Source organism: Nocardia otitidiscaviarum NBRC 14405 (assembly GCF_000308635.1).
Taxonomy (GTDB): Bacteria; Actinomycetota; Actinomycetes; order Mycobacteriales; family Mycobacteriaceae; genus Nocardia; species Nocardia otitidiscaviarum.
The window spans coordinates 56,613-114,283 of the sequence record NZ_BAGD01000053.1; the positions used below are offsets into that span (position 1 = coordinate 56,613).

A 57,671-nucleotide genomic window follows, 5' to 3' on the forward strand; every position below is an offset into this window, starting at 1 on the left:
CAGCACCAGGGCGCGCACCCGCTGCGTCTCCTGCCGGGCATAGAACAGCGACAGCGCGCTGCCGAAACAATTGCCCACCAGCGTGATGTTCTGCAGTCCGCGATCGGCGACGAATTCCGAGAGCAGGCGCACGTAATTGTCGACCGTATACCCACTGGTCGGTATATCCGATTCGCCGTAGCCGAACAGATCCAGTGCGTACACGCTGTTGGTGGCTGCGAGGGCTCGCATCTGGTGTGACCAGATTCGCCGGTCGCCACCGATATTGTGCAGGAACAAGATCGGATCACCCGATCCGGCACGGTCGTAGGCGACGGAAACGCCGTGGAAGTCGAATACCGGCATCGGGCGCTCTCCTCATTGAGTGCGGTGCTGTCCTGCTCGTCCGGCCAGGGTCGTCGACAGCGAAATACCCCGGCACGGAGTGTGCAATCCATGCTAGCTGGTACCGCTGGTAACACAAGGCTCGGGGAGTAGCGCCCGATCGCCGGTCAGCGCGTCGTCGTGGGAATCACCTCCCCGGAACGCAGCCACCGTTGCAATTCCGCCATTCCGGTATCCCGGTCCACGACCGGTCGATAACCGAGATCGCGGGCGGCCGCCCCGGTGTCGTAGGTCCCCGTGCGGGTGAGCACCGCGACCGTGTACCGCGACAGCGGCGGGGTCCAGTGTTCGGCGAGATACGGTATGCGCCTGAGGGTTTCGATCACCTCGACGGCCAGCTCCAGCACCCGCCGATGCGGCCTGCGCCCCGGCGGGTGATAGCCCAGGTCGGCGGCGACCTGTCGCAGGAACCGCCACACATTGGTCTGCTCGGCATCGGCGATGAAATACGCTCTGCCGCCGACCGCGTCGGAGCCAGCGGCCTTGACGCAGGCTTCGACGATATTGTCGACATGGCACAGCGAGGCGTACACCTCGCGCCCGAACGACAGATCCGGCAGCGTCCCCGCCGCCGCCCGGCTCAGCAGCCGCACGATCGGTCCGGACCGGTCACCCGCGCCCCAGATGGCGCGCGGTCGCAGTGCGCAGGTGGTGAAATCCGGTGTGTTCGCGGCGAGTACGAGCCGTTCGGCCGCCGCCTTGGTCTCGCAGTAGAGGTTCAGAAAGCGGCGCGGATACGGCACCGACTCGTCGATGTCGACCTGATCCCCGCCGTCGCGATCCATCAGCGCGCTCGGGCTGGAGATGAACACGAACCGGCGCGCCCCCCGGTTCCGCGCCGCCGTCAGCAGTCGCTCGGTCGCCGTGACGTTCTCGTTCCAGAACTGCTCCCGGGTCCCGCGCTCGTCCACCCGTGCGGCACTGTGGAATACGATGTCGACGCCCTCCACTGCCCGCTCCAGCGAGGCCGGATCGCCGAGGTCGCCGTTGACCACCTCCACCCGGTCCAGCACGGCGGCGATATCACGCAGATTGCTGGTGGGACGCACCAGAATCGAGACCTGGAAGTCGCCGTCGTGAACCAGACGGCGCACCAGCGCCCCGCCCAGGAATCCGGAGGCCCCGGTCACCAATGCCCGCACAGCGTCCCCCCTCCAGCTCCGGTCCGGCCGTCGCGGTGCGTCGACCGACTCGCCCGCTCGTCGGCGGCGATACTCGCCACCGCGGTGACCACCCCCGCCAGCCGGGACAGCGACCCCAGGGTCAGGAACGATCGCAGCACGATCTCTCTCACCGTCTCCTCCTGGTCTAGACGTCGAGTTGTTTCGCGGCCCAGACGGCCAGCTTCTCCCGCCCGATCTTGGCGTTGTGGCGGATGTCGACCGGGAATCCGGGATGGAACAGGAAGGCCGTCACCGGTGCGGTGATCTCGAATTCGGCCTGGCGCTTGCGCAGATTGACCTCGACGGCCTTGCGGTCGGCGTCGGGCTCGAGTTCCACGCACAGCACCGGTCGCTGCGCACCGCGCTCGCCGACACCCACCAGCGCCGTGCGCGCCACCCCGGAGACGACATTGAACACCTGCTCCACCCGCACCGTGAACAGCGGCCCGTCGGCGGTTTCCACGCGCTGACTCTTGCGCCCGCAGAACCGGATTCGGCCCTGGTCGTCGATGCGCGCCAGATCGCCGGTGCGATGCCACACCACCTCGCCGTCGCTGATCTTGCCGACGGTGTTGGCCGAATCCGGCCAGAGATAGCGGGTGCTCACATTCGGTCCGGAGACCACCAGTTCGCCGATCCAATCCGTGGCGGCCAGCTCCTCGGCCCGTTCGTCGACGTCGTCCCAGGTGGGCAGCGGATCATCGGTGATCGCGATGATGCGCGCCCGCACGTGCAGGGCGGGCTTGCCCACGCACACTCCCTCGCCCCGATGCGCCGCCTCCACGAGATCGCCCAGTAATTCCCGGGATTCGATGGTGGCCATGGGCAGCGCCTCGGTGGCCCCGTAGCCCGAGTACACCTTCGCGTCCTCGGGCAGCACCGCGCGCAGCCCGGCGATGCACCAGTCCGGCACCGGCGCGCCGCCGGAGTAGATGCTCTCCAGCGTCGGCAGCTGCGACCCGTGCTGCTCGATATGCCGCAGCAGCGGAATCAACACCGCCGGGGAGGCGAACATGGTCTTCACCTCGAACCGGTGCACCGCATCCACCACATGTTCGGGATCGGTGGCACCGACCTTGGAGGGGATCAACGGCGGCAGCACGCAGCGGGATCCGATGAGCAGCTCCAGAATGCCGGCCACCGGCGCGGTGATGAGCGAGGTGCCCGGCTCCATGTGCTCGCGCGCCGCGTCCACCTGCTCGATCATGGCGCTGAGATTGCCGTGGGTGAGCACGACCGCCTTGGCCGGTCCGGTGCTGCCGGTGGTGTAGGCGATGAGCAGCGGTTCGTCGTCCGGCGCGGGCTCGCGCTGGGGCAGCGGAGCGGGCGGGGTGCGGCCCCAGCTGTCCAGGGTGGGTCCGCGCCAGAAGCCGCGGCCGACGGTCACCGCCAGCCGCACCTTGCGGAAGTAGGCACGGAAGACGATGCGCACCGCCTGTGCCTCCGGCACCCCCACGAACGCCTCCGCATCGGCGGCCTGCAGGCAGCGCATCATCTTGAACAGACCCATGCCGGGATCGATGATCACCGGCACCGCACCGATTTTGAACAGCCCGTTGAGCACCGCGTAGAGCTCGGGCCCCGGCCGCACCAGCACGATGGTCCGCATCCCCCGGCCCACGCCCGCCGCGAGGAAGTTCGCCGCGATGGCATCGGACCAGCTGTCGAGCTCGGCGTAGGTGAGCCGCCGGTAGTCGGGCAGACCCGCGGCATTGCGGCCGTCGGCGTATATCACCGCCTCCCGATCCGGATGGGCGGCGACGATGTCACGGAATCGGTCGAGCGCGCGCCAGTAGGTCGCGGCGGTCATGGCATCACCTCGTGGAATTCGCGCGCTCGATATTCGCGCCGACGGCGGCGGTATCGCACGCGCGGAAATGGTGGATACGGAAGGAGAACAACTGCTGTCGAATTCGACGATGAATGTGACGAGCAGTACGGCGAGGTTACCTCGAGCAATGCGAGTCCGCTACCGCGCGAAGTATGCCAATACATTGCCGCACAACGTGTTTGGTGTGTCCAGCAGTACCGCAACAGGTTCTCTCGCACCCCCTAGCCCAACCCCTATGCGAGTTTTCCCGGCAGGTCGCGAATACTGCTGTCTACCTTGATGTTCTATCGATCTTAAACTGAAACGGCGCTGTAACGTCTGTGATTGGCGGGACTGTTGTGGCGCAGAGTTACCAGTGGGTACTGGTACCGTTCGAATCGGCATCGGGGCTACTGGATAACGACGGCATTGCTTCGGATGATCGATCCGAATACGAATCGCCGCACCAGAATTCGACCGAACTCGCACAATCTTTCCAGAGAGTAGGGGGCTATGCGTACCCGTTTCGAATCGATAGGTGCGTACACACCCGGCACCGTCCGTTCCACCGAGGAAGTGATCGCCAGTCTGTCGATCCCCAGGGCCTTGGACCTGGAGCGGATCACCGGAATCAAGAATCGTCGCGTGCACAACAGCGATCCGGACGATTACGAATCCTCGTTCGAACTGGCGCTGCGGGCGATCGACGACTGCCTGACGCACTCCGACTACGCCGCCGAGGATCTCGACGTCATCATCAACGTCTCGATCACGCGCTTTCGCGGACCCGAATATTTCTGCTACGCACCGTCTTTCGCACTCATGCTGCGCAATGCCCTGGGTGCGAAGCAGGCACGGTACTTCGACCTGTCCAATGCCTGCGCGGGCATGATCACCGGGGTGCTGCTGCTGGACCGCATGATCAAGGCGGGGGTGGTGCGCAATGGCCTGGTGGTCAGCGGCGAACAGATCACGCCCATCGCCGATACCGCCGCCCGAGAGATCAGCCAGCCCTACGATCCCCAGTTCGCCGCGCTCACCGTCGGCGACGCCGCGGTGGCGGTGGTGGTCGACGGTCGCGGTGACGACCACGACGAAATCCACTACATCGAGCTCATGACAACCTCCGCGGGAGCCGAGCACTGCCTGGGCATGCCGAGCGAGAAGACCACCGGTATCGCCATGTATACCGACAACCGGGCGCTGGCCAGCGAATCCCGCTTCCAGCAGGGCATCAGCCGCATGGACGACTTCCTGAAGGAAACCGGGCGCACCTGGGAGAGCGAGAAATACGACTACTGGGTGCACCATCAGTTCAGCGGCCCGGCCATCGAATACATCAGCCAGCTCACCGAACGGCACTTCGACACCCCGATGCCGCAGCCGCTCAACGTCTATGACGAATTCGGCAATACCGCCTCCACCTCCCACTTCCTGGTGCTGCACGAACACCTGGCGCGGCAGCGCATTCCGAAGGGATCCAAGGTGCTGCTGATTCCGGAGGCGTCCGGGGTGGTCTCCGGGCACCTGGCCGCGACCATCACCCGATTGGAGGCGTGAGTGATGTCAACGGCGATCGTTTCGGGTGCGGTGTGCACCGATCAGGACACCGGCAGCTTCTTCGAACTGGCCAGCCGCGCCGGGCGGACCTGCCTGGAACAGGCCGGGGTGTCGCCGAACCGGATCGGCCTGGTGATCAACGCGGGCGTCTTCCGCGACAGTAATATCTCCGAACCGGCGGTGGCGGCGCTCATCCAGAAGCGCCTGGACATCGGACTGGAGTACGTCAGCGGGAACGTGCCCGCCTTCTCCTTCGACCTCATGAACGGGGCCACCGGTGTGCTGCACGCGTTCATGGCCGCGCAGTGCTTCCTGGCGCCCGGCGAGGTGGAATACGCCATGGTGGTCGCCGGCGACACCCATCCCTCCATGATCCGGGACCACGACGAGTTCCCCTACGCCGCCAGCGGTGCGGCCGTCCTGCTCCGATCCGATACGGAGGCGGGCGGATTCGGTCGCCCGCACACCAGCGAGGTCGACGGCTCGGCACCGCCCACCGCCTGGGTGGATCTGGAGTCGGCGGGCACCGACGGCCGCAACGCGCTGACCGTGCGGGCCGGGACGGGTGATCCGCTGGAATTGGCCGACCGGGTGGTGCGCGCCTGCCTGGCCGACGAGGGCATCGACGCGGCGGATTTCGCCACCGGCAAGGCGGTGCTGCTCGCGCCCGCGCCGGTGGCCGGATTCCGGGAACGGCTGGCCTACCGGTTGGGCATTCCGGTGGCGGCCGTGGCGGGCGTGGATCCGGCGCTGGGCGATCCGTTCAGCGCGGCGCCGGTGCACGCGTATGCGCAGGCTGCCGCGTCGGGGCTGCTCGAGGGGGTGCGCACGGTGCTGTTCCTGGGCGCGGACGACAGCGCGGCGGCGTGTCTGCCGTATCGACCGCTGCCGCTGTCGCTCTCCGGTTCCGTCACCGAGCTGCAGTCCAATCAGGTTGCGGGTTAACCTGATTCATCCGATCGCTCGCCGACGGACGCGTCGGCGAGCGCCGGAACACACCGTCGTGCCCGGCTGAGACCGGCCGCCGTCAGGCGTCCACCCGCTGCAACGATGCCGCTCCAGCACATCAGCTCGTCGTGCCCTCCCCTCAGTCGGGACTGAAGGAGATCGATGAAGGGATGTCGGCTATGCAGCGGTCGATCGGTCGGGACCGGAAACCACTGTCCATCGTCGGCGGCTCGCGCGGTCCGGCGCGGCACCGCCGCCCGGACGACGAGCCGGACGGTATGGCGGAACTGCTGCGGCTGGACGGGCCGGGGCTGTCCGTCGCGCGCGCGGTGGCGGTACTGGGCCCCGCCGCCACCGTTGCCCGGGTGTCCGCGCTGCTGGGCACCGACACCTCCGAAACCCACCGCATCATCACGGAATTGGAGATGACGGCGGCGTTCGAGGGGCAACGCTGTATCGACCCCGCGGTGGGTGCGCGCCTACTGCGGGACCTGTCCGTGGGGGAGCGGCGCGATCTGCACGGCCGGGCAGCCGAAGTGCTGCACGGTAGCGGATTCCGACCGGCCGTGGTCGCGCCGCACCTCTACGCCGCGGGGGAGACCGGCACCGCCTGGGCGGCTCGGGTGCTGGTCGCCGCGGCGGCCGAGGCGGTGGCCGAGGATCAGCTCGACTGGGCGGCGAAATATCTCGAGCTGGGCTACCGGGCCAGTGATCGGGCCCGGGAGCGCGCGGCCATCGCCACCCGGCTCGTCGCGGTGGAATGGCGGATCAACCCCTCCGGGCGCACCCGCAACTTCGGGCGACTACGGGCGGCGCTGGCCGCCGGGCTGGTGCCCTACCCGGAGGTGCCCGCCGCGGTGTCGTTCATGCTGTGGCATGGATGCGGCCAGCATGTGGACCGCGCGCTGGCCCGGCTCGAACGTGGCGTCGGCGGTGCGCTCACCGTCGGACCTGGCATCGAATTCCTGTGTGCCTGGATTCGATACACCCATCCCACCCATGTGGAACGCCACCCCGACCTGTTCTCCGGACGCCCCCGCGACACCGCCGCGCCGGGCGAGCGGGACTCCCCGCACCGGCAGGCCGCGGACCTGCTCGCCGCCCTGGCCACACCGCGCCCGCCCGCCGACCTGGCCGCCGCCGCCCAGCGCATCCTGGCCGGGCACCGGCTCACCATCACCACGGTGGAGGCGCTGGTGGCGGCCGTCGACTGCCTCATGCACACCGATCGGCTGGATCTCGCCGACGCCTGGTGCACCTCACTGCTGGCGGAGGCGGCGGCCCGGCACGCGCCCACCTGGCGGTCCGTCTTCGCGGCCGTGCGCGCCGAAACCCTGCTGCGCAAGGGCAGACTCCGTGAGGCGGCCGAGCACGCGGTGCTCGCGTTGAACCTGGTCCCCGCCGAACATCTGGGCGTGTGGGCGGGGCGGCCCATCGGCGTGCTGGTGCGGGCGCTCACCGCGCAGGGCAAGCACTCCGAGGCCGCGGCCCAGCTGCGCCGCCCGGTGCCCCGGGCCATGTTCGAATCCCGCTTCGCCCTCACCTATCTCAGCGCCCACGGTGAACACTGCCTGGCCACCGGGCGGCCCGAGGAGGCGCTGCGGCATTTCCGGCAGTGCGGAAATCTCATGCGGCAGTGGGGAATGGACTACGCGTGGCTGACCCCGTGGCGCAATGACGTGGCCGCCGCGCACCTGGCCGTCGGCCGCCAACGCGAGGCCCGCGCCTTCGCCAGCATGCACCTGGACCTGGTCGGCGGCCCCGACGGTCACCGCAGCGCCGGGGTCTCGCTGCGTATTCTCGCCGCCACCGCCGATCCGCATCGGCGGGTGAGTCTGCTGCGCCGGGCGGTCGCGGTGGCGCGCGCCGGCGACGGCGACCTCGAATTGGCCATGGCACTGGGCGATCTGGGCCGCGCCTACCGTTCCATGGGCGATACCGACCGGGCCCGGCCGCTGCTGCGCGACGCCATCCGGCTGGCCGAACAGTGCGATGCCGAACTGCTGCAGCGTCGACTGCGCGGTGACCGGCAACCACCGGCCACCGAGCCCATCCCGCGGGTTCGCCTGGCCCCCAGTGCCTTCGAAACCCTCAGCCCGGCCGAGCGCCGAGTGGCGGAACTGGCCGCACTGGGCAAGCGCAACCGCGATATCGCGGCGGCGCTGACCATCACCACCAGCACGGTGGAGCAGCACCTGACGCGGGTGTACCGCAAGCTGTCCGTCGCCCGCCGCAGCGAACTGCGGTTCGTGCTCGCGGCGCACGTGGATTCGACGCGATCGGCGGTGGGGTGAGGATCAGGTGCTGGGCGGAGCACGGCCGCACGGCCCACCGGTGTGGTGCCGCGATGACAGGAGGCGGGCAGGCGCTACGCGGAGGTGCGGACCGCGGTGACCGATGGCGGCAGCGGGCGGACAGCCCGTGCCGCGCGTGCGGACCCGTGAGCGATGCCGAGGACTATCGATTCGGCGGATGCGAGGAGAGGACACGCCATGGGGGCGAGCACTGTTGGCGGCGGGGCGGCGGAAGTCGCGGTCGAATCGGCGGAACCGCTGCGGCCCGAGCACGATCCGTTCTATCGGCCGCCGCGGGGGCTGTCCCGGCGCGCGCCCGGCGCCGTGCTGCGGTCGCGGGCGGTGGAACTGGCGCTGCTCGGGGTGCTGCCGCAGCGGATCGCGGCATGGCAGCTGCTCTACCGCAGCACCGATCTGCACGGTCGGCCGGAGGCGGCCGTGACCACCGTGCTGCTGCCCTGGGGCGCGGATCCGGCGCAGGCGCGGCCGGTGGTGTCCTATCAGTGCGCCATCGACGCGGTGGCGTCGAACTGCCTGCCCTCGTACGCGTTTCGGCGCGGGTCACGGGCTTTGGGTGCGCTGCCGCAGTTGGAGTTGCTGCTCGTCGCGCACGCGCTCACCCGGGGCTGGGCCATCTCGGTGCCCGACCACATCGGCACCGCGGGGCATTTCGGCACGCCACGCGAGCCTGGCTACCGCGCCCTGGACGGACTACGCGCCACGCTGGCCTTCCTCGGCCACCCGGTGGATACGCCGGTGGCGCTGTCCGGCTACTCCGGCGGCGGGCTGGCCACGGTGTGGGCGGCGGAGATGGCCGCCGCCTACGCGCCGGAGCTGAATATCCTGGCCGCCGCGGCCGGGTCGCCGGTCGGTGATCTGGAGTCGACCTTCTTCCGGCTCAATGACGCACGGTTCGGCTTCGGCGGGCTGGCGACGCTGTGTCTGGCCGGGCTGCGGCGCGCCTATCCACCACTGCACGCCAGCCTGGCCGAACGGCTCGACCCGGCGTCACTGGAACTGCTGGATCGTGCCGAGCGCAGCACCACCATCCCGCTGGTGCTGCGCGCCAGCCGCGCTCGCCTCCAGGATCTGGAGGGCGGCGCGCTCGCGGCCCTGCGCACCCTGCCGCAGGTGCGTGCGGTGCTCACCGACATCCAGCCGGGCGACAATCCGCCCGACTTCCCGGTGCTCACCGTGCAGGGCGTACACGACCTGGTCATCCCGGTCGGCAATGTGGACCGGCTGGTGGACCGCTATCGCGCGGCGGGCACCCCGGTGCGCTACATCCGCGACCTGCTCGGCGACCACGTCGGTCTCGGACTGCTGGCCGCGCCGCTGGTGGAGAACTGGCTGGCGGCCCGCTTCGCCGGAAAACCCCTCGACCGCACCACCACCGACACCGTGCTCTCCGTCGCCGCGTCACGCCAGGCCGCGACCGGCTACCTGCGCCTGGGCGCACTGCTGCTGCGGGCCCTGACCGTCCGCCCGATCGGTGGACCCGCGGAGCCGGAATCGCCACGGCGTCACGATGGCACGGTGCGCGGTTCGCTGCGCGACGCATCGGCCGACCGCTGACCCGCGCTGCGGACACCGTCGCGCCCGGGCAGGCCGGACCGGCATGCACCCAGGGGGTCGAGTCTCAGCCGTCGAAGCTCTTGCGCAGAAATTCCGTCGTCGCCGGATACTGCTCCAACGATTTTCGGGCAGCGGCGGCCTCGTCCTCGCAGAGGGCCTGCCAGGCGGGGTTGGTGCTGTCGCGCAGGCGGTCGCGGATGGCGGCCTCGGCCTCGACGGCGTCGCGGTGGTCGCCGAGCACGGTTTGCAGGCGTTTGGCATTGCCGGACAGCGATTTCGCGGGGCCGTTCAGCAGCGGGACGGCGGCGTCGGCGGAGTAGCGCAGGCGCTTGGCGGCCTTGCGGATATCGTGCAGGTGCTCCACGCGTTCGGCCTCGGACAGGGTGGGCTCGAGCCGGACGAGGCGGCGCACGCGATGGAAGTCGTCGCGCAGCACCGACCGGCAGAAGCGCTCCGCCGGGCGCTGTGCGTACGCTTCCCGCAGGGGCGGGTCGTCCAGCAGGGACCGGAGTGCGGCGGTGAGGGCGCGATAGCGTTCACTGTCGAGCGCGGACAGGATCTCCGCGTGCGCGGCGGCGTAGCGCTCCCGTTCCGCGGTCACCAGCAGCTTGCGCAAACCCCGTGCGGGAGCGTCCTTTCCGCCGATACGGAACTTCTTCTTGGCCAGCTCCGGGTGTTGTTCGAGCAGGGCGGCGAAGCGTTCCGCGCGCACCTCGGCATCCCGCGCCACCCCCAATACGCCTGCCAGCCAGCGCAATTCATCGCGCAGCTCGTCGACGGGGCGGCGGCGGAAGACGCGCCGGTAGGATCGCAGCACACTGCGCAGCCGCCGCGTGGCCACCCGCATCTGGTGCACCGAGTCCGGAAGATCTTGGCGCACATCGGGTTCGGCCGACAGTAGTCGATCGACGTCGTCGGAGACCGCGGCGACTACGGCGTGACCTGCGGCGGTGTGCGTCATGAGCGGAACTTGTCTGTGGCCTCCACCAGATGGTGGGTGATACCGGGCTCGTTGGCGGCGTGCCCGGCGTCGGGCACGATGTGCAGTTCCGAATTATGCCACGCACGGTGCAGGTCCCACGCGCTGACGGCGGGACAGACGATGTCGTGGCGGCCCTGCACGATCACGCCCGGAATATGGGCGATGCGGTCGATCTCGCGCAGCAGCTGCCCGTCCTCGAGGAACCCGCCGTTGGTGAAGTAGTGGTTCTCGATCCGGGCGAAGGCCAGCGCGAACCGCTCCTCGGCCGTCTCGGCCACCCGATCCGGTTGCGGCAGCAGCGAACTCGTCGCACCCTCCCAGGTGGACCAGGCGATCGCCGCCGCGGTGGCGACCTCGGGATCGGGGGAGTGCAGCAACCGGTGATAGACGGCCACCAGATCCGAGTCCCGCTCGTCCACCGGCACCGGCGCGAGGAACTTCTCCCACTCGTCCGGGTAGACGTATCCGGCCGCACCGTTGTAGTACCAGTCGATCTCCTTGCGCCGCAGCAGGAAGATGCCGCGCAGCACGAGTTCGCTCACCCGCTCGGGATGCCGCTGCGCGTACGCCAGCGCCAGGGTGGAACCCCAGGAACCGCCGAACACCTGCCAGCGCTCGATGCCGAGGAATTCCCGCAGCGCCTCGATGTCGGCGACCAGATGCCAGGTGGTGTTGGTCTCCAACCCCGCCCCGTCGGCGATATGCGGGGCGGAGCGACCGCAGCCGCGCTGGTCGAACAGCACGATCCGGTACGCCCTCGGGTCGAAGAAGCGACGGTGCAGCGGGGCGGTGCCGCCGCCGGGGCCGCCGTGCAGGAAGACCACCGGCTTGCCGTCCGGGTTGCCGCTCTCCTCCCAGTAGATCCGTTGTCCGTCACCGACATCCAACATGCCTTCGCGGTGCGGTTCCAGCGGCGGGTACAGGTCGCGCATTACAGCAGTCCCGCCGCCAGGCTGGGCAGTTCGAGCGCGCTCACCGCCTGCGCGTGCACATCCGGGCACTGCGCGGTCATGATCCGGTCCACCGAGTCCTTGTCGCCGAGCACCTGCCCGTTGATGGCGCCGTTGCGCAGCGCCCACTCGTGCACGGAACCGTTGAGCGAGATCTTGCCCAGCGTGGGGCCCTGCACCCGCCAGTCCGACAGCTGCGGTTCGATGATGTCGCACAGCTGCTGGCCGACGGCGTCGGAGACCGTGAGCTGGTCACCCTGGGCGGTGCCCGCGCTGGTCTTCGGTGCCGAGCTGGAGGTCGTCGACGGGGAGGCGGAGCCCTCCGGCTGTCCGGAGCCGGGCGTGGTGTTCCCGCATCCGGCGGTCAGCGCGACGGCCGCTCCGCCGGCGAGTAGCAGTGCTGCCCCGCGGATATGAAGCGTGCTCGTCCAACGGCCCTGCGACATGTGTTCCCTTTGGTCGATCCAACTCGTTCGCTCCGAGTCTGCCACCGTTTTCCCGCCGCGGGCCAGCACAGTTCGGCCACGCCCAGCGCTGAGAGCCGCTGGCTATGAATCGACGGGGATGGGCGAGCGGGGGCGGGCCGCCGTCCCGCTCGCCCGGCCCGATCAGAAGCTGTGTTCCGGACCCGGGAACGTGCCGCGTCGCACCTCGTCGGCGAAAGTCGCTGCGGCGGTGCGCAGTTCGTCACCGACGCGGCCGAAGCGCTTGACGAACTTCGCGGTCTTGCCGCTGGTGTAGCCCGCCATGTCCTGCCAGACCAGCACCTGCGCGTCGCAGTCCACCCCGGCCCCGATGCCGACGGTCGGAATGGTCAGCTTGCGGGTGACCTGCCCGGCCAACTCGGCGGGCACCATCTCCATGACCACGGAGAAAGCGCCGGCCTCCTGCACCGCGATGGCGTCGGCGATGAGCTGCTCGGCACCGTCGCCGCGCCCCTGCACCCGGAAACCGCCCAGGGTGTTGACGCTCTGCGGGGTGAAGCCGATATGCGCCATCACCGGGATGCCGGCGGCAGTCAGCTTGGCGATGTGGTCGGCGACCCGTTCGCCGCCCTCCAGTTTGACCGCGTGCGCGCCGCCCTCCTTCATGAAGCGGGTGGCGGTCGCCAGGGCCTGCTCCGGGGCGGATTCATAGCTGCCGAACGGCAGATCCGCCACCACCAGCGCGTGCGGCGCACCGCGCACCACGCCGCGCACCAGCGGAATCAGCTCGTCGATGGTGATGGGCACGGTGGTGTCGTAGCCGTACACCACATTGGCGGCCGAATCGCCGACCAGCAGGACCGGGATACCGGCCTCCTCGAAGATGCGCGCCGAGGAGTAGTCGTAGGCGGTGAGCATGGACCAGCGCTCACCATTGGCCTTCATCTGCTGCAGGTGATGCACTCGCGTCTTCCGCGTGGCGGGAGTCGCCGGTGCCGGTGCAGCGCCGTAGGCAGGGGTTTCCGCATCGGATACGGACATCATCGTCCCTTTCGTCGTCCTCGAGGCCCGACCGGGTCCCCGGGTTTCACTGACGCCCTTCAGTGTCTCACGCGGCGTGGTCGTGCCCACGGTGCAATTCCTCACAGCGACCGGCCCGGGAGCGGACTCCCGGCGAAGGGAAGGCAACCGGAACCGCCATGGCACGATCGTGGGCATGGGGTTCAAGCGATCAGGTCGCGCCGTGCTCGCGGTCGCGGCGGTGGCGATGGTGGCGTCCGGGTGTAGCAGTGAGGCGGTGACCGGGAATCCGGTGGCAACCGCGCCCGCGGGGCTGGAGCAGTTCTACGGTCAGAGCGTGCGATGGGGCAGCTGCGCGAAGTTCAGCGCGGACGAACTGCCGCGTGGCCTCGAATGCGCCCACGTCAGCGTCCCGGTCGACTACGAGAACCCGGGCGGTGAGACCGCCGAGATCGCCATCTCCCGCCTGCGGGCCACCGGCGACAAGATCGGATCGCTGCTGTTCAACCCGGGCGGGCCGGGCGTCTCCGGGCTCACCATGAACACCGTCGGCGACGGCACCGCGCTCGCGGAGCGCTTCGACCGCATCGGCTTCGATCCCCGCGGCGTCGGCGCGTCCACCCCGGCCATCACCTGCCTGACCCCGGCTGAGATGGACGCCGAGCGCGCCGAGCCGCCCTTCGACAACGATCCTGCCGGTATCGCCGCCGCCGAGGCGGACAACAAGGACTACGCGAGCAAATGCGTCGAGCGCACCGGCGCGGAGTTCCTCGCCCATGTCGGCACCCGCGAGGTGGTCCAGGACATGGACGTGATCCGCGCGGTGCTCGGCGACGACAAGCTCAGCTACGTGGGCTACTCCTACGGCACCCGGCTCGGTTACACCTACGCCGAGCAGTTCCCCGACCGGGTGCGCGCACTCGTGCTCGACGGTGCGCTGGACCCCTCGCAGGACCCGGTCGAGGAATCGGTCCTGCAGGCCGAGAGCTTCCAGCAGGCATTCGACGCCTACGCGGCAGACTGTGCCACCGAGGCCGCCTGCCCGCTCGGCACCGATCCCACGGAATCGGTCAAGCGGTTCCGGGAGCTGGTCGACCCGCTGTGGGACACGCCGGCCGTGACCGACGACCCGCGCGGGCTGCACTACGGCGACGCCATCACCGGTGTGCAGCAGACGCTGTACTCCAATCGGTTCTGGCCCGCGCTCACCAAAGGCCTCAACGAACTGCGGGAGGGCCGCGGCGACACCCTGCTGGCCCTGGCCGACCTCTACGACGGCCGCCGCGACGACGGCACCTACGACAACATCACGGACGCGTTCAACGCCATTCGCTGCGTGGACGATCCGCGGGTGGAGGACCGGGCCGTCGCGGCCAAACAGGATGCCGAATACCGCCGGGTGGCCCCCTTCCTCGACGACGGCCGCGGCACCGGGGCCGCCCCGCTGGAACTGTGCGCGATCTGGCCGGTGCCCAACACCTCCACCCCGCACGAGGTCTCGATCCCGAATCTGCCCGCGACGGTGGTGGTCTCGACCACCGAGGACCCGGCCACCCCGTACCAGGCGGGCGTGGACCTGGCCCGGCAGCTCGACGCCGCGCTGATCACCTACAACGGCACCCGCCACACCGTGTCGCTGTCGGGCGTGTCGGACTGTGTCGATACGCCCGTCATCGACTACCTGATCGACCTGACGCCGCCTACGCCGGGACTGACCTGCTGAAGTCCCGCACGGCCGGGCCGGTTCGCCGGTGAAGGTTTCACAACGCAGCTGCCATGTAACACGGATTTAACTCCGACTGCCTACGCTCGCGAGCATGGATCGCCAGAAGGAATTCGTGCTGCGGACGCTCGAAGAGCGGGACATCCGCTTCGTACGGCTCTGGTTCACCGATGTCCTGGGCTATCTCAAGTCGGTGGCGATCGCTCCCGCCGAACTCGAGGGCGCCTTCGAAGAGGGCATCGGCTTCGACGGTTCGGCCATCGAAGGGTTTGCCCGCGTCTCCGAGGCGGACATGGTGGCCAAGCCGGACCCGTCCACCTTCCAAGTGCTGCCGTGGTCCACCTCCAAGGGGCATCAGCACTCCGCGCGCATGTTCTGCGATATCGCCATGCCCGACGGCTCGCCGTCCTGGGCCGATCCGCGCCACGTGCTGCGCCGCCAGCTGAACAAGGCCGGGGATATGGGCTTCAGCTGCTACGTGCACCCGGAGATCGAATTCTTCCTGATCAAGCCCGGCCCCTACGACGGCTCCTCGCCGGTGCCGGTCGACAACGGCGGCTTCTTCGACCAGGCCGTGCACGACGAGGCCCCGAACTTCCGCCGCCACGCCATCGACGCGCTGGAGTCCATGGGCATCTCCGTGGAGTTCTCCCACCACGAGGGCGCACCCGGCCAGCAGGAGATCGACCTGCGCTACGCGGACGCGCTGTCCATGGCCGACAATGTGATGACCTTCCGCTACCTGATCAAGGAAGTGGCGATCGACGAGAACGTGCGCGCCACGTTCATGCCCAAGCCGTTCGCCGCGCACCCGGGTTCGGCCATGCACACCCACATGTCGCTGTTCGAGGGTGAGCAGAACGCCTTCGCCGATCCCGACGACCCGATCAACCTGTCGGAGACCGCGCGCGCCTTCATCGCGGGCATTCTCGAGCACGCCCACGAGATCAGCGCCGTCACCAACCAGTGGGTCAACTCCTACAAGCGCCTCATCCACGGCGGCGAGGCCCCGACCGCGGCGTCGTGGGGCCGTTCCAACCGCTCGGCGCTGGTCCGCGTGCCGATGTACACGCCGAACAAGTCGTCCTCGCGCCGCGTCGAGATCCGCAGCCCCGACAGCGCGTGCAACCCGTACCTGACCTTCGCGGTGCTGCTGGCCGCCGGTCTGCGCGGTATCGAGAAGGGCTACACGCTGCCGCCGGAGGCCGAGGACGACGTGTGGTCGCTGACGTCGGCGGAGCGGCGCGCCATGGGCTTCCGCGAACTGCCGGGCAGCCTGGACGAGGCGCTGAAGAACATGGAGAAGTCCGAACTGGTCGCCGAGGCGCTGGGCGAGCACGTCTTCGACTTCTTCCTGCGCAACAAGCGTCGCGAGTGGGCCGACTACCGGTCCCAGGTGACGCCGTTCGAACTGCAGGAGTACCTGGGGCTGTAGCCAGCCCGGCGTCCGACAACCGAGCGGGGAACGTTACGGCGATCGCCCCGCCTGACAGGTAATTTGGGAGCATGGTCCGGCCACCGACTGCCCGTTCCGCGGTCCCCGGTGTCGGACGGCTCGGATTGCTCGAGCCGTCGGCAGCCAACAACCTCCGGGAGTTGGCATGGGACAATGTCGACAGCGTTCCGCTGCTGTGGGCGCTGTCGCGTTCCCCCGATGCGGACCTGGCGTTGCTCACGCTCATGCGCCTGCGGGAGGCGCTCGGAAATGACTGGGCCGCACTGGATTCCGAACTGCGCACCGATACCTCGCTGCGCGGTCGGCTGTTCGCGCTGATCGGGTCGTCGAGCGCCTTCGCCGATCATCTGGTGGCCGATCCGGGCGGGTGGCAGCTGCTGCGCCGCCGCGATCTGCCCGGGCGTGAGGAGATCCTCGCCGAACTGCTCGACGCCGTCGCCGCGGAGCCCGAGGACGGTCCGCAGGCGGGTCCGATGCTGTACCGCGCCAAGATCTCCGGACCGGAGGCGGTCGCCCTGCTGCGCAAGCGGTATCGCGATCAGCTCATGCTGCTGGCGGCCGTGGATCTGGCCGCCACCGTCGAGAACGAACCGGTTCTGCCGTACCAGCAGGTGGGCTGGCATCTCACCGACCTCGCCGACGCCGCCCTCACCGCCGCGCTCGCGGTGGCGGTGGCCCGGGTGTGCCCCGATCGGCCGGTGCCGGTGCGGCTGGCCGTCATCGCCATGGGCAAATGCGGTGCGCGCGAACTGAACTACGTCTCCGACGTGGACGTGGTGTTCGTGGCCGAACCCGCCGACACCACCGCCACCCGGCTGGCCGCGGAGATGATGAGCGTCGGCGGCGCGGCCTTCTTCGAGGTCGACGCCGCGCTGCGCCCCGAGGGCAAGGCCGGTGCGCTGGTGCGCACCCTGGAATCGCATATCGCCTACTACAAGCGCTGGGCGCGCACCTGGGAATTCCAGGCCCTGCTCAAGATGCGGCCCGCCACCGGCGATCTCGAACTCGGCGAGCAGTACCGCGACGCGCTCATGCCCATGGTGTGGACGGCCTCGGAACGCACCGACTTCGTCGCCGACGTGCAGGCCATGCGCCGCCGCGTCGAAGATCTGGTGCCCGCCGATATGCGCGAGCGCGAACTCAAACTCGGGCACGGTTCGCTGCGCGATGTCGAATTCGCGGTGCAGCTGCTGCAACTGGTGCACGGCAAGGCCGATGAATCCTTGCACGTGCAGGGCACCGTGGAATCGCTCACCGCGCTGGCGGCGGGCGGTTACGTCGGCCGCGACGACGCCGCGAATCTGACCGCCTCCTACGAATTCCTGCGACTGCTCGAACACCGCCTGCAATTGCAGCGGCTCAAGCGCACCCACACCCTGCCCGCCGCCGACGACGAGGAGGGCATGCGCTGGCTGGCGCGGGCCGCGCACATGCGCCCCGACGGCCGCCAGGACGCCGTGGGCGTGCTGCGCAGCGAGATCAAACGCAATACCGTGCGGGTGCGGCGGCTGCACGCCAAACTCTTCTACCGGCCACTGCTGGAATCGGTGGCGCGGCTCGACGCCGCCGCGCTGCGGCTGAGCCCCGCGGCGGCCGTGCGGCAGCTGGCCGCGCTCGGCTACGCGGCCCCGGAGAACGCGCTCGGCCACCTCAAGGCCCTCACCGGCGAGATCGGCCGCAAGGGCCGCATTCAGGCGCTGCTGCTGCCGACGCTGCTCGAATGGCTCGGGGACACACCGAATCCCGACGCCGGTCTGCTGGCCTACCGCCGCGTCTCGGAGGGGCTGGACAGCGAGATCTGGTTCCTGCGCGAACTGCGCGACGAGGGCGCCATCGCGCAGCGGCTCATGATCGTGCTCGGCTCCTCGGCCTATCTGCCCGATCTGCTCATCAACGCGCCGGAAACCATCCGCATGTACGCCGACGGCCCGAACGGGCCGCTGCTGCTGGCCACCCAGCCCGCCGAGGTGGCGCGCGGCATCCTCGCGGGCGCGGCGCGCTACGACGAACCCAAACGGGCGGTGGCCACGGCCCGGTCGCTGCGCCGTCGCGAACTGGCCCGCGTCGCCTCGGCGGATGTGCTGGGCATGCTGGAGGTGCCGCAGGTCTGCGAGGCGCTGTCCTCGGTGTGGATCGCCACCCTGGAGGCGGCGTTGCAGGCGGTCATCCGCGCCAGCGAGGTGGAACGCGGCAAACCCGCGCCCGCCGCCATGGCCGTTATCGGCATGGGTCGGCTGGGCGGTCTGGAGTTGGGCTACGGCTCCGACGCCGATGTGCTGTTCGTGTGCGACCCGCGTCCCGGCGAGGACGAGACCGTCGCCGTGAAATGGTCCATCGGCATCGCCGAACAGGTGCAGCGCCTGCTCGGTGCGCCCAGCACCGATCCGCCGCTCCAGGTGGACGCCGGGCTGCGCCCCGAGGGCCGCAATGGCGCGCTGGTGCGCAGCCTGGCCGCCTATGCCGCCTACTACCGGCAGTGGGCGCAGTCCTGGGAGGTGCAGGCGCTGCTGCGGGCCCGCTTCGTGGCGGGCGATCCGACGCTGGGCGAACGGTTCCTGCGCACGGTCGACCCGATCCGCTATCCGAGCGGCGGCATGTCCCCGGACGGGGTGCGCGAGATCCGTCGCATCAAGGCCCGGGTGGATGCCGAGCGGCTGCCGCGCGGCGCGAACCCGGCCACCCACACCAAACTCGGCCGCGGCGGACTCGCCGACGTCGAATGGACCGTGCAACTGCTGCAACTCCAGCACGCGCACGAGGTGCCCGATCTGCACAACACCTCGACGCTGCAATCGCTGGAGGCCATCGAGGCCGCCGAACTCATCGACCCCGCCGACGCGGCGCTGCTGCGCGACGCCTGGCTCACCGCCACCCGGGCCCGCAACGCCCTGGTGCTGGTGCGCGGCAAACCCGCCGATCAGCTGCCCGGTCCCGGACGGTTGCTGTCGGCCATCGCGATCGTCGCCGGATGGCCCAATGACGACGGCAGTGAGTTCCTGGACCATTACATGCGGGTGACGCGCCGGGCGAAGACGGTGGTCGAGCGGGTCTTCGGCGGCTGATTCCGCGCGACCTGCGCAAGAACGGTCAAGCGCGGGCGGCCACCGGCTTGGCAGACTGCTGATGTGCCCAAGAACGGACGAGACCGACTGCGGGAACTGCTCGACGCCGTCCTGGACGAGGACAACACCACACTGGAGGAGATGGCGGCGGGCGCGTACGCCTCGCCCTTCCACTTCACCCGGCAGTTCTCCCGCGGCACCGGCGAATCGCCGGTCGCCCTCAAACGGCGGGTGCTGCTGGAGCGTGCGGCATGGGCGCTGTCCACCGGGGAATCGGTGACCGAGGTGGCGTTCGCGGCCGGATACGACTCGGTGGAGGGCTTCAGCCGGGCATACAGCCGCGCCTTCGGCCACCCGCCCAGCGCCACCACCGCGGAGAAACGGCGCCGCTGGCTGCCCGCGGCCAATGGCATCCACTTCCATCCGCCCATGTCGCTGTGGGTGGAGAACGCGCCGAAGGGACGGTCCGAGATGGATCCGACGACGCTGCTGCTGCACCACGACATCGAGGACGCTCGCGAATTGCTCACCGCGGCAGGGCAACTCACCGAGGAACAGTATCGGCGGGCACGAATGCCCGGACTGACCGTGGAAGCCTTCCGAGGCCCCGAAGCCTCCATCGCCGAGGTACTCGACCATCTGGTCGAGACCAAGGAATGCTGGCTCGCCGCCATCGACGGCGAGGATATGCCCGGCCCACGCGGCAACGACCTACCGGAACTGGTGGACCGGCACGAGCGGGTCGCGGTGCGCTGGCTCGACACCGTGCGCGAGATCGACCGGCGCGGCGGATGGGAGGACACGCTCATCGACGCGCTCTGCGATCCGCCGGAGAGTTTCGTGCTCGGCAGCGTGATCGCGCATGTACTCGGCTATTCGGCACACCGGCGGTATCTGGTGCGGCATTGGCTGCGCACTGAAATCGGGGGCGGTGCAACCGAACTCGATGATGGTGACCCGATCAATTGGTTGCGGCGACGGGAATGAGCGGCGGCGTCACGCAGTGAGCCCGGTCGCCAGCATCAGCGGCGCCGCCGCGATGGCGTGGATTCGTGCCAGGCGAGACGGAGACAATGTCGCGCTGATACACGCTGCGGCGTGGCTACGGCTATCGGACCGGGTTGTGGGTCCGGCCTGTCCGCTCATTCCGGCTCGGCGCACGGTCGGGCGGCGGGGATGTTCGCGCCGATGACCTCGTGTCCGCACGGCGGCGGGTCGCCGAGGAGTTCTCGTTCGCGGTTCCAGACGAGCCAGGCGGGGATGGTGCGGGGTGCGTCCTGGCCGCTGCCGCCCGCCGCCATGGGCGGGTACATGCCGGGGAGCCAGGACGCGCCATGACGCGGTGGGATGTCGGAAGATGTTGGCATACGGGCGGTTCGGGCGGTCGGTTGGCCGGGGGCGCTGCGGCCGGGGTCGCTCGGTGCCGGGGGAGAGGCAAGTGTTCCCGGTGCGCCCGGCAGTGCCGTCGGGCCGGGTGTCGATGAGTAGGGCGGTGCTGTTGTCGGGTTCGGGGTCGCCCGGGAATGCGGCGTCGGATCTGGCGTCATGCCGGACGGTGCGATCACCGGGTCGGTGAGCGGCGCGTCGTGCGGGCTGGCGTGGGGCGATGGCTCGGACCTGCTCGGGTCGGTATGCGACGGCTGTTTCGGGTCGCCGGGGGCAGGCGAATTCCCCACCGCGGCAGTCGGTTCAGTGGGTGCGGAGAGTGACCGATTCTCGCGGTCCTGTGCTTCGTCGGATCGGGTACCGTGCCCGGTCGCATTGGTGCGGTCTGCGGCCGAGAATGGGTCGCCGGACACGGTTGTGGTGGGAAGTGCTGTCGCGGAACCAGATTCGATGCTGTCGAGCGGTGATCGGGTGGGCTCGAAGGCAGGTACGCCGGACCCGGCCGGAGGGTAGATCGGCACGTAGTTCGCTTCCAATGCCGCCAGGGCGAGCTGGTACTGCTCCGCCGCGAATCGCTCCGCCGCCGGGTCCACAGTGCTCGCTCCGGTCGGGAAGGCCGTTGTCGCACCGCCACCGGCCGTCGGTGCGCCGGAATCTGTCTGCGGTGCGACGGAATCGGGCGGTGGTGGCACGGTTCTCCGCACCGCCTCGGCCCCATACGCGGCGGCTGTGATGCGGTGCCCGGCATTGCGCGCGACCTCCGCGACATCCATCGCCTCCGCCACGAAGGCCCGCGCCGCCGCCTCCGCGGCCTCGGCGATCTGCCCGCGCAACGCCTCGGCGAGCGCGGACTGCGCCGTCATGTGCAGTCCCGTCGCGGCTCCGCTCAGACTGTCGGCGATCCCGACCCAGGTGTCGGCGCTCTCGTGCATGGCGGCGGGGTCCATCTCCCGCACCCGCGCGTGGATCTCGGCGTGGGTCAGCTCGGTGAACCGCTCCATCCGCCAGATGTAGTCGGGATCGACGCCAGCGTGCGAGACGCGTTGCTGCTCGCGCTCCGCACCCCGCTGGGCGCGGCGGGCGGCGGTACCGGCATGCAGCGATTCCGGGTCCATCGGCGGCCTCCGTTCACGAGTGTCGTGTACGGATTGGACGCGCACAGCGCTCGCCGGGTTCCGGTCGCGGGTATGTCCCCGGCGATTCGCCACGGCACGCCGCAGCTGTACCCACCGGAGCTACGGTCCGCCGAAGAGCCAGTGCCGTCGTGCCGTCCAGCCGAGGAAGCGGCGGCCGGAGCCGTCGGGTACCCAGCCCTGGCGGGTGAAGCGGCCGCCCTCGACGATATGGCCCAGGCCCGTGATGGCGGGCGCGAGCGGGGTGTCGCCCGCGTCGTCTATCAGGCGCAGCACCTGGGTCCGCTGGGTTTCGCGGTCGCACGCGGCGAGCAGGTACACGCCCTGACGCCAGGCGTAGGCGGCGTTCTTCACCGTGATGAGCTCCGCATGCCGGTTCGGCGCGGGTCGGCTGAGCTGGCGCACCACCCAGGTGAAGGTGTCGCGGGCGAGTTCCGGTGCGGAATCCCGTACGCGAGCGGTCAATTCGAGCGCGTCGACGAGGACCGCGAGGTTGTGGGTGGTGAGGATCTGGCTCTGCTCCAGAATCGCCCCGTTGCGCGCGACATACCCGCCGTCGCATCCCGCCTCGCCCGCCCGGCGCGTGCACAGTTCGGTGAATCCCGCGGCCGTGGCCCGGCCCCACCGCTGCGTCGTATCGGCGTGCCCGATCCAGTCCCTGGGCGAGGGCAGATCGTAATACGCCTGGTACAGCGTGCCTTCCAGGGTGCGCGCGGCCACCACTGCGGCATCGAGCCACTTGGTGGTAAAGGTGCCCATGAAGATATCCGCTGCCACCTCCTCGACCAGCGGCGAGTCCAGCTCCGCCTGCCGCGCGAGCGCACCGAACTCCCGCACCAGCGGATTCGGCAGCAGGGCATACGGAAACGCGTCGAGTGTCAGCAGCGTCATCTGCCCGAGCAACCGCCGGGCCGCCAGCGCACTGTGCCGTGTCGCGTCGCCTCGATGCTGTGCGCGGCGCGATGTCGCGGGCTCCGTCGCCGCGATATCGGCCCCGATCGCGCCGAATTCTCCGACTCCGCTCGCGGCGTCCTCGATTCCGGCCGTATCCGCAGCACCACGCAGTGCCGCCATCGCGGCGACCCAGGGCAGTTCTTCGAAGCGCACCTGTCCCTGCAGGTTCAGCAGCAGCAGGCCGCGGCGGCGCCGGAAGGCGGTGTAGAGCTGCTCGTACAGGTTCGCGGCGGCCGGGTCGGCGAAATCGGCGGCCAGCAGCCGCGAGGTGAGCTGCGGCAGGACCCGCGCCAGCATATCGCCGGAGCCGATGACGCCGCGCCGGATCAGCTCGTCGGCCGACGCCTCCAGGGCGCGGGCCGCCTTGTCCAGCAGATGCCGGGGAATGGCTGTGCCGGAGGGGATATCGCAGCGGTCGTCATCGGATACCGGAGCCGATACCGGGGCGAGGTCGGGGATGCCGCCCTCGGCCGGATAGTGCCGCAGCCGCGCGGTGAGCAGCGCCGCGAACGTCGTATGCAGCGGTGCCGCAATGGAATCCCTTTGGGCTGCGCGCACCCGGGCGCGTGCGGCGCTGCCCGGCGCACCGTGCCGGGTGACCGTGTTGGCGATGGCACGGCGAATCCACCCGACCTGGCGGGCAGTGAGATTCGCGCTGCCATCGGGGCAGCTGAGCAGCGCGTCGTGCAGGCGCGCGAAATTGCCCTTGGGCTGGGCGTGCCGCCCGCTCAGGCCGTAATCCCGCTGCGCGACGGCCACATCGGCCAGCCAGCGGTCACGCTCGGCCGCCCAGTCCGCGGGGAGTCGGCGGCACGGCCAGCCGCCGCGCACCGCGCCCGTCTCATCGAGAGTGGGCAGCTCACCCGCCACCGTCTCGCACCACAGCGCTACCAGTCGGTCGTACAGCGGATTCCACACCTCCAGGGTGGTGCGCATGGCGGTCAGCGGCTCCGGTGTCCGCACGGCGCGCAACGCGCCGCGCACCTCGCCGACCGAGGCCACCCGTACCGCCGTACCCGCGGGTCGCGCCGCCGGATCGAAGGGCGGTACGAACCGCAGTCGATCCAGCAGCGGTGACAGCTCCGCCACCAGATCCAGGGCCTCCGCGGCGAACCCGCGCTCCAGCAGCAGCGCCACCACGGGCAGCGCGGCATCCTCGGGCACCTCGATCCGATACTGCCCGGACCGCAGGGCGGCGAGCAGTTCGGCCTGCCCGGCATCTCCGAGATACCAGCGGTTCAACCGCTCCCGATCGGTACCACCGGGCACATCCCGGGGCAGTCGCGTGAGCAGTGCGGATTCGGCCGCACCGAGCGGCTGTTCGGCCAGTGCCCGCCCGGTCGCGAAGCCGCCGTGGGCAACCTCGAGCGTCACCCACGCGGGCAGCCCCGAGACCGGCGTGCGATCCCCGACCCGCAGCGAACCGTCCGCCATGCCGTCCAGCACATCGCGCCAGCGCCGCATGCGTTCACGTGCCCGGTCCCGATCCACGCCCTCGGCGGCGCGTGCGGCCGCCGCGGCGGCGCGCGCCAACTGCCCGATCGCGTACTGCGCCGGACCGTCTCGAAATGACTGATCGGACACCGAATCTCCCCACATGCTGAACCGAAAGACCAGACCTGGCGGCAGGATTCGAACCCGCGCCTTCCCGGTCCCGAGCCGGGCGCTCTGCCACTGAGCTACACCAGGGCGCTACAGACGTGGAGGCGGGATTCGAACCCGCGCCCGCCCGGTGAGAAGCCGGGTGATCTGCCACTGATCTACTCCACGAGACGTTCGGATCGTATCCGCGCCGACCCGATCGGGCACGTGAATTATCGTGGCCGCCACTCGGAGTCCGGGTCCTGCGCCCAGCCCAACGCGCGGTGCCCGAGAACACGTGCCCCGGGTGTCAGTCGCCGGGTGTGCCGATCCGTAGTCGATTGCCGTCGGGATCCCTCAGTTCGATCTCCCGCGCCCACGGCGCGTCCTCGACCGCCATCCCGAATTCCGCGGCCACGGCGTCCACATCGCGCACCGAGAGGTAGACGAGCGTATCCGGCCGGGCGTCGCCGGTGTGCTCGGACAGGAACAACCGCATATCGCCCCGCGCCACCTCGACGAAGGCCGGGAGGCCGGGTTCGAAACGGTGCTCCCACCGCTGGGTGAATCCGAGCCGCTCGTACCAGCGGACCGCGGTCGCCGCATCGGCGACGCGGAGGATGGGGACGACCTGTTCGCGCATGTGCCGATGGTCGCAGACCCCACCGACGGATTCGCGCCGCCGTGCCCCGATCCCGACGCTGCCGCCCGGACGCGGACAGGTGCCGTTCCCGTAGGGTGGTCGCCGAAGGGGAGGTGTCACATGGTGCGGAAACAAGAGTTCACCGGGTATTCGGGCAGTGCGGGGACCGCGGTGGCGGATACGGTCGTGGTGCCGCGGCCGTCACCGGTGCGGCGCTGGGGGAGTCGGGTGCTGCTGGTGCTGGGCTGGCTGGCTCTCCTGGTCGGGGTCGCCGGGGTCGCGCTGCACTACGCACCGTGGTCGCAGCGGGAGATCGTGCTCGCCGCCTCCTTCGCGCCCTACCTCATGCTCGGCGCGCTGGTGGGCGCGGTGTTGCTGCTGCTGGCCCGCGGCTGGCGCAGCGCACTGGTGGCCGGTGCGGTGGTGGCGGCCGCGCTGTTCAGCCAGCTCACCCTGTTCGTGCCGGACGGCAAGGCGAGTTTCGCCGTCGAGATTCCGGTCATGCAGTCCAACCTGTACTTCGGCGAGGCGGACGCCGACGCGGTGGTGCGGTCGGTGCGCGACAACGACATCGAACTGCTGACCCTCGAGGAACTCACCCCGGAGATGCTGCTGCGCCTGGAGGCGGCGGGTCTGGACGCCGAACTGCCGTACCGGTACCTCGCCCCGCTGGGCGGCGGCGCGGGCGGCGGCATCTTCAGCCGCCACCCGCTCCAGGACGGCGTCACCCTGGCGGGTTTCGAACTGGCCAACCTGCGCGCCACCATGCTGCATCCGCAGCGCGGTCCCGTGACGGTCTTCCAGTTCCATCCCGTGCCGCCGCCGCTGAACTTCGCGGCCTGGGTCGACGAGATGGACCGCATTCGAGAACTGCTCGCCGCCACATCCGGTCCCGCCATCGTCGGCGCGGATTTCAACGCCACCTTCGACCACTACGCGTATCGGCAGTTGCTGACCGGCCGCTTCGCCGACGCCGCCGAATTGGCGGGTGCGGGCAGGCTCACCAGTTGGCCGGAGGAGCCGTCCTGGGGCCCGGTCATCGGCATCGACCGGGTGCTGGTCGCCGAGGGCCAGGCCGAGGATGTGCGCACGCTGGCCGTGCCCGGTTCCGACCACCGCGCCGTGATCGCCCGACTACGGTTGTGAACTCCGCGCGCCCGGCTACAGGCGCGCCTCCAACCACTCGAGCAGATCGCCGAGCACCTTGTCCTGCTCCGGCTCGTTGAACACCTCGTGGTAGAGGCCCTCGTACCGGATGACGGTGAGATCCTCTGAGCCGACGCCTTTTTCGAGCACATCGGCGCTCGTGGGCGCGACCAGGCCGTCGGCGGTGCCCTGGAGCACCAGCAGCGGCGCGGTGAGCACCGACAGGCGTTCCTTCACCCGGACGGTGGCCTCCAGCATTTCCGCTCCGGTGCGCGCCACGACCGGCCCGGTGTACACCAGCGGATCGGTGTCGTACGCGTGCACCACCGCGGGATCACGGCTGATGAGCGTCGAATCCAGTTTCAGTACCCCGAGATTCGGGGCGAATCGGGAGACCAGCGGACCCAGCATGCGCTGGATCGGGTTCCCGGCCTCGATCTCGATGGCCGCCGCCGACAGCACGATGCCGGTCACGTCCAGGGGTGCGCGGGTGGCCAGGTAGGAGGTGATGAGCCCGCCCATGCTGTGGCCGATCACGAAGCGCGACAGCTCCGGATGCCGCTCGGTGGCGAGCCCGAGCATGGTCTCCACATTGTCGGCCGTATTCTCCATCGATTCGATATTGGCCTTGCCGCCCGCGGACTGCCCGTGCCCGATGTGGTCCAGGGCGTAGGCCGCGATACCGGCGTCGGCGAGACGCTGACCGACGTGTTCGTAGCGTCCCGAATGCTCGGCGATGCCGTGCACGATCACCGCGACCGCACGCGGTTCGGTATCGGGCAGCCACGCTCGCCAGAAGATCCGGCCGCCCTTGCCGTCGAATTCGCCGGTCTCGGTTGTGGTCATCGCTCCTCCTCGGTCGCATAACGCGACAATCCGGGCTTGGGTGCCGGGCCATTCTCCCACTGCGCCGCGACCGGCGGCGGATCAGCGGGCCAGGTGTTCGACGAGTCGGCGGTTGAATTCGAGCAGGCGGCCGTAGTTCTCGCGCGAGAGCCGCTCGTCGGTGCCGTGAATCCGCTCCAGATCCGCGGCGGTGAGCACGATCGGCGCGAAATTGCAGCGGGTCTCGGCGAGATCGTCGTAATGGCGGGAGTCGGTCGCGCCGGGCACCAGCCCGGAGGTCACCGCGATCCCGGGCACCACCGCGCGCGCCAGCTCCGCGATGGTCTCGAACCACGGGCCGGGGGAGCGGGCCGGGGACGGTTCGGAGGACATGCCGACCAGCTCGACCGCCACCTCGCGATCCTTGATCACCCGACGGCAGTGCGCGAGTACCGCATCCACCGAATCACCCGGCAGGATACGGAAATTCACCAGCGCCTCGGCGCGCTGCGGCAGCACATTGGCCTTCACGCCGCCGTGGATGACGGTGGGCGCGGTGGTGGTGCGCACCATGGCCTCGGTCTGCGGGCGCAGCGCCAGCACCCGCAGGATGGCGGGACCGGCCACCCGGCTCAGGCCGAGTGCGGTGCGCCGCGGTTCGGACATGAACATCCGGATACGGGCCAGCATATCGGCCGTCACCGGCGTCATGCGCAGCGGAAACGGATGCTCCTGCACCCGCGCCACCGCACGCGCCAACCGGCCCACCGCGGTGCGCCGTCCCGGCATGGACGAGTGCCCGCCCACCGCCCACACCGACAGCCGCACCGTCGCATAGCCCTTCTCGCCCACCATGATGGTGGCCACCGGCCGGTCCACCCCGTCGGCGACACCGTGGGTGATCACTCCGCCCTCGTCGAGCAGCAGGTCCGCCCGCACCCCGAGTTCCCGCAGCCGTCGCGCCATCCGCACGGCCCCGCCGTCGCCGAACACCTCCTCGTCGTGCCCGAGCGCCAGATACACCGTCCGGCGCGGCCGCACCCCCGCGGCCAATGCCGCCTCCACCGCCTCCAGCAGCGCCACGGCCCGGCTCTTGTCGTCGATGGCCCCACGGCCCCAGATGAATTCGTCGTCCACGACGCCCGCGAAGGGCGGATGCGTCCACCCCGCCTCGTCGTCGACGGGCACCACGTCCAGATGCGCCAGCAGAATGGCCGCCGCGGGCGGGCGATCGGCGGAGTCCGCCGTGTCCTCCTCGGTCCCCGCCCACGTGTACAACCGGCTGTGGCCGAAGGTCTCCAACTCCAGCCGCTCGTGCACCAGCGGGAAGCTGCGCTCCAGATGCGCCGCGAGCCGGACGAATTGGCTGTCGTCGGTCTCGGCGGGGTCCTCGCGGGAGATGGTGACGCAGCGCAGGGCCTCGGCCAGGCGTTCGGCGGTGGCCGCGTCGACGGCCGGGCCGGTGGCGGCGGTCGCGGTCATCGGGTGGCTCGGGGCGGGAAGTCGACGGTCACCGTTGCATTGTTCACCAGTTCGGGCGGGAGGGGGATGGTCTTCTCGGCGCGCCACTTGGGAATGCCCTCGGTCAGCCCGCCGGGGATATCCGGGGTGCGCACCGTCTCCAGCAGCGGCAGCCGCACCTCCCCGTCGGTCAGCGTGACGCGGGCGAAGGTCGGCGGATGCGCCCACACGTCGTCGATCACATCGGTGATGCGAATGCCGATGCGGTGCCCGGCCGGGATCGGCCAATCCTGGGCCAGCAGGCGCACATTCGCGGTGGCGCCGACCGGGGCGATGCCGCGGGTGATGACGGTCGCCCGACCGTCGGGCGCGACGTCGTAGAGCTCCACGGTCACGGTGGCCGCGGCGGGGCCGTCCAGGTGCAGGGTGGCCGTGGCGACACCGGAGAAGTGCTGGTCGTGCGCGAGCGGCTGGCTGAAGCTCCACACCTCGCGGTCGGCGCCGGGCACCAGGCCGCGGTCGGTGTAGGCGCCCGGTCGCACGGCCACGCGCACCGGGCGGCTGTCGGCGGGCGGCCAGGTCTGCTCGCCGCGCCACCGTCCGTCGAATTGGCCGACGGTCACGCGCGGTCCGGGGACCGTCACGTCCCGCTGCGCCACATGCCGGTCGAAGAAGGCCAGCAGCTCGTCGCCGAAGAACGGCGTCCCGCATTTCTCGAAGCAGTTGCGATGCCCCCACTGTCCGAACCACGCCTTGTGCTCGCCCGGACCGAGTGCGTCCCACAGCTCGAACACCCGGTGCGCGCGGGTGTTGTAGTCGACGAATCCCTGCCCCAGGAACAACGGAATGGTGTTGCCGCGCACCTGTTCCACCAGGTCGCGCTCGCGCCAGAACGCGGTGCCGGGATCGTGATCGCCGGTCTCGCTCAGATACCGCTGGAAGCAGCCCGGGTCGATGTTCGACGCATTCGCGCGGTATTCCGCCGAATCCGCCCAGTGGCCCGGTGTGGATGCGATGAGCACATGCTCCAAGCCCGCCAGATCGCCCGGCCGCACCCCGGATTCGGTCACCGGCTTGCCGGAGAACTTCCAGGCGATGCCCTGCATGTAGAGGTAGGAGTACGGGTCCACCACCGGTGCGAAGGCCGCGACGGCCGCCAATCCGGCGGGCTGGGCGGCGAGGCCCATGATGCCGGTCCACGCCTCGTAGGAGATGCCGGTCAGGCCCACCCGCCCGGTGGACCACGGCTGCCCGGCCGCCCACTCCACCGCCGTCTTCACATCGGAGCGTTCGTTCGGTCCGCCGAAGTCCGGGCAGCCGTTGGAGCCGCCGAAGCCGCGCAGGTCCACGATGACATAGGTGTATCCGGCGGCGAGGAACATCTCCACGCTGAGGTCCTTGGTGGAGACCCCGCCGCCGAGCCGCGGCTGGCTCAGATACGCCAGATGTGCCCGATACGGACTCACCGTCATGATCACCGGCGTCCGCACGTCGTCGGCCACGCCGACCGGCCGCAGGATGTCCGCGTGCAGCCGGGTGCCGTCGGACGCGGTGATGAACTCCTGCCGATGCTGATACGGCGGTTCCGCCGCCGCCCGCATGGGCAGCACCACCCCGAACACCATTCCGAGCGTGGCCGCAACCACGGCCGCCACCCGCCACCTCACGAATCCCGATCGCACCATAGGACTATCGAGTCTGCCTGGGCGTCCGTCCAGCCCCAGGAACCGGGGGTGTAACACGACCCCCGGCGAGCGGGGGCCGGAAGATCAGAGCGGGCGGAAGTCGATCACCTTGCGCAGGCGGGCGCGGTCGCGTTCGAGGCGGCGCGCCTCGTAGGCGATGGGGAAGTAGCGGACGCGTTCGGGCAGTAGCGGAACGGTGCGGCCCAGAATCCAGCCCAGCCGCCGCAGGGCACGTTCGTCCTTCTCGGTCCATTCCAGGTCGAGCTTGCGGCGCACCACCTCCGGGGTGGTGCCGACGGTGAAGAAGTACTGCAACCGCCCCACCGGTGCGACGGCGGCCCGCCACACCGGGCGCAGGGGTGCGGGCAGCCAGGTGGGCGGCGCGACGGACCGGATGACGCGCAGATAGTCGTGCGCGGTCCGGGTGGGGACGAGGTGGTTCTCGACCATGTCCTCGAACCAGGGCTCCCACTCCCGGTAGGAGGCCGGGATCTCCTTGGGCGCCACCATGAAGTTGCGCATGAGCTGCACGGTTTCCTGGTAGTACTGTTCCTTGTCGGTCTCGGTGAGCGGGGTGCGGGAGAAATACCGGTTGCCTTCGGTGAAGGCGAAGATGCCGGTGTGCAGCACCCAGGCCCAGGGGCCGGAGGACAGCGCGGTGTAGCGGACGCCCTCCTTCTCGGTGTTCAGTCCGGCGTGCAGTTCACGCAGCCGGTCGGCCTCGGCCAGGGCCTCGTCGCCGCCGTAGACCCACATCATCACCGAGGCGATGCTGCGGACGGCGCGGCCCATGGGGTCGGTGCGGAAGGTGGAGTGTTCGTCCACCACCGCGGAGATGGTGGGTTCCATGGTTTGCAGCAGGAAGGCCGACCCGGCGGTGAACGAGAAGGTGATGAGGCCGACCTCGTCCCACATGCGGGTGCCGGGGCCGAACGGGCGGCGCTGCGGGTGTGCTCTCGGGGTCGCGGAGTCGACGGGGGCCACGGCGGCGGTCATGGTGATCTCCTTTGATCACGGGCTGCTGGGTGCCACCACCCTGACAGCCTGAGAGAGTTACTACTGAATCTTCTCATCATCTCGATCGGGTGGCAACCATATCCGGGTGCGATATCCGCGTGCGTGGTCCGCCGGCCATGGGTCCCACCGCTGACACATTTGCGCCGCTGCGCGCATTTCGGTGTGGGAGAGGCGGTTCCGTGGTGTGGATTTCCTCGTCAGCGCGGTGACCCAGACGACCTGACGGCGTATGATCGGCCACGATGGGCATACGGGGGCAGAGCGAGCAGGTTGTGACAACGGAATGGGACGGATTCGTCCAAGCACTGGTCCGCTGTTTGGCCGAATTGCCGTCCCGTGCAACCCTCATCATCGCCGCGCCCGGAAATCGCTATGTGCAATTCCAGCAGTTCGACATCAAACTGTCCGCCGAACTGACCGGCAATTACTACCTGACGGAACCGATTTCGGATGACGCGGCACAGCGGTTGTCCGATCTCGGCTGGAATGCGCCGGTGTTGCAGCGCGAGATCGAAAACTGGCGACGCAGCCTACTCTGGCCGATCCCGCACAGTGCGCTGGTCGATTTGGCCCGCTCGGTCGCCATCGGTCTGCACGACGCGCTCGGGGTCGGCTCACCGGAGGAATTGCGGGCCACCGGCTGGACCGAGGCGTCGGGGGATCTCGATCTGAGCGTGCTCGGTTCGATGGCGCGGCGCGGCGGCGGATAGGCCCTCCCGCGCGGCGCACGGGAGGGCAACGGTCACGGATTCGTCAGTCGACGAGGTTCTTCCGCAGTTTCACGATGGTCATCGGATCCAGTCCGAGACCGTTGGTCAGGAATTTCCCGAAGTCCCCGTACTTCTGCTCCATGGTCTGCAACGCGATGTCCAGGTACGCGTCGCGCACCTCCTGCAGGGGGATCAGCAGGTCCGGATTCTCCATCACTCCGGCCTGTTTCAGTTGCTCCCGCAGGGCGGCGTCGGAGGCGGCGCGGTACTGGTTGGACAGCAGGTAGTCCTTGCGGGCGAGCGATTCCGGTACGCCCACGGCGCGCAGCGTGACGTAGGTCAGCCAGCCGGTGCGGTCCTTGCCCGCCGTGCAGTGCACGAGCGTCGCCTTGTCGGTCGCGGCGAGATCTTTGACCGTCTGCCCGAACTTGGCCAGCGAATCCGCGCTGAAGAAGCTGCGGTACACATCACCCATGATCTGCTCGGCCTTGCCGCCGCCGAGTAATTCCTCCTGTTTCACCGGATCCCGCGAACTGATCGCCTCGAACATCTTCACGAACAAGCCGGTGTCGTCGATCGGCCGCGCCACCAGCGGCACTCCAGGCGGCAGCCGGTCGGCTCCCAGCCCCTGCACCTCGGCGGGGGTCCGCAAATCGATCACCTGCTTCAGATTCAGCGTCCCCAATTTCGCCACATCGGCATCGGTCAGCTTTCCGAGCGCATCGGATCGAATCACCTTCCCCGACTTGGTCTTCGACCCGTCATAGGTCCAATATCCGCCGATGTCCCGAACATTCACCGCCCCCTGCAACTCGATCCGGGTCGCCGTCGCCAACGCGGGTTCCGCGACGGCCGCGGGAGCCACCAGCGTCGCCCCGAGTCCCAGCACGGCCGCCGCGGCCGTGGTCATACCGATGAGTGAAAGGCGAAGCCGCCCTGTGAAACTATTTTTCATGGCCGCGAACGTAGATCCGGTGCCCATTCCGATATCGACTTCGCCCGGACATTTCCGCCGACTGGGACACCTACCCCGCCCACCGGGATCGAGCCTGGACAACGGCGCGAAAAAGAGTCTCTCCGTTGACATTTCAATAGCTACCAGCCGTCATATGCGGACTAGGAATAGTGATACCAGTGCCCGGGCCTCCGGGCAATATCGACCGCCGCCGTCCGGACGGTGAGTCGCCGCACGACCGAGGAGATGACGACCGACGTCACCACCCGTCGGCTTGCCGAGGTAGCGGATCATATGCGGCCGGTACCGCCACGCCCGGTCGCGGGGCGGGTCGGGCCTCCGTGCGCAGGCGGGGGAGGAGGCGGTCCAGCCAGTCCGGTAGCCACCAGTTCGCCCGGCCGAGCAGCGTCATGGTGGCGGGGACCAGGACGAGGCGGACGACGGTGGCGTCCAGCACGATGGCCGCCGCGAGACCCAGCCCCATCATCTTGACCAGCGGCGACGGATTGGCGATGAAACTGGCGAACACGGCGGTCATGATGAGCGCAGCCGAGGTGATGACGCGCCCGGTGCCCGCCATGCCCCGGGCCACCGATTCGGTGTTGTCACGGGTGCGGTCGTACTCCTCGCGGATCCGGGACAGCAGGAACACCTCGTAGTCCATCGACAGGCCGAACAGGATGGCGAAGAACATGGTCGGCATGGGGGAGGCGATCAGGTAGGTGCGGTCCAGGCCGAGCAGGCCCGCGCCCCAACCCCATTGGAAGACCGCCACCACGATGCCGTACGCGCCGCCGATCGACAGCAGATTCATCACGGCCGCCTTCAGCGGTATCGCCACGGAACGAAAGACGATCAGCAGCAGGAGGAACGACGAGATCAGGATGGCGGCGAGGAAGACCGGCAGGACCTCGTTCAGCCGGGTGGTGAGATCGTCGGTCATGGCGGTCATCCCGGAGACCGCCACATTGTCGGGGGCCAGATCACGCAGGCGCTCCAGGGTTTTCGAGGTGGCGGGGTCCGCGGGCGCGGTGGTGGGCACGGCGGGCAGGATCACCGTGTCACCGTCGGACGAGGTGCGTGCGCCACCCACCGAGGCGATGCCCGGATCGGCGGCGACCCGCTCGGCCAGCCCCGCGATATCGGCGGCCCGGTCGCGCTGATCGACCACCAGCAGCAGCGGTCCGTTCACGCCGGGGCCGAAACCCTCGGCCAGCAGGTCGTAGGCGCGGCGGTGGCTGGTGGCGGTGACATCGTCACCGGCATCGGGGAATCCGGTGCGCATGTGCAGGGCCGGGGCGGCCAGGGTGACCAGCACCGCCGTGGCGACGAGGAGATACGGCCAGGGGCGTCCCGCCACCCGGTGCGCGACCCGCCACCACGCCGACTGCTCGAGAACGCGGGTCCGGGCGCGTCGCGGTACCCGCCCGGTGTCGATGCGGTCGCCGAGCAGTGTCAGCAGCGCGGGCAGCAGGGTGAGTGCGGTGGTCACCGCGACCAGCACCACCAGCGAGGTGGCGAGTCCCACCGAGATCAGGAAGCCGACGCCGGTCAACACCAGCGCCACCATGGCGAGCATGATGGTGCCGCCGGCGAACAGCACGGCCGAACCCGACGCGCCCATGGCGTTCGACAGCGCGTGCGCATCGGGTTGTCCCGCGGCCCGGTTCTCCCGGTAACGCGCCACGATGAACAGCGAGTAGTCGATGCCGACACCCAAACCGATCATCGCGCCGATGGTCGGTGCGGCGGTGGACACGTCCATGGTGGCGGCCAGTACCGCGATACCGCCCAGTCCGACGGCCACCGCCACCAGGGCGAGCACGATCGGCACCAGCGCCGCCACCAGCGTGCCGAAGGCGACGACCAGGACCAGCAGCGCCACCAGCACGCCGACCGCCTCGGCTCCCGAGGTGGGGGTTTCGGCATTGATGAACGCGGCGTCACCGCCCAGTTCCGCGGTGACGCCGGATGCGCGCACCCGCTCCAGGACGGTGTTCAGCGGTGCCAATGACTCCGGGGCGAGGTCGGTCGCGGGCAGGTCGAAGGTGAGCTGCGCGTATCCGATCCGTCCGTCCGCCGACACCGTGCCCGCCGTGAACGGGTCGGCCACGGCCACAACGTGTTCCGCCTCGTCCATGCGATCGACCGCATCCTGGATGAGCGACCGGTGCTCGGTGAGCCGCTGCCCCTCGGGCACCGCGAACACCGCCAGCGCGCTGCCGCCCGCCGCCTCCGGGAACCGTTCCGCGAGCAGATCCATGGCCCGTTCACTCTGGCTGCCGGGGGCGACGAAGTCGTCGACGAGCGAACCGCCGAGCGTGCCCGCGGCGGTCAGCACGAGGGCGACGGCGGCCAGCCAGGCGGCGCCCGCCGCCCACGGTCTCCTGGCGCTGGCGTCACCGATACGGCGGGTGATTGCGTCCATGGTGGTGTGCTCCTCGGCGATGATGGTTCATGATCCCGACTCCCTTGTCGGCCAGCGGGTTTCATCGTCGTGGTCGGCGGCGGTGCGGGTCGCCCGCCGCCGGGAGGTTTCCGTTCCGTCGCAGGAGGGGTTGCCGAGGCGGGGAGGATCCCCCGTCAGGCGGAGGCGCGGGTAGCCCGTGGTGGGTTACCGGCTACGGGCGGCTGACCTACCGTTGCGTGATGTCCACCGACAGTTCGCACCGGGACGCACCCGGCCGGTTCCGCCACCCCATCGGACGACCGGCGTCGTGATGGACGGCGACAGCGCCCCCACCCGCGGCTTTCGCGGACCGTTTCGCCGCTGGCCGCGCACCGCGGACGCGGTACTCGCCGCCGCGCTGTTCGTCCTGGCCGTCCATGTGGCCGACGGGCCGGGCGACACGCTCGTGCTGCGGCCGATGTCGTCGGTCCCGGTCGTCGTCCTGGTTCTGTTCGCGGTGGCGAGCGCGGCACTGTATCTGCGTCGCCGCCACCCGCTGCCGGTGCTCGGGGCGGCCCTGCTCGCCTGGGCGGTGACGGTCGGCAGCGGATATTCGGGCCTGGGTGGCATCGCCATCGTCGCCCTGTACTCCGTCGGCCGCTACGCCCGCGACGGCCGCTGGTCCTACCTCGGTGCGGCGGGTGCGATCGCGCTGGTGATCCTCGACGGCTTCGCGTTCGGCGACATCTTCGCCGGTGTCGTGGTGATGGAATTGGCCTGGTACATCGGTCGCCGGATCCGGTTGCGCGGTCAGCGCGCCGAACAGGCGCGCCGGGAGCGGGCCGCGGCGCATCTGCGCGTGCTCACCGAGGAGCGCACCCGCATCGCCCGGGAGCTGCACGATGTGGTCGCCCACCGGGTCAGCATGATGACGGTGCAGGCGGGCGCGGCCAAGGCGGTGGCGGCCGTCGACCCCGAGGCCGCCCGCCAGGCCATGGCCGCGGTGGAGGAGGCGGGCCGCGAAGCCCTGGACGAACTGCGGCATCTGCTGGGTGTGCTGCGGCCCGACGTGGACAACGACGATATGGGGCCGCAGCCCGGTCTGGCCGATCTGCCGCGCCTGATCGTCCAGGTCCGCCGGGCGGGCCTGGACGTCACGGCGGATATCGACGAGTTCCGGACTCCGCTGGCGGCACGTGTGGAACTGTCGGCCTTCCGCATCGTTCAGGAGGCGCTGACCAATGTGCTCAAGCACAGCGGCCCCGGCACCCACGCCGACATCCGCCTGCGTGCTGCGAACTCCGGGGGTGAGATCACGCTGGAAGTGCTCGACGACGGCCGCGGTGCCGCCGCCCGTACCGACGCGGCCGTCCCGGGGCACGGCATCGTCGGGATGCGCGAGCGCGCACTACTGTTGGGGGGCAGTCTCGACGCGAAGCCCCGCCCCGGCGGCGGTTTCCGGGTGGCCGCCCGGCTCCCCACCGGGGCCGACACCCACCGCTCGGCAACTTCGAAGGACCCCGCATGACCATCCGCGTCCTCGTCGTCGACGATCAGGCCCTGGTGCGCAGCGGCTTCACCATGGTGCTGCGCATGCACGACGACATCGAGGTGGTGGGCGAGGCGGGCACCGGCTTGGCGGCCATCGAGGCCGCGCACCGCCATCGCCCCGATATCGTCCTCATGGATATCCGCATGCCCGAGATGGACGGCCTGGAGGCCACCTCCCGCCTGCTGGCCGAGGCCGACTGGGAGGTCCGCGTCCTCATTCTCACCACCTTCGACCCCGACGACTACGTCTACCGCGCCCTCCGCGCCGGCGCCAGCGCCTTCGTCCTCAAGGACATGCCCGCCGACCAACTCGCCGCCGCCGTCCGCACCGTAGCCGACGGCGGCGCCCTCCTCGCCCCCTCCATCACCCGCCGCCTGATCGGCCGCTTCGCCCGCCGCCTCACCACCGACACCACCATCACCGCCCGCCTGGCCCGCCTCACCGACCGCGAACGCGACGTCATGACCGCCATAGCCCGAGGCGCCAGCAACCCCGAAATAGCGAACCAACTCTTCATCGGCCCCGCCACCGTCAAATCCCACGTCTCGAGCATCCTCACCAAACTGGGCCTACGCGACCGCACCCAGATAGTCGTCTTCGCCTACGAAAGCGGCTTGGTGGAAGCCGGCGACCACCCCATCGGCCACTGAAACGCCCGAAGCCCCACCCGCCGAAGCGGATGGGGCTCCCGAGATCAGTTGCGCTACAACGACTTACACGTCGTAGTACAGCTCGAACTCGTACGGGTGCGGGCGCAGGTTGACCGGGGCGATCTCGTTCTCGCGCTTGAGGGTGATCCAGGTTTCGATCAGGTCCTCGGTGAAGACGCCACCCTCGGTGAGGTAGTCGTGGTCGGCTTCGAGGCGGTCGATGACCGAGGCCAGGCTGGTGGGGGCCTGGGGGATGTTCTTGGCCTCCTCCGGCGGGAGCTCGTAGAGGTCCTTGTCGACCGGGGCCATCGGCTCGATCTTCTTCTTGATGCCGTCCAGGCCGGCCATCAGCATGGCGGAGAAGGCCAGGTACGGGTTGCCCGAGGAGTCGGGGGCGCGGAACTCGATGCGCTTGGCCTTCGGGTTGTTGCCCGTGACCGGGATGCGGACCGCGGCGGAGCGGTTGCGCTGCGAGTACACCAGGTTGATGGGGGCCTCGTAGCCCGGCACCAGACGGTGGTAGGAGTTGATGGTCGGGTTGGTGAACGCCAGCAGCGACGGGGCGTGGTGCAGGATGCCGCCGATGTACCAGCGCGCCAGATCCGACAGGCCACCGTAACCGGCCTCGTCGTGGAACAGCGGCTTGCCGTCCTTCCACAGCGACTGGTGCACGTGCATGCCCGAGCCGTTGTCGCCGAAGAGGGGCTTCGGCATGAAGGTGACGGTCTTGTTCTCCTGCCACGCGGTGTTCTTGATGATGTACTTGAACAGCATCAGGTCATCGGCCGCGCCGAGCAGGGTGTTGAAGCGGTAGTTGATCTCCGCCTGGCCCGCGGTGCCGACCTCGTGGTGGCCGCGCTCCAGCTCGAAACCGGCCTGCTGCAGGGCGGTCGACATCTTGTCGCGCAGGTCGACGTAGTGGTCGTACGGCGCGACCGGGAAGTAGCCGCCCTTGTTGCGAACCTTGTAACCGCGGTTCAGGGTGCCGTCCGGGTTGAACTCCGCGCCGGTGTTCCAGGAACCGGAGATCGACTCGATCTCGTAGAAGGCGCCGTTCATGGCCGAGTCGTAGCGGATCGAGTCGAAGATGTAGAACTCCGCCTCGGGACCGAAGTACGCGGTGTCGGCGATACCGGTCGACCGCAGGTACTCCTCCGCCTTGCGCGCGATGTTGCGCGGGTCGCGGGAGTACGCCTCACGGGTGAACGGGTCGTGCACGAAGAAGTTCAGGTTCAGCGTCTTCGCGGCACGGAACGGGTCGATCCGAGCGGTGCTGAAGTCGGGGAGCAGGAGCATGTCCGACTCGTCGATCGACTGGAAGCCGCGGACGGACGAGCCGTCGAACGCGAGGCCTTCTTCGGCCAGGTCGGCCGTGAACGCCTTCGCAGGGATCGAGAAGTGCTGCTGCACACCCGGGAGGTCGGTGAACCGGATGTCGACGTACTCGACCTCCTCCTCCTTGATGTACTTGATGACCTCATCGGCCGTGCTGAACGCCACTTAGTACTCCTTACGGATCGGTTCCCAGCCAATTCACGATTGCATGGGTTCGTCGCGACCAGACGGTATGGATGCGGTGTTTCCCCACAATCAAGGCTGTGTTTCGCCAGTGTTACACGTACAGCTGGCCGGGGGTTCGTCGGTGTCCCGGCGTTCGGCAAACGGCCGCGCAGGGCGCTGAGCTGCGCTCGACCAGCACCGACATCCTGCCATCGAACAGCGGCAATCGCCGCGCATGACGCTGAAAAGATAGGGGGATTACCACGTCGACCCGGGCACGCGTGAGAATCCTCACCGCCGGACCGGTCGGTTCAGCACTTTTTCGGTTACCTCGCGGTCACGCTCGCGCCACACGCCGCGCGAATCCCCGCCGCACGGGCCCTTAAGCTGGGTGCATGGCACGTATCACCGGTTCCTGGCTGTCCGGACCGAACGCCGAATCCGGCGGCTCCGCCCCCGGCGACTACCCGGGCAAGGATCTGGGACTGCCGCAGGAAGGGGTCGGCTCACTGGTCACCATGCTGCGGCGCATCACGGCCCTGCTGGTGGACTGGTTCATGGCGCTCGGCCTGGCCGCGGTCATCTTCCGCCCGAATCCGGACAAGCTCATCGCCGAGATGGATATCCCGGCCGGGCAGCAGCCGCCGCCGGATCTGGTCGTCATCATCAGCTCGCTGTCCACTCCGACGCTGCTGGTGTGGTTCGTCATCGGCGTCGCCACGGTGACCCTCTTCGGCTACACCCCCGGCCAGTTCTTCCTGAAGGAGCGGGTGCTGCGCATCGACGCCGACGCCCCCGTCGGCTTCGTCCGCGCCCTGGTCCGTCAGATCCTGCTCGTCTTCGTGGTCCCCGCCCTCTTCACCGACGGCGACGGCCGCGGCATGCACGACCGCGCCACCGGCACCGCCCTCGTCCGCGCCCGCTAGCTCGCTCGAGGGGGAACTGTGGCGGCATCGCGCGAGTAGCTCCCGCCACCAGTTCCCCCTCGCCATTCACCTCGGGCGATAGCGCGGGGACATTGGTTGAGAAAAGGGGGTATGTACCTTTGGGGCGGTGGGAACCGCGCGGAAGGATGCAGCCTCTTGTTCGCTTGGTGGGGAAATGTGGTCTGCCGCTTGCGGTTCGCGGTCATCGGGGTGGCGGTCGCGGGGCTGTTGGCGTTGGGGGGTTACGGGCTCGGGCTCGACGATCATCTGAGTTCGGGGGGCATGTTCGATCCCTCGTCGGAATCCGCGGAGGCGGGGCGGCTGGCCGACGCCGCCTTCGGGCGCAACCACGATGTGGACGTGGTGGTCCTGTTCACCGCGCCGCCGGGTAGGACGGTCGACGACCCGGACTTCAGCCGGACGGTCGTCGACCATCTCGACAGCCTGCCGCGCGAGCATCCCGAGCAGATATCCCGCGTCGTCGGCACCTACTGGCGCACCGAGACCGGTGCGATCAGCGCCGCCACGGCCACCAAGGACAAGCGCCGCGCCGTCGCGGCCATCGCACTGCGCGGCGAGAACGACACCGATATCCAGCGCAACTATCGAGCGGTCAAGGATGTCTTCGAGATTCCAGGCGTCGAGGTGCGGGTCGGCGGACTGCAACCGATCGCGGGCGCGCTCAGCGACACCGTCGCCGACGATCTGCACCGCATGGAACTGTTGGCCATACCTTTCGTGGGCCTGCTGTTGTTCTTCATCTTCGGTGGCGTCGTCGCCGCCGCGCTGCCGCTGCTCACCGGGGTGCTCACCATTTTCGGCGCGTTCGGCATCGTGCGGTTCGTCGCCAACTTCACGGAGGTGAACTCCTTCGTCTCCCCGGTGGTTTCGATGATCGGGCTCGGGCTCGCCATCGACTACGGCCTGTTCATCGTGAGCCGATTCCGAGAGGAGTTGGCCGCCGGCAACGACACCCGCACGGCGGTGCGGCGTTCGGTGCTGACCGCCGGCCGCACGGTCGTCTTCTCGGCCACCATGATCGTGGCGAGTCTCGGTGGGCTGCTGCTGTTTCCGCAGGCATTCCTGAAATCCATCGCCTACGGTGCGATCGCGACGGTGACCCTGGCCGCCGTCACCGCCATCACCATCCTCCCGGCCGTGCTCGCGGTCCTCGGGCCACGGGTGGACCTGTTGGGGCTCAAGCGATTCCGTCGCACCAAATCGGCGGAGGAGCTCGACAACGGACTGCTCGCACGCACCACCGCGTGGGTGATGCGGCATCCCGGCAAGGTCGCCGTCCCCATTCTGCTCGTGCTGGTCCTGCTCATCGTGCCCATGCACAATCTCGTCTTCGGCGGCTTCAGCGAGAAGTACCTGCCGCCGGACAATCCGACCCGCATGGCGCAGGAGGAGATCGATCACTACTTCCCGCTGCGCAAATCCGATCCCATCGAGTTGGTCTTCATCGCCGACAACTCCCAGGCGGTGGGGCCGGTGTGGAATCAGGCCAATCAGGCGCCGGGACTGGTGGGGCAGTTCGACATTCCCGCGCGCTCACCCGCGCAGCCCGACATCTACCGGGCCAAGGCCGCGGTGGTGGATATCAACGACGCCGGGGCCACCATCGAATATCTCCGGTCACTGGACCTGCCCGATGGGATGACGGTCCTGGTCGGCGGGGTACCCGCTTTGCAGAAGGACACCATCGACGCCCTGCTGGTCCGGATTCCGTGGATGATCGGCCTCGTCCTGCTGGTGACCACGCTGCTGCTGTTCCTGACCTTCGGCTCGTTGGTGCTGCCGATCAAGGCCGCGCTCATGAGCGGCCTCGGCCTCGGCTCCACCCTGGGCATTCTGACGTGGATATTCATCGACGGTCACGGAGCCGGACTGCTGAACTTCACCCCGCAGCCCGGTCAGGCGAACATGCTGGTGCTGATCATCGCCATCATCTACGGTCTGTCCATCGACTACGAGGTCTTCTTGCTGTCGCGCATGGTCGAGGCGCGCGGGGCGGGCGCGACCACCGAGGAGGCGATCCGGATCGGCAACGTGCAATCCGGACGCATCATCACCGCGGCGGCGCTGATCCTGCTGGTGGTGACGGGTGCGTTCGCCTTCTCCGACCTGGTGCTCATGCAGTACATCGCCTACGGCATGATCGCGGCGCTGTTCATCGACGCCACCGTGCTGCGCATGCTGCTGGTCCCCGCCGTCATGCGTTTGCTGGGCGATCGCTGCTGGTGGGCTCCTGCCTGGATGAAGCGGATTCAGCAGCGCATCGGTCTGAGCGAGGTGGTTATCGACGACGACCAGGCTCGGCGTGGCTCCCGCGTCGACTTGGCCAAGTCCAGCACAATGTAAAAGGTGCGTACCTCGGACATGTTCATTCCAACGTAGCTGGCTATTCACCGGCTCTCATATTCGGCCGGTACTGTGCGGACGTCCAGTCGTGACGACTTCGGAGGTTGCATGAGCGAGGGCTACCGGCCCGCGGCGCGTGGACTCAGCCGCCGGTCGCTGTTCGCATCCACCGGTCTGCTCGGCCTGGCGGCTGTCGGCATGAGCGCCGTGAGCCCTCCCGCGGGCGATGTCCGGCACGTACTCGTACACAACGCGACCGAGGAGATCACGGCGACCCTGCCGGGTCCGGTGGTTCGGATCGAACGCGTGTACTCCGCGGCCCGCGGTCGTGAGGTGGACGTGGTCGCCATCGTGCCCGGGGGTGTTCCGACCGACCGCCTTCCCATGTCGATTCTGCTGCACGGTCGCAAGGGCAGCGCCCGCACCGCGGCGGTCGGGGGCCTGGCGGAGAAGTTGGCCGCCGCCGTGACCGCCGGGCGGGTCCCGCCCTTCGGCTTTCTCGCGGTCGACGGCGGTGACAACTACTGGCACGAGAACCATTCCGGTGACGATCCGATGTCCATGCTGCTCGACGAGGTGCCGCACTGGCTCGCTTCCCGTGGCCTCGCCGAGACCCCCTTCGCCTGTACCGGTGTCTCCATGGGCGGCTTCGGAGCCATGCTCTACGCCCGCCGCCGGACCGAACGCGGCAACCCCGCCCGGGCCGTCGCCGCGGTGTCTCCGGGTTTGCTCACCTCGTGGGCAGATATGAGCAGGCGCAATGCCTTCGCCAGCGAAGCCCAATGGGGAGAGTTGGACCCGCTGCGCAATATCGACAAACTCGGCCCGGCCCCCATGGCCCTCTGGTGCGGCGACCGAGATCGGTTCGTGGAGGGCTGTCGTCGGTTCATCGCACACGCCCCGTTGGAGATCGCCGCCATTACGCCGGGCGGCCACAACGACGACTACTGGCGTACCGTCACACCGGATGTGGTCCGGTTCCTGGGCGGTCATGTCGGCTGAGCCCGCGCGCTGGCGCCGAGCCACCTGCCCGTCGGGGTGTGCCGATGCCGAGGGCGTGGGAAAGGTTCTGTGACCGAAGCGAACTCGTGATGTTCACCGATGTCGGTTCCCGGGCGTGATCAACCCCGTCTCGTAGGCGAGCGCGACCAACTGCGCTCGGTCGCGGGCGTCGAGTTTGGTCAGCAGCCGCCCGACATGGGTCCGCGCGGTGGCGGGGCTCATGTGCAGCGTCGCCGCGATCTCGGAATTCGACCGTCCCGTAGCGACTTCGGCCAGTACTTCGCGTTCGCGGGCGGTGAGCCGGTCCAGGAGCTCGGCCGCTCGGGGGTGTGGTCCGGCCGCGGCGGCCCGCATCACGCGGCGGGTGACGGCGGGGGAGAGCAGGGCGTCGCCCCGCGCCACGATCCGCACCGCCTCCCGCAGCCCGTCCGGGTCGGTGTCCTTGAGCAGGAATCCGGCGGCCCCGGCGCGCATGGCCTCCAGCAGATTGTCGTCGGTGTCGAAGGTGGTGAGCACCACCACCCGGACGTCGCGCAGTTCCGGTTGCGCGACAATGTGTTTCGTCGCCGCCAGTCCGTCGCCGCCCGGCATGCGGATATCCATGAGCACCACGTCGGGCCGAGTGGCGGCGACCAGTTCCACCCCGGCCGCGCCGGTGGCTGCCTCGCCCACCACCTCGATATCGTCGGCGCGCTCCAGCAGCGCCCGCAGCCCCTCTCGCACCAGATGCTGATCGTCCACCAGCGCCACCCGGATCATGCCGCGCTCCGCACCGGTATGCGCGCCTCCACCATGAACCCTCCCTGCCGTCGATTCTCCGCGCGCAGATCGCCGCCGAGCAGTGCCACGCGTTCGCGCATGCCGATGATTCCCCAGCCGGCCGTGTCGCCTCGGGATCCGTGGCCGTCGTCGGCGATGCGCACCACCAATTCGGCGGCTTCGCGGCGTAATTCGATGTCGACGGTGCGGGCGTCCGCGTGGCGCAGCACATTGCTCAGCGATTCCTGGATCACGCGGTAGGCGGTGGCCTCGACAATGGCGGGCAGCGGGGCGGTACCGCCCGAGCGGGTGCAGGTCACCGCCGGACCGGAATCCCTTGTGACCGTGATCAGTTCGTCGAGCCGATCGAGGCCCGGGGTCGGCGGTTCGGCGGCATCCGGGGCGCGCAGGGCGTCGACGGTGGCGCGCAACTCCCGGCTCGCCTCCCGGCAGGCGGTGCGGGCGGCGGTCAGGGAGCGCTCCGCGGTGTTCGGATCGTCCCGCAGCGATTCGCGGGCCACATCGGTGTGCAGGGCGATCACCGACACCGTGTGCGCGAGCAGATCGTGCAGGTCGCGGGCGATGCGCACCCGCTGCCGCTCGACCCGGCGCGCGGCCTCGCGCTCGCGCTCCACCGCCGCCGTCCGCTCCCGCCGCTGAAGTTCGGCACGCCAGCCGCGCCGGGAGCGAATACTGTCGCCGAGCGCGATCACCGCCGCCATCAGTCCGGCCGAGGACGGAAGTTCCAGTCCGAGAACGAAACCCAGATTGTCACCCTGCACCACCCGCACGGCGGTGGAGATCGCCAGCAGGGCCAGCGCGGTGCCCGCCGCCCACCACAGCCGCCCGCGCTCCGCCGCCGAGAACAGGGCCGCCGCCACCGGCAGCGCCAACCCGATCGGCGGATAGTCGAGCATGTAGTAGACCAGCAGCGCCGCACTCGACACCAGCAGTGTGCCGACCGGCCAGCGGCGGCGCACCAGCATCAACGCGCCGAACAGCGCCCCGAAGGCATAGGCGGCCGGCGCGACCCCGGCGGCCGACCCGCCGACATTGGCGGTGATCGCCGTGCCGACCACCACCAGGGTCAGCATGCCCAGAGCGAGGTCGACCAGCCGCGCACGGTGCTCGGCGCGGTTCGTCTCGGCGTGGCCGGTTCGCGGCTCGTTCGGATGCATCTCACCAGCCCCGCTTCCCTCGTGCGCCCGCCACCGTCGCCTAGCGAGTGCGATCGGTGATCCTCGCCAGCAACCATGCCACCGCACCGGTGGCCGCACCGAGCAGCACGCCGGTGAGCACACTGCTGCCCAGGGCGAAGGCACGCATCACCAACTCCTGGGTGCCCGGCGAGAACCTGCCTTCGAGATTGCCACCCAGCCGCGGCGGATCATCGGCGAAGGCGGCGTTCCAGAGCAGCTGGTGGGTGAGCGCCAGCAGCAGGCCGTAACAGGCGCCGACCGCGAGCAGCGCCGGGAAGGGATTCGGTACCCGCCGCCACAGCACATAACCGATCCACACCGCGATCGGCACGAACACCAGCACCGCGTTGACCACCGCGGGCACCGGCCCCAGATCGTGCGCGATCACCCGGGGCACGCCCAGCGCCGCCAGCACGATCACCGCGAGCGGGGAGAGGCCGAGCGCGTTCCTCATGCGTTCCCCGGTGCTCATCCGATGCCCCCTCGGGCTCGAACCGTCCCGCGCCGTCCACTCATGCCGCCACCTCCCGAGCCGTGCGGACCTCGCTACCGATCGTCTGCCGGTACACCCGCAGGAAGCCGATGAACGCCAGCACCGCGGTCACCCCGCTCATGGCCAGCCGCACCCAGTGCCCGTTCTCGAACTCCATCGCGGTCCGCCGCAGCACCTCCGTCGAATGCACGGCCGCGCCCTCGTCGAACATGATCTCGTTGCGCGGCCAGAAGTAGAGCGCCGAGAACAGGAACTCACCCAGCACCAGCGAGCCCAGACTGCCCAGCAGCCACCAGCGTGCCCCCGGAACCCGCCAGGCCAGCACGGTGGCCGCCACCGCGGCCAGCACCGTGAGCGCCCCCATCGGCGGGAAGAAGTCCGCGGGTCCGGTCACCTCGAAGAAGTCCGACGCCTCGGCCAGCGATGCGGGCACATCGTGGAAGACATTCGGGTAGATGATGATCGTCTCCACCGCGATCCCCCCGAACGCCACCATCGCGATCCACACGTACGCCGTCGGAACGGCCAATCCGATCCACTGTTTTCGCATGTGGGCGACGGTAGGGAAGGCCAGGGGCCATTACATCGGCCCGCACGCCCCATCGGAGTACGTCATTCGACGTACACGGCCGGTCGGCTACCGCTGGCTCAGGACAACCGTGCCCCGCCGCGGTATGCGGCGGGGCACGGGAAGCAGATGCGGGCGGGAGTCAGCGGCGGCGGATGGTGCGCTGCATACCCTTCATCTTCGCGCCGGTGGGCATGGGGCCCTTGGGCAGTGCCGGGCCGCCTCGGGTGGCGAGCGCGGACAGGCGGCCCTCGATGAGTTCCATGCGCTTGGCGTCGATATTGCGGGGGAGTTTGGTGAGGAAGCGCTGCAGGTCCTTCAGCGCGACCTGGCCCTCGTCATTGCCGATGACGATGTCGTAGATGGGGGTGTCGCCGACCAGGCGGGCGACCTTCTTCTTCTCCTGGGCGAGCAGCGACTTCACTCGGCCCGGTGAGCCCTCCGCCACCAGGATCACCCCGGGCAGACCGATGACGCGGTGCACGGCGTCGAGCTGGGTGGTGGCGGCGACACCGGGAGTGACACGCCATTTGCCCTGCAGGTTGTCCAGCACCCACGCGGCCGCGCCCGCCTGCCCCTCCGCCTTGGCGTAGACGTTCTTCTGTACGCGTCGGCCGAAGATGATGAACGCCGCCAGCGCGCCGAGCAGCACGCCGATCGGCAGCAGGAACCACTGCAGATCGAAGATCAGCCCGATGATCAGGAACAGCGCCGTCACGCCGACCAGTGCGCCGATCATCAGCGGCAGCAGCAGCTTGTCTTCCTTGCGCTGCATCTGGAACGCCTGCCAGAGCTGCTGACGACGCTCCTTCGACGCCTGCTTGCGCGCCGCCTTCGCCGCGGCCTTCGCTTCCTTCGACGGCTTGCCGCCCTTACCTGCTGCCATGTCACTCAGGATAATGGCCGCGTACCCGCCGATCCCCGCCGGGATCGCGAGGTTTCGCGCGGCGTCACCGCCGCGCCCCCGCTGTCGCTCGGAAACAGCGGGCACGGCGGGCCTCGGTCGTCCGATCCACGGGTCCGGTCGCCGTGGCGTGTGCTGCCGTGTCACCGGTCGCCGTGTCATGCGGTCACCGTGTCGTCCGGCCGCATCGGTCCGTGGTGCCGAGCCCGCTGGTGCGCGGGTACCCGCAGGCCGACGGGGTGGGACTCGTCGCTCGCGCTTACGGTGGTCGGGTGACACGGGGTGTGCTGGTTGACCGGGTGCGAGCGCTCCGGTCGGCGGTGCGGTATCTGGTGATCGGCGGGGCGACGTCGCTGCTGTCGATCTTCGTTCTGGTCGCGCTGCTCGCGGCGGGCGCACTGTGTCTGGTGGGCGTGGGAATTCCCTTGCTGCCCGATGCGGTCCGAATGATCCGGCCGCTGCTCGGATTCGAGCGCACCCGGGCGGGGGAGCGGTTGGGGGAGGCGATTCCGGAGGCGTACCGGCCCTTCGCCGCACCGCTGCGGCAGCGGGTGGCCACGGTGTTCACCGATCCCGCGAACCGGCGCGATATCGGCTGGCTGTGCGTGCACGCCGTCACCGGCTCGACGCTCGCGGCATTCGCCGTCGCACTGCCGTTGAGCGCGGTCAACCAGCTGCTGATACCGCTGTACTGGCAGGCGCTGCCGCCCGGGTCGATCGCGACCTTCGGCCTTCCCGTCACCTCGTGGCCGACCGCACTGGTCAATCTCGCCTTCGCGATTCCCATCGGCGCGCTGACCCTGCTGATCCCCGCCATGGCGCGCGGGCAGGCACGGGTCGCCCGCTGGTTCCTCGCCCCCGCGCCCGATATCGCCCTCGCGGGCCGGGTCGCCGAGCTGACCGCCACCCGCGCCGCCGCCCTCGACGCCCACGGCGCGGAACTGCGCCGCATCGAACGCGATCTGCACGACGGCGCGCAGGCCCGCATCGCCGCGGTGATCATGCAGCTGGGGCTGGCCGAGCAACTGCACGACCGCGACCCCGACCGAGCCCGGGAACTCATGCGGAAGGCCCAGGACACCGCGACCGACGCGCTCGCCGAACTCCGCGACGTACTGCGCAGCGTCTACCCGCCGGTGCTGGCGGATCGCGGTCTGGCCAGCGCCGTCTCCGCCCTCGCCGCCCGCAGTCCGATTCCGTGCGCGCTGGAGGTCGCCACCACCGGCCGCTGGCCTGCCGCCGTCGAGGCGGCCGCCTATTTCGTTGTGGCGGAAGCCATTACCAATGCGACCAAACATTCCGGTGCGCGGTCGGTCACGGTCTCGATCGCCGGTGACGCCGACCTGCTCACGGTTCGGGTGCGCGACGACGGCATCGGCGCGGCCCGGGAGATCGACGGTGGTGGCTTGGCGGGCATCCGCCGTCGCGCCGAGGCACTCGACGGCCGCATGACCCTGACCAGCCCCGCGGGTGGGCCGACGGTGCTGCGGGTGGATCTGCCGTCGCGGCTGTGACCCGGGCTCGTCGCGGTCCCGGGCTGCGGTCACGCCTCGGTAGGGTGTGCGTCGTGGAGTCGCTGTGCGCGTCATGATCGCCGAGGACGATGCCCTGCTGCGGGAGGGGCTCGTCCTGCTGCTGAACACCGCCGGGATCGAGGTGATCGCGGCCGTCGACAAGCCGGCGATCTCCTGGCCGCGCTCGCGGGGGAGCGGCCCGACGCCGTGGTGGTGGATGTGCGGCTGCCGCCGACCTTCACCGACGACGGCCTGCGAGCGGCGGTGCGCGCCCGCGAGATTCACCCCGGGCTGCCGGTGCTGGTGCTCTCGGCGTACGTGGAGGACAGCTACGCCGCCGAACTGCTCGGCGACGGCGCCGGTGGTGTCGGTTACCTGCTGAAGGAACGCGTCGGCAAGGTCGCCCGCTTCCTGGACTCCCTGCGCCGGGTAGCCGACGGCGGCACGGCCATGGATCCCGAGGTGATCTCCCAACTGCTGGTGCGCCGCCAGGCCGACGACCCGCTGGCGGCGCTCACCCCGCGCGAGCGCGAGGTGCTGGCGCTCATGGCGGAGGGCCACGACAACGCCACCATCGCCGAACGCCTCGTGGTCAGTGAAGGCGCTGTGCTGAAACACATTCGGGGCATTTTCGCCAAGCTCGGGCTGGGGGCCGACGAGTCGGGGCACCGGCGGGTGCTGGCGGTGCTCGCCTACCTCAACGCGTGAGGCCCGAAACCCGGGCGGGTTTCGGGCCCGCACGTCAGTCGGCGGCGCAGGTGATATCCGACTCCGGCAGGGTGCCGTCCCGGAAGTACGCGTTCACGGCGTCGTAGACGCACGTGTTCGGATAGCGGCCGAAGATCCAGTGAATCGGCACGTCCCGCAGCGTCACCAGTCGTGACGCCGACAGCGCGCGGTGCATGCCCTCCGCATTGGCGTAGGTCGTGCGGGTGTCGCCGGTCGACTGCACGATCAGGGCCGGTACCGAATTGCCCACCACCGTGCGGGGTTCCGCGGGTGCGGCCCAGAAGGCGCAGGGCGTGATGTTGTCGGTGAACGACCCGAACACCGGTGCGGTGGTCCGCGACCGCTCGAGGTTGTTCCAGTACCAGAGCGGATCGCGCGGTGCGTCCACGTCGCCGCACATGATCGCCATCTGCGCCGAATTGTCCTCGGGCTCGGCGGAGAGCACGAAGGCGAGCCCCTGCTCCAGCTCCGGCGTGATCGCCACCGGCAGGCCCCGCGCCGCGTCCCGTAGCAGCGCCACCTGCTCGGCGACCATTCCGTACTGTCGTGGATCGTCGAGCCCGGTGAACAGCATCAGCGGCAGTTCGTGCGCGGTCACCGCGAACTCGCCGATCCGGATCGGCTGTTCCCCGGAGCGCCGCAGCAGTTCCAGCACGGTCGCCCGCACCTGCTCACGGGTGGCTCCGAGACCGTAGTCGCGCTCGTGTCCGGCGGTCCAGTCCGCCCACAGGTCCAGCGCCGCCTCATTGGCCGGACCCATATCCCGCACCATGTCCACCGGCCCGTACCGTTCCGGGTCGACCGCGCTGTCCAGCACCATCCGATCCACGCGGTCCGGGAACAGCTCGGTGTACACCGCGCCCAGATAGGTGCCGTACGAGGTGCCGAAGTAGCTGATCCGCTCGGCGTCGAGCACCGCGCGGATCACATCCATATCCCGCGCAGTATTGCGGGTGGTGATGTGCCGCAACCGTTCTCCCTCGGCGGTGGCGCAGCGCGCGGCCAGCTCGGCCTGTGACGCCACGGACGCTGCGAAGCTCGCCGCGTCCGGACCCGCCGCCTGCAGCCCGATGCCGCGCGGCCAGTCACACCGGACCGGCGCGGAGCGTCCGACTCCGCGCGGATCCATACCGATCAGGTCGTAGCTCGCCTTCACCTCGGGCGTCATGGCTGCCCCGACATCCACCATGAAGTCCAGCCCGCTGCCACCCGGACCGCCGGGATTCGACAGCATGACACCGCGTTTGCGCTCCGGATGGGCGGCGATGCGCGAGATGGCGACGGTCGTCGTCTGCCCGTCCGGCCGGCCGTAGTCGAGCGGAACGGTGACGTCGGTGCACTGCGCCCCGGCCTCGTCGAGACGTTCCTGATCGCAGGGCCGCCAGTCCACCCGCTGGTGGTGGAAGCGGTCCAGCTCGGGCCTGGCGGCGGTGTCCGCGGTGGCACAGCCGATTCCGAAGGGAAGTACCAGACACAGCGCCGCGAACCATTTACCGAAGCTCATACCGCACGCACCGGTCGCATCGGCTGATTGTGCGCCACCGGATCGGCCGTGCCCGGCCGCTCGACCGGCGTGTCGAGCTCCGCCGTGCCCGCGAGCGCCCCCGCCGGCGCCACCCGTCCGGTGCGACACCGAAATGCCCTATTGCGCACTATGATTCCTCCTGGTCGGAAGCGGGAACCGATGCGCCCGCTCACCCTTCCGAGGTTAGGAATCCGCACCGGTCACGTCAGTGCCGCACACACCCGAAGTCGACCTCCGGTACACACCCGCCCGGTGGTAGCGCCAGCACTACCATCGCGCCGCACTCGACCGTGCCGCCCGCCGTACCCGTCCGACTCTGGTCGCCGTACTCGCCGCCACCGCCCTGTCGACGGGCTGCGCCGGAATGACGATCCAGACCGCCCCGCCCGGGCCCGCCCAGACGTCAAAGCGGCCTACGCACTCTGGGTGACCCGGGCCGAGAAGGACGCCATGACGCGTGTTCTCGACGCCTGCTGACGGTCATGCGGAGGATGCGGCCTGATCGCGGATGCCGTTTGCGAGCTGCGCGGGTACCGGTTCGTGCCGCACGTAGCGGCGGGTGAAGTCGGCCGCGCCGCGGGCCAGTGAGCGCAGATCGATGGCGTAGCGGCTCAATTCGAGTTCGGGGACCTCGGCCTTGATCGCGGTGCGGCCGCCGCGCCCGATCGGTTCGGTGCCGAGCACCCGCCCTCGCCGGCTCGACAGGTCACCGAGCACCGGCCCCACGTAGTCGTCCGAAACCACCACCAGCACTTCGGCTATGGGCTCGAGCAGGTTGATGCGGGCCGCGGCGGCGGCCTCGCGCAGGGCGAGCGCGCCCGCGGTCTGGAAGGCCGCGTCGGAGGAGTCGACGGAGTGGGCCTTGCCGTCGTACAACGTCACTCGCACGTCGACCAGCGGGTAGCCCGTCACCACGCCGCGCGCGGCCTGCGCCCGCACACCCTTCTCCACCGAGGGAATGAACTGGCGCGGCACGACTCCGCCCACCACCTTGTCCACGAACTCGATACCGGAGCCCTCCGGCAGCGGCTGCACCTCGATCTCGCAGATGGCGTACTGACCGTGGCCGCCCGACTGTTTCACATGCCGCCCGCGGCCGGTGGCGGCGCCGGCGAAGGTCTCCCGCAGCGCCACCCTGTGCTCGACCACATCGACCTGTACGCCGAACCGGGTGCGCAGCCGCTCGAGCGCCACCTCGCGGTGCGCCTCACCCAGACACCACAGCACCAGCTGCCGGGTATCGGGATTCTGTTCCAGCCGCACCGTCGGATCCTCGGCCACCAGACGGCTCAGGCCCTGGGAGAGTTTGTCCTCATCGGCCTTGGAATGCGCCGCGATGGCCACCGGCAGCAGCGGATCGGGCAGCGCCCACGGCTCGATGAGCAGCGGAGCGTCCTTGGCCGAGAGGGTGTCGCCGGTTTCCGCGCGCGACAGTTTGGTGACACAGGCGATATCGCCCGCGATGGCTTGACCGAGCGGTCGCTGCTGCTTGCCGAACGGTGCGGAGACGGCCCCCACCCGCTCATCGGCGTCGTGAGTGGTGGTCTCGGACGGCCCGTGCCCGCACACGTGCACGGTGTCGTCGGTGCGCAGCGTGCCGGAGAACACCCGCACCAGCGACATCCGGCCGACATACGGATCGGAGGAGGTGCGGATCACTTCGGCGGCCAGAGGCCCCATCGGATCGCAGACCAGCGGTTCGGGCGTGCCCCCGGTGGTTCCCGTCGCGGAGACGGGATGTTCGGCGGGCGTGGGGAATCCGCGCGTGATCAGCTCCAGGATCTCCATGGTGCCCAGCCCCTGCCGCGCCCCCTCCGGTGGCGGCGCGGCGATCAGCACGGGATGGAAACTGCCTCGTGCGACGGCCTTTTCGAGATCGGCTTCCAGGGTGGCGAGGTCGATGTCCTCGCCACCGATGTAGCGGTCCATGAGGGTCTCGTCCTCGCTCTCGGCGATGATGCCCTCGATGAGCCGGTTGCGCGCCTCCTCGAGCTGCGCCACCTGGTCCGGGGTGGCGGGTGTTTCGGTGTGCGCACCGGCGGAGTAGTCGTAGACGTGCTGGGAGAGCAGATCGATCAGCCCCAGCACCGGCCGGTGGCCGTCGGCGGCCTTCCCCCCGTAGACCGGGAGGTGCAGCGGCAGTATGGATTCCGCGGCTCCGCCGCCCAGGATGTCGCGACAGGTCTCGGTCATCTCGTCGAAGTCCGCGCGCGCGGTGTCGAGGTGGGTGAGCACGATGGCGCGCGGCATGCCCACTCTGGCGCATTCCTCCCACAGCGCGAGCGTCGGCCCGCTCACCCCCTCCACCCCGGCGGCGGCCGAGAGCACGAAAAGGGCCGCGTCCGCCGCGCGCAGACCGGCCCGCAATTCCCCGACGAAGTCCGCGTAGCCGGGGGTGTCCAATAGGTTGATCTTGTACTGCTCCCACCCCATCGGCACCACCGACAGTTGTACCGACCGGTGTTGTCGCTGTTCGATGTCGTCGTAGTCGGACACCGCGGTCCCGTCCTCGACCCGACCACATCTGGGCACCGCCCCCGTGGCCACCGCCAGCGCCTCCACCAGCGTGGTCTTCCCGGACCCGCTGTGCCCGACCAGCACCACATTGCGTATGTCCTCCGGCCGGTCGGCCGTCACTGCCCTACCGTTCGCGCCTGCCGACGCACTCGTCTTCTCGACCATCTGGCTCGCTCCCCTGGTCGCCACGTGCGGTACTTCGAGCTTCCCACCAGGGAGCGGATCGCGTCCACGAATCGGCCGATACGCCTTCTTGCGTTGGATACGACGATGGCCCGGACACTGTCCGGGCCATCGTCGACAGGTCTGTGCCGCGGCTCAGGAACCGAAGCGGGCCAGCACCGAGGTGGCCTCCTGCGAGGCGGTGCCCTCCTCGGCGAGATGCGCCATCTCGGGCGCGATCTCGCGGCCGTGGTGCCGCATGGCCTGGGCGTAGAGGCGACCCGCGCGGTAGGAGGAGCGGACCAGCGGGCCCGCCATGACACCGGCGAAGCCGATCTCCTCGGCCGTGCGGGAGTGCTCGACGAACTCCTCCGGCTTGACCCAGCGGTCCACCGGGTGGTGGCGCGGCGACGGGCGCAGGTACTGGGTGATGGTGAGGATGTCGCAGCCCGCCTCGTGCAGGTCGCGCATGGCCTGGGTGACCTCGTCCGGGTTCTCGCCCATACCCAGGATGAGGTTGGACTTGGTGACCAGCCCGGCCTCGCGGGCGGCGGTGATCACGGCCAGGGAGCGCTCGTAGCGGAAGGCGGGGCGGATGCGCTTGAATACGCGCGGCACCGTCTCCACATTGTGGGCGAGCACCTCGGGACGGCTGGAGAACACCTCGGCCAGCTGGTCCGGGTCGGCGTTGAAGTCGGGGATGAGCAGCTCCACGCCGGTGTGCGGGTTGAGCCGCTTGATGGCGCGCACGGTTTCGGCGTACAGCCACGCGCCGCCGTCGTCCAGGTCGTCGCGGGCCACACCGGTGACGGTCGAGTAGCGCAGCCCCATGGCCTGCACGCTCTCGGCCACGCGGCGCGGTTCGTCGCGGTCCAGCGCCTTGGGCTTACCGGTGTCGATCTGGCAGAAGTCGCAGCGGCGGGTGCACTGGTCACCGCCGATCAGGAAGGTGGCCTCGCGGTCTTCCCAGCACTCGAAGATGTTGGGACAGCCCGCTTCCTCGCAGACCGTGTGCAGCCCTTCGCGTTTCACCAGGCCCTTGAGTTCGGAGTACTCCGGACCCATGGTGGCGCGGGTGCGAATCCATTTGGGCTTGCGCTCGATCGGGGTCTCGGCGTTGCGCGCCTCGATGCGGAGCAGCTTGCGGCCCGCGGGTGCGGCGGCGCGCTCGGACGCGGCGGGTGCCGTGGAGCCCGCCGCAGGGTCGGCCGCGGTCGGGTTGTTCGATGTCGGGGTGTCGACGGAGGTCACTTCTTCGACTCTACGCTCGTGATCTTCGGCTCGTGGAGGGCCCTCAGGCCTCGACTTTCGCCGGACCGCTCGCCTCGGACTTCGACCCCGACGCCGCCTCCGGCCGCGGCTCGGCCACCTTGGCGGTCTCACGGGCGACGACGTGCTCGCTCACCGGCAGCTCCCCGTCGAGGGCCCGCGCGATGGCCTCGGCCACCAGCGGTCGCACCTCGGCCACGGTCACCTCGCGCCCCAGTTCCCGGGTCAGCGTGGTCACCCCGGCATCGCGGATTCCGCACGGCACTATCGTCTGGAAGCCGTCCAGCGCCGAATTGCAGTTGAACGACACCCCGTGCAGGGTGACGCCGCGCTGCACCCGCACCCCGATGGCGGAGATCTTGCGTTCGGGCTGGAAGTCGTTCGCGGGCACCCACACTCCCGAACGGCCCTCCACGCGACCGGCGTGCAGTCCCAGCTGCCCGCACACGTGGATGATGGCCTCCTCGAGCCGTCGCACGTAGGCGACCACGTCGACGGGTTCGGCCAGGCGGACGATCGGATAGCCGACCAGCTGCCCGGGCCCGTGCCAGGTGATCTTGCCGCCCCGGTCCACCTCGATCACCGGGCTGCCGTCGATCGGCATGTCCTCGGGTTCGGTGCGGCGGCCCGCGGTGAAGACCGACGGATGTTCGAGCAGCAGCAGCCGATCCTGGCCGATGCCCTCGGCGCGTTCGGCGGCGATCGCGCGCTGGCGGTCCCAGGCGAGGGTGTAGTCGATCAGACCCAGATCCTCGACCAGCAGCGGCGTGCTGTCGTAGCGGGCCGAGACGCCGGTGGCCGGGGTTGCGGCGGGGGTGCTCGGGGCGGGGGTGGTGCGCTCGCTCACGACTGTGACGTTACGCCATCGCCGAGGACGAGTTGCATGAGTGTCAGATCCATCCAGCGGCCGAACTTGTGCCCGACCTCGGGTAGTTGTCCGACGATCGCGAAGCCGAACTTCTCGTGCAGGGCGATGGAGGTGGTGTTGCCGGATTCGATGGCGGCGATCATGGCGTGCACGCCGCCCCGGCGAGCCCGCGCCAGCAGTTCGCTCATCAGCGCGGTGGCCACGCCGCGCCGGTGGAACCGGTCGGAGACGTAGACCGAGTTCTCCACGGAGAAGCGGTATCCCGACTTGGGCCGGAACTGTCCATAGCTGGCGTATCCGGCGACCGCGCCGTCGATCTCGGCGACCAGGATGGGGCATCCGGCATCGGTGCGGGCCTGGAACCAGGCCGTGCGCTCGCCGAGATCGGCGAGTTCGGTATCCCAGATGGCTGTGGTCTCGGCGATGGCGTGGTTGTGGATCACCAGGATTTCCGGCAGATCGCTCGGGCGGGCGTCGCGCACCAGCAGGTCGGCCGGTGCGAGCACGGCGGGGGATGGGGCGTCGCTCACCCGTTCACGGTAGCCAGCGCCGTGCTGTGACGCCGCTCTCGCCCGGCTATCGGTCCAGGCAGGCGAGGAATTCGGTGGTATCGCCCAGCCGCGGCACGCACTGGAACGGGTTGTCGAAGTCCGGAATCGAATACCCGGCGGTGAGGATGGCGAGAGTGAGGACCAATTCGCCGGCGATCAACTTGAAATCAATGGTTTTGAACATGGCGGTCACGCCCGTCTCGCTCGGCGGCCCGCTTACCTGCAGCAACGGGTCTTACGTGGGGTTATCCATGGTAGCTACTGACGGGTTACCCGGCTATAGCCGCGCGAAACAGGGCACGCCCCAGTGGTGGCACCGGTCAGGGTCAGCGGTCGCGGTCAGCGGTCGCCGAGGGCGGCGAGCGCCGCGCCGATGGTGGGGTGCGTGAAGGTGTAGCCGCTCTCCTCGAGGACGGCGGGAATCGCACGCTGGCCGTGCAGGACGGCCTCGTCCGCGAACTCGCCGAGGGCCAGGCGCAAGGCGAAGCCGGGGACCACGAACGGGGCGGGCCGGTGCAGCGCGCGCCCCAGCGCCCGGTTGAACTCGGCATTGGTGACCGGAGCGGGGCCGACCATGTTCACCGGCCCGGAGACGGCCGGTCGGGTGAGGGCGTGCACGATGCCGCCGATCTCGTCGTCGAGCGAGATCCACGGCATGTACTGACGACCGTTGCCGATACGGCCGCCCAGTCCGAGGGAGTACAGCGGCCGCAGCATGCCGAGCATGCCGCCGTGCGCGGACATGACCACCGCACTGCGCAGCAGCACGGTACGCGTTCCGGCGTCCACGGCCGGTTGCGTCGCGGCCTCCCAGTCCCGGCACAGCGCCGCCAGGAATCCCGTTCCGGCCGGGTCGCTCTCGGTGAGCACCCGGTCACCGGTATCCATGCCGTAGTAGCCGATGGCACTGGCGTTGACCAGCGTCGGCACCCCGGCGGCGGCGACCGCCGAGGCCAGCACATCGGTGGGGATGATGCGGCTGTCGCGCAGCTCCTGCTTGAAGCTGCCGGTCCAGCGCCGCCGCCCGATGCTGGCGCCGCAGAGGTTCACCACGGCGTCGGCATCGCGCAGCGCGCGCTGGTCCAGGTCGGCGCGGGCCGGGTCCCAGGAGAACTCGTCGCGGGCGCGCACGGGACGGCGCACGAGGCGCGCCACCTCGTGCCCGTCGCGGCGCAGTGCCGCGACCAGTGCCGTCCCGATCAGCCCGGAGGACCCGGCCACCACGACCTTCATGACTACAGGCCGAGATCGCCCTCGAAGGCCGCCTCTTCCAGCCGGTGTCGGATGGTGGTGAGGAAGCGGCCGGCGTCGGCGCCGTCGATGAGCCGGTGGTCGTAGGTCAGCGGCAGGTACGCCATGGAGCGGATGCCGATGGCCTCACT

The 57,671-nt window shown here is 69.6% G+C and carries 47 protein-coding genes, 2 tRNA genes and 1 pseudogene (2 of these 50 cut by a window edge); 17 read left to right on the forward strand and 33 right to left on the reverse strand.

Features of this window, described 5'->3' with window-relative positions; translation table 11 throughout:
• The 4 genes from ON31_RS09805 to ON31_RS09815 all read right to left on the reverse strand — a co-directional run.
• On the reverse strand, positions 1-345 hold the beginning of the coding sequence (locus ON31_RS09805; protein ID WP_051037046.1) for an alpha/beta fold hydrolase. It extends 486 nt beyond the left edge of the window; only the first 345 of its 831 coding nucleotides appear in the window; its start codon is at positions 343-345; its stop codon lies beyond the left edge, outside the window.
• A gap of 146 nt (positions 346-491) precedes the next feature.
• On the reverse strand, positions 492-1,526 hold the full coding sequence (locus tag ON31_RS09810) for an NAD-dependent epimerase/dehydratase family protein (protein WP_039811816.1): 1,035 nt from the start codon (positions 1,524-1,526) through the stop codon (positions 492-494).
• Complete coding sequence (locus ON31_RS36575; protein WP_157533629.1) at positions 1,511-1,678, reverse strand: hypothetical protein; 168 nt, start codon at positions 1,676-1,678, stop codon at positions 1,511-1,513. The genes ON31_RS09810 and ON31_RS36575 overlap by 16 nt, the downstream gene beginning before the upstream one ends.
• Before the next feature lie 14 nt (positions 1,679-1,692).
• A complete protein-coding gene (locus ON31_RS09815; protein WP_039811819.1) occupies positions 1,693-3,357 on the reverse strand; it encodes a fatty acid CoA ligase family protein in 1,665 nt (554 codons plus the stop codon).
• A 513-nt stretch (positions 3,358-3,870) separates the two neighbouring features.
• Here ON31_RS09815 and ON31_RS09820 point away from each other — a divergent pair.
• From ON31_RS09820 to ON31_RS09835, 4 genes are all read left to right on the forward strand, one after another.
• Positions 3,871-4,917, forward strand: a complete 1,047-nt coding sequence (locus ON31_RS09820) for a 3-oxoacyl-ACP synthase III family protein (RefSeq protein WP_039811821.1) — start codon at positions 3,871-3,873, stop codon at positions 4,915-4,917.
• A gap of 3 nt (positions 4,918-4,920) precedes the next feature.
• A complete protein-coding gene (locus tag ON31_RS09825; protein ID WP_063821461.1) occupies positions 4,921-5,862 on the forward strand; it encodes a beta-ketoacyl-[acyl-carrier-protein] synthase family protein in 942 nt (313 codons plus the stop codon).
• Positions 5,863-6,044: 182 nt separating this feature from the next.
• Positions 6,045-8,159: a LuxR family transcriptional regulator gene (locus tag ON31_RS09830; protein WP_039811822.1), complete on the forward strand. Its 2,115-nt coding sequence runs from the start codon at positions 6,045-6,047 to the stop codon at positions 8,157-8,159.
• Positions 8,160-8,357: 198 nt separating this feature from the next.
• Complete coding sequence (locus tag ON31_RS09835; RefSeq protein ID WP_063821457.1) at positions 8,358-9,734, forward strand: lipase family protein; 1,377 nt, start codon at positions 8,358-8,360, stop codon at positions 9,732-9,734.
• 64 nt (positions 9,735-9,798) lie between these two features.
• On the opposite strand, the gene ON31_RS09840 is transcribed toward ON31_RS09835, so the two are convergent.
• The 4 genes from ON31_RS09840 to panB all read right to left on the reverse strand — a co-directional run bounded on the left by ON31_RS09840 (position 9,799) and on the right by panB (position 13,132).
• Complete coding sequence (locus tag ON31_RS09840; RefSeq protein WP_039811825.1) at positions 9,799-10,695, reverse strand: CHAD domain-containing protein; 897 nt, start codon at positions 10,693-10,695, stop codon at positions 9,799-9,801.
• Entirely contained in the window at positions 10,692-11,648 is a 957-nt protein-coding gene (pip, locus tag ON31_RS09845; protein WP_039811828.1) for a prolyl aminopeptidase, read from the reverse strand. The genes ON31_RS09840 and pip overlap by 4 nt, the downstream gene beginning before the upstream one ends.
• Positions 11,648-12,112: a hypothetical protein gene (locus ON31_RS37815; RefSeq protein ID WP_029932581.1), complete on the reverse strand. Its 465-nt coding sequence runs from the start codon at positions 12,110-12,112 to the stop codon at positions 11,648-11,650. The genes pip and ON31_RS37815 overlap by 1 nt, the downstream gene beginning before the upstream one ends.
• Positions 12,113-12,274: 162 nt before the next feature.
• Entirely contained in the window at positions 12,275-13,132 is an 858-nt protein-coding gene (gene panB / locus ON31_RS09855; protein ID WP_039811945.1) for a 3-methyl-2-oxobutanoate hydroxymethyltransferase, read from the reverse strand.
• A 175-nt stretch (positions 13,133-13,307) separates the two neighbouring features.
• Between panB and ON31_RS09860 the strand changes: the two genes are divergently transcribed.
• The 4 genes from ON31_RS09860 to ON31_RS09875 all read left to right on the forward strand — a co-directional run bounded on the left by ON31_RS09860 (position 13,308) and on the right by ON31_RS09875 (position 20,339).
• On the forward strand, positions 13,308-14,834 hold the full coding sequence (locus ON31_RS09860) for an alpha/beta hydrolase (protein ID WP_039811835.1): 1,527 nt from the start codon (positions 13,308-13,310) through the stop codon (positions 14,832-14,834).
• A 94-nt stretch (positions 14,835-14,928) separates the two neighbouring features.
• On the forward strand, positions 14,929-16,269 hold the full coding sequence (locus ON31_RS09865) for a glutamine synthetase family protein (RefSeq protein ID WP_029932578.1): 1,341 nt from the start codon (positions 14,929-14,931) through the stop codon (positions 16,267-16,269).
• A 71-nt stretch (positions 16,270-16,340) separates the two neighbouring features.
• A complete protein-coding gene (locus ON31_RS09870) occupies positions 16,341-19,352 on the forward strand; it encodes a bifunctional [glutamine synthetase] adenylyltransferase/[glutamine synthetase]-adenylyl-L-tyrosine phosphorylase (protein ID WP_039811837.1) in 3,012 nt (1,003 codons plus the stop codon).
• A 63-nt stretch (positions 19,353-19,415) separates the two neighbouring features.
• Entirely contained in the window at positions 19,416-20,339 is a 924-nt protein-coding gene (locus ON31_RS09875) for a helix-turn-helix domain-containing protein (RefSeq protein ID WP_039811839.1), read from the forward strand.
• 155 nt (positions 20,340-20,494) lie between these two features.
• On the opposite strand, the gene ON31_RS09880 is transcribed toward ON31_RS09875, so the two are convergent.
• The 5 genes from ON31_RS09880 to ON31_RS09900 all read right to left on the reverse strand — a co-directional run bounded on the left by ON31_RS09880 (position 20,495) and on the right by ON31_RS09900 (position 25,049).
• Complete coding sequence (locus tag ON31_RS09880; protein WP_039811841.1) at positions 20,495-21,853, reverse strand: hypothetical protein; 1,359 nt, start codon at positions 21,851-21,853, stop codon at positions 20,495-20,497.
• A gap of 120 nt (positions 21,854-21,973) precedes the next feature.
• Complete coding sequence (locus ON31_RS09885) at positions 21,974-24,409, reverse strand: hypothetical protein (RefSeq protein WP_039811947.1); 2,436 nt, start codon at positions 24,407-24,409, stop codon at positions 21,974-21,976.
• Positions 24,410-24,442: 33 nt separating this feature from the next.
• A tRNA-Pro gene (locus ON31_RS09890) sits at positions 24,443-24,514 on the reverse strand.
• Positions 24,515-24,523: 9 nt separating this feature from the next.
• Positions 24,524-24,595: transfer RNA gene (locus tag ON31_RS09895), tRNA-Arg, on the reverse strand.
• 121 nt (positions 24,596-24,716) lie between these two features.
• On the reverse strand, positions 24,717-25,049 hold the full coding sequence (locus ON31_RS09900; RefSeq protein ID WP_039811845.1) for a glyoxalase superfamily protein: 333 nt from the start codon (positions 25,047-25,049) through the stop codon (positions 24,717-24,719).
• A 120-nt stretch (positions 25,050-25,169) separates the two neighbouring features.
• Here ON31_RS09900 and ON31_RS09905 point away from each other — a divergent pair, with 120 nt between their 5' ends.
• Entirely contained in the window at positions 25,170-26,195 is a 1,026-nt protein-coding gene (locus tag ON31_RS09905; RefSeq protein ID WP_169335005.1) for an endonuclease/exonuclease/phosphatase family protein, read from the forward strand.
• A gap of 15 nt (positions 26,196-26,210) precedes the next feature.
• Here the strand turns inward: ON31_RS09905 and ON31_RS09910 are convergent, their stop codons facing one another.
• From ON31_RS09910 to ON31_RS09925, 4 genes are all read right to left on the reverse strand, one after another.
• Complete coding sequence (locus ON31_RS09910) at positions 26,211-27,041, reverse strand: alpha/beta hydrolase (protein WP_039811848.1); 831 nt, start codon at positions 27,039-27,041, stop codon at positions 26,211-26,213.
• 81 nt (positions 27,042-27,122) lie between these two features.
• Positions 27,123-28,502 carry a M20/M25/M40 family metallo-hydrolase gene (locus ON31_RS09915; RefSeq protein WP_039811850.1) on the reverse strand — a complete coding sequence of 460 codons (1,380 nt, stop codon included), beginning with the start codon at positions 28,500-28,502 and terminating at the stop codon, positions 27,123-27,125.
• Positions 28,499-30,136, reverse strand: a complete 1,638-nt coding sequence (locus ON31_RS09920) for a CocE/NonD family hydrolase (RefSeq protein ID WP_039811952.1) — start codon at positions 30,134-30,136, stop codon at positions 28,499-28,501. The genes ON31_RS09915 and ON31_RS09920 overlap by 4 nt, the downstream gene beginning before the upstream one ends.
• 114 nt (positions 30,137-30,250) lie before the next feature.
• The gene (locus ON31_RS09925; RefSeq protein WP_039811853.1) at positions 30,251-31,162 is read right to left on the reverse strand and encodes an oxygenase MpaB family protein; all 912 of its coding nucleotides are present in this window, start codon (positions 31,160-31,162) and stop codon (positions 30,251-30,253) included.
• Between the two features lie 263 nt (positions 31,163-31,425).
• Here ON31_RS09925 and ON31_RS09930 point away from each other — a divergent pair, with 263 nt between their 5' ends.
• Positions 31,426-31,893, forward strand: coding sequence for a TY-Chap domain-containing protein (locus tag ON31_RS09930; protein ID WP_039811855.1), 468 nt, complete (start codon positions 31,426-31,428; stop codon positions 31,891-31,893).
• Positions 31,894-31,936: 43 nt separating this feature from the next.
• Here ON31_RS09930 and ON31_RS09935 read toward each other — a convergent pair whose 3' ends face one another.
• Together ON31_RS09935 and ON31_RS09940 are read right to left on the reverse strand one after the other, a co-directional pair.
• On the reverse strand, positions 31,937-32,803 hold the full coding sequence (locus tag ON31_RS09935) for a tyrosine-protein phosphatase (protein ID WP_039811859.1): 867 nt from the start codon (positions 32,801-32,803) through the stop codon (positions 31,937-31,939).
• 304 nt (positions 32,804-33,107) lie between these two features.
• Positions 33,108-35,276 (reverse strand): MMPL family transporter, encoded by a 2,169-nt coding sequence (locus ON31_RS09940; protein WP_051037049.1) that lies wholly within the window; start codon positions 35,274-35,276, stop codon positions 33,108-33,110.
• Between the two features lie 292 nt (positions 35,277-35,568).
• Here ON31_RS09940 and ON31_RS09945 point away from each other — a divergent pair, with 292 nt between their 5' ends.
• Both ON31_RS09945 and ON31_RS09950 read left to right on the forward strand, forming a co-directional pair.
• A complete protein-coding gene (locus tag ON31_RS09945) occupies positions 35,569-36,765 on the forward strand; it encodes a sensor histidine kinase (RefSeq protein WP_051037050.1) in 1,197 nt (398 codons plus the stop codon).
• Positions 36,762-37,439, forward strand: a complete 678-nt coding sequence (locus ON31_RS09950; RefSeq protein WP_039811861.1) for a response regulator — start codon at positions 36,762-36,764, stop codon at positions 37,437-37,439. Before ON31_RS09945 ends, ON31_RS09950 begins: the two co-directional genes overlap by 4 nt.
• Positions 37,440-37,502: 63 nt before the next feature.
• Here ON31_RS09950 and glnA read toward each other — a convergent pair whose 3' ends face one another.
• On the reverse strand, positions 37,503-38,939 hold the full coding sequence (gene glnA / locus ON31_RS09955) for a type I glutamate--ammonia ligase (protein WP_039811864.1): 1,437 nt from the start codon (positions 38,937-38,939) through the stop codon (positions 37,503-37,505).
• A gap of 395 nt (positions 38,940-39,334) precedes the next feature.
• Between glnA and ON31_RS09960 the strand changes: the two genes are divergently transcribed.
• The 3 genes from ON31_RS09960 (at position 39,335) to ON31_RS09970 (ending at position 43,231) form a co-directional block, all read left to right on the forward strand.
• Positions 39,335-39,865 carry an RDD family protein gene (locus tag ON31_RS09960; RefSeq protein ID WP_039811866.1) on the forward strand — a complete coding sequence of 177 codons (531 nt, stop codon included), beginning with the start codon at positions 39,335-39,337 and terminating at the stop codon, positions 39,863-39,865.
• Positions 39,866-40,021: 156 nt separating this feature from the next.
• Positions 40,022-42,229: an MMPL family transporter gene (locus ON31_RS09965; protein WP_051037051.1), complete on the forward strand. Its 2,208-nt coding sequence runs from the start codon at positions 40,022-40,024 to the stop codon at positions 42,227-42,229.
• A 108-nt stretch (positions 42,230-42,337) separates the two neighbouring features.
• A complete protein-coding gene (locus tag ON31_RS09970; protein WP_039811868.1) occupies positions 42,338-43,231 on the forward strand; it encodes an alpha/beta hydrolase in 894 nt (297 codons plus the stop codon).
• Positions 43,232-43,324: 93 nt separating this feature from the next.
• Here the strand turns inward: ON31_RS09970 and ON31_RS09975 are convergent, their stop codons facing one another.
• The 5 genes from ON31_RS09975 to ON31_RS09995 form a co-directional block, all read right to left on the reverse strand.
• The gene (locus tag ON31_RS09975; protein ID WP_039811871.1) at positions 43,325-43,990 is read right to left on the reverse strand and encodes a response regulator; all 666 of its coding nucleotides are present in this window, start codon (positions 43,988-43,990) and stop codon (positions 43,325-43,327) included.
• Positions 43,987-45,168 (reverse strand): sensor histidine kinase, encoded by a 1,182-nt coding sequence (locus ON31_RS09980; RefSeq protein ID WP_051037052.1) that lies wholly within the window; start codon positions 45,166-45,168, stop codon positions 43,987-43,989. The genes ON31_RS09975 and ON31_RS09980 overlap by 4 nt, the downstream gene beginning before the upstream one ends.
• Before the next feature lie 40 nt (positions 45,169-45,208).
• Positions 45,209-45,661, reverse strand: coding sequence for a hypothetical protein (locus ON31_RS09985; RefSeq protein WP_051037053.1), 453 nt, complete (start codon positions 45,659-45,661; stop codon positions 45,209-45,211).
• A 40-nt stretch (positions 45,662-45,701) separates the two neighbouring features.
• Positions 45,702-46,232, reverse strand: a complete 531-nt coding sequence (locus ON31_RS09990) for an anthrone oxygenase family protein (RefSeq protein ID WP_051037054.1) — start codon at positions 46,230-46,232, stop codon at positions 45,702-45,704.
• 160 nt (positions 46,233-46,392) lie between these two features.
• On the reverse strand, positions 46,393-47,136 hold the full coding sequence (locus tag ON31_RS09995; protein ID WP_029932553.1) for a DUF4191 domain-containing protein: 744 nt from the start codon (positions 47,134-47,136) through the stop codon (positions 46,393-46,395).
• A gap of 290 nt (positions 47,137-47,426) precedes the next feature.
• Here ON31_RS09995 and ON31_RS10000 point away from each other — a divergent pair, with 290 nt between their 5' ends.
• Complete coding sequence (locus tag ON31_RS10000; RefSeq protein ID WP_218007303.1) at positions 47,427-48,668, forward strand: sensor histidine kinase; 1,242 nt, start codon at positions 47,427-47,429, stop codon at positions 48,666-48,668.
• Between the two features lie 64 nt (positions 48,669-48,732).
• Positions 48,733-49,376 (forward strand): annotated as a pseudogene (locus tag ON31_RS10005) (response regulator).
• Positions 49,377-49,410: 34 nt separating this feature from the next.
• Here ON31_RS10005 and ON31_RS10010 read toward each other — a convergent pair.
• From ON31_RS10010 to sucB, 8 genes are all read right to left on the reverse strand, one after another.
• On the reverse strand, positions 49,411-50,901 hold the full coding sequence (locus tag ON31_RS10010; RefSeq protein ID WP_039811873.1) for an alpha/beta fold hydrolase: 1,491 nt from the start codon (positions 50,899-50,901) through the stop codon (positions 49,411-49,413).
• A gap of 501 nt (positions 50,902-51,402) precedes the next feature.
• Entirely contained in the window at positions 51,403-53,604 is a 2,202-nt protein-coding gene (locus tag ON31_RS10015; protein ID WP_039811876.1) for an elongation factor G-like protein EF-G2, read from the reverse strand.
• A 153-nt stretch (positions 53,605-53,757) separates the two neighbouring features.
• Positions 53,758-54,741 (reverse strand): lipoyl synthase, encoded by a 984-nt coding sequence (gene lipA / locus ON31_RS10020; protein WP_039811971.1) that lies wholly within the window; start codon positions 54,739-54,741, stop codon positions 53,758-53,760.
• A gap of 154 nt (positions 54,742-54,895) precedes the next feature.
• Positions 54,896-55,717: a lipoyl(octanoyl) transferase LipB gene (gene lipB, locus ON31_RS10025; RefSeq protein ID WP_051037055.1), complete on the reverse strand. Its 822-nt coding sequence runs from the start codon at positions 55,715-55,717 to the stop codon at positions 54,896-54,898.
• Positions 55,714-56,226, reverse strand: coding sequence for a GNAT family N-acetyltransferase (locus ON31_RS10030; protein ID WP_039811978.1), 513 nt, complete (start codon positions 56,224-56,226; stop codon positions 55,714-55,716). The genes lipB and ON31_RS10030 overlap by 4 nt, the downstream gene beginning before the upstream one ends.
• A gap of 88 nt (positions 56,227-56,314) precedes the next feature.
• On the reverse strand, positions 56,315-56,482 hold the full coding sequence (locus ON31_RS36580; RefSeq protein ID WP_157533631.1) for a hypothetical protein: 168 nt from the start codon (positions 56,480-56,482) through the stop codon (positions 56,315-56,317).
• Between the two features lie 146 nt (positions 56,483-56,628).
• Positions 56,629-57,522 (reverse strand): TIGR01777 family oxidoreductase, encoded by an 894-nt coding sequence (locus tag ON31_RS10035; protein ID WP_039811878.1) that lies wholly within the window; start codon positions 57,520-57,522, stop codon positions 56,629-56,631.
• Positions 57,523-57,524: 2 nt separating this feature from the next.
• Positions 57,525-57,671: part of a 2-oxoglutarate dehydrogenase, E2 component, dihydrolipoamide succinyltransferase coding region (gene sucB, locus ON31_RS10040; protein WP_039811880.1), annotated on the reverse strand (this coding region is incomplete at its 5' end). The annotated region continues 1,147 nt past the right edge of the window; the window shows 147 of its 1,294 annotated nt.

Bases quoted from the DNA above. Each gene is read 5' to 3' on its own strand.
- panB (WP_039811945.1), bottom strand. From the start codon at position 13,132: ATGTCCGTATCCGATGCGGAAACCCCTGCCTACGGCGCTGCACCGGCA.
- ON31_RS09880 (WP_039811841.1), bottom strand. From the start codon at position 21,853: ATGGACCCGGAATCGCTGCATGCCGGTACCGCCGCCCGCCGCGCCCAG.
- ON31_RS09910 (WP_039811848.1), bottom strand. From the start codon at position 27,041: ATGACCACAACCGAGACCGGCGAATTCGACGGCAAGGGCGGCCGGATC.
- ON31_RS09900 (WP_039811845.1), bottom strand. From the start codon at position 25,049: ATGCGCGAACAGGTCGTCCCCATCCTCCGCGTCGCCGATGCGGCGACC.
- ON31_RS09975 (WP_039811871.1), bottom strand. From the start codon at position 43,990: ATGATCCGGGTGGCGCTGGTGGACGATCAGCATCTGGTGCGAGAGGGG.
- ON31_RS09870 (WP_039811837.1), top strand. From the start codon at position 16,341: ATGGTCCGGCCACCGACTGCCCGTTCCGCGGTCCCCGGTGTCGGACGG.
- ON31_RS09945 (WP_051037050.1), top strand. From the start codon at position 35,569: ATGGACGGCGACAGCGCCCCCACCCGCGGCTTTCGCGGACCGTTTCGC.
- ON31_RS09835 (WP_063821457.1), top strand. From the start codon at position 8,358: ATGGGGGCGAGCACTGTTGGCGGCGGGGCGGCGGAAGTCGCGGTCGAA.
- ON31_RS09825 (WP_063821461.1), top strand. From the start codon at position 4,921: ATGTCAACGGCGATCGTTTCGGGTGCGGTGTGCACCGATCAGGACACC.
- ON31_RS09860 (WP_039811835.1), top strand. From the start codon at position 13,308: ATGGGGTTCAAGCGATCAGGTCGCGCCGTGCTCGCGGTCGCGGCGGTG.
- ON31_RS09950 (WP_039811861.1), top strand. From the start codon at position 36,762: ATGACCATCCGCGTCCTCGTCGTCGACGATCAGGCCCTGGTGCGCAGC.
- ON31_RS09990 (WP_051037054.1), bottom strand. From the start codon at position 46,232: ATGCGAAAACAGTGGATCGGATTGGCCGTTCCGACGGCGTACGTGTGG.
- ON31_RS09930 (WP_039811855.1), top strand. From the start codon at position 31,426: ATGGGCATACGGGGGCAGAGCGAGCAGGTTGTGACAACGGAATGGGAC.
- ON31_RS09935 (WP_039811859.1), bottom strand. From the start codon at position 32,803: ATGACCACGGCCGCGGCGGCCGTGCTGGGACTCGGGGCGACGCTGGTG.
- ON31_RS09980 (WP_051037052.1), bottom strand. From the start codon at position 45,168: ATGCATCCGAACGAGCCGCGAACCGGCCACGCCGAGACGAACCGCGCC.
- ON31_RS09995 (WP_029932553.1), bottom strand. From the start codon at position 47,136: ATGGCAGCAGGTAAGGGCGGCAAGCCGTCGAAGGAAGCGAAGGCCGCG.
- ON31_RS10015 (WP_039811876.1), bottom strand. From the start codon at position 53,604: ATGGTCGAGAAGACGAGTGCGTCGGCAGGCGCGAACGGTAGGGCAGTG.
- ON31_RS09985 (WP_051037053.1), bottom strand. From the start codon at position 45,661: ATGAGCACCGGGGAACGCATGAGGAACGCGCTCGGCCTCTCCCCGCTC.
- ON31_RS09840 (WP_039811825.1), bottom strand. From the start codon at position 10,695: ATGACGCACACCGCCGCAGGTCACGCCGTAGTCGCCGCGGTCTCCGAC.
- ON31_RS09970 (WP_039811868.1), top strand. From the start codon at position 42,338: ATGAGCGAGGGCTACCGGCCCGCGGCGCGTGGACTCAGCCGCCGGTCG.
- pip (WP_039811828.1), bottom strand. From the start codon at position 11,648: ATGCGCGACCTGTACCCGCCGCTGGAACCGCACCGCGAAGGCATGTTG.
- ON31_RS09925 (WP_039811853.1), bottom strand. From the start codon at position 31,162: ATGACCGCCGCCGTGGCCCCCGTCGACTCCGCGACCCCGAGAGCACAC.
- ON31_RS10035 (WP_039811878.1), bottom strand. From the start codon at position 57,522: ATGAAGGTCGTGGTGGCCGGGTCCTCCGGGCTGATCGGGACGGCACTG.
- ON31_RS09940 (WP_051037049.1), bottom strand. From the start codon at position 35,276: ATGGACGCAATCACCCGCCGTATCGGTGACGCCAGCGCCAGGAGACCG.
- ON31_RS10010 (WP_039811873.1), bottom strand. From the start codon at position 50,901: ATGAGCTTCGGTAAATGGTTCGCGGCGCTGTGTCTGGTACTTCCCTTC.
- ON31_RS09815 (WP_039811819.1), bottom strand. From the start codon at position 3,357: ATGACCGCCGCGACCTACTGGCGCGCGCTCGACCGATTCCGTGACATC.
- ON31_RS09915 (WP_039811850.1), bottom strand. From the start codon at position 28,502: ATGACCGCGACCGCCGCCACCGGCCCGGCCGTCGACGCGGCCACCGCC.
- ON31_RS37815 (WP_029932581.1), bottom strand. From the start codon at position 12,112: ATGTCGCAGGGCCGTTGGACGAGCACGCTTCATATCCGCGGGGCAGCA.
- ON31_RS09820 (WP_039811821.1), top strand. From the start codon at position 3,871: ATGCGTACCCGTTTCGAATCGATAGGTGCGTACACACCCGGCACCGTC.
- ON31_RS09905 (WP_169335005.1), top strand. From the start codon at position 25,170: ATGGTGCGGAAACAAGAGTTCACCGGGTATTCGGGCAGTGCGGGGACC.
- ON31_RS09830 (WP_039811822.1), top strand. From the start codon at position 6,045: ATGCAGCGGTCGATCGGTCGGGACCGGAAACCACTGTCCATCGTCGGC.
- ON31_RS09960 (WP_039811866.1), top strand. From the start codon at position 39,335: ATGGCACGTATCACCGGTTCCTGGCTGTCCGGACCGAACGCCGAATCC.
- ON31_RS09865 (WP_029932578.1), top strand. From the start codon at position 14,929: ATGGATCGCCAGAAGGAATTCGTGCTGCGGACGCTCGAAGAGCGGGAC.